This is a genomic window from Lutibacter oceani, assembly GCF_003384935.1.
In the GTDB taxonomy this organism is placed as follows: Bacteria; Bacteroidota; Bacteroidia; order Flavobacteriales; family Flavobacteriaceae; genus Lutibacter; species Lutibacter oceani.
On record NZ_QTTQ01000011.1, the window covers coordinates 57,672 to 115,342 of the forward strand.

The window sequence follows — 57,671 nt, forward strand, 5'->3', positions numbered from 1 at the left end:
AGTGCAAGAAATAGTTGCCTCAAATTTTGATAAAGAATTATTAGTTGAATTAACTTCCGTTTTAGAAGCAAATTCCACCCATCCTATAGCAGAAGCCATTGTAAAATATGCGAAAATTGATAAAACTTCCTTTAAAGCAACCAAGGTTGAAGAAATTTCTGGTTATGGTATGAAAGGGCAAGTTGGAGAGTATGAGGTGTTAGCTGGTAATACTAAATTGTTAGAAAAATTTAATATTTCATATAATTCACAGTTAAATTCTAACACTGAAACCATTGTTGTTATTGCCATAAATAAAAAGTATGCCGGTTATATTACAATTGCAGACGCCCTTAAAGATGATGCTGAAAGAGCAATAGTAGAACTACACTCAATTAAAGGGATAACTGAAATTGTGATGCTCTCAGGTGATAAACAAGCCGTTGTTGATAAAATTGCCAAACAATTAGGAATTGATAAAGCAATCGGTGAATTATTGCCGGAAGATAAAATAACAGCAGTCGAAAAATTAAAAGCAGCAGGAAGAATCATTGCTTTTGTAGGTGATGGAATAAACGATGCTCCAGTAATTACAATTGCCGATGTAGGGTTGGCTATGGGTGGTTTAGGTAGTGATGCCGCTATTGAAACAGCCGATGTAATAATACAAACTGATCAACCTTCAAAAATTGCAACAGCCATTAAAATAAGCAATGCAACTACTAAAATTATATGGCAAAATATTGGTTTGGCGTTGGGTGTAAAAATTTTGGTATTAGTTTTAGGCGCTTTAGGAATGGCAACTTTATGGGAAGCTGTAATTGCTGATGTTGGTGTAGCTTTATTGGCTATTTTAAATGCTGTTAGGATTCAAAGAATGAAGTGGGAATAAATAAATCATTTTACTTTTAGAGCATAAATATGCCTGCAAATTATAAAGGAAAACGGAATAAAAAATGATAGAAAAAATATTTTTAGGGTTCATACTTGTATTTTTTATTCTTGCTTTTGCAATTAGAAATATAAAGACATATTTAGCTACAAAACAATCCATAAGAGGGAAATCATTTAAATTATCAATGTCGATTATCATTTCAACAATTATGTATGTATTAATAATGCTCCGTTTAACTTTACTTAAACCAAAATGGATTATTGAAATTGAAATATTGAATTACCACTCATTAAAATCAATTGGCTATATTGTTGTTTTTGTTGGTTTTATTTCTGGAATTTTTGCGTTAATTGCAATGAAAAGTTCTTGGAGAGTAGGCATTAAATATAATCAAAAAACCAAATTGATTACAACTGGGATATATAGCATTAGCCGAAACCCTTATTTTTTATCGTATAATATTCTTTTTTTAGGATACATTTTAATTTTCCCTTCAAGTATCTTAATCGTTTTATATGTTCTACTCGTAATCATTTTTCATAAAATGATTTTGGATGAAGAGGAGTATTTACTATCAAAGCACAATGAAAAATATATAGAATACAAAAGAAAGGTAAATAGATATTTAACACTTAACTTAAAATAATTGAGGATTAATTCTAATTCGTAAGATAGTATGTTTTAGATCTGAAAAAACCATCTCCAGCAGTATTCCATTCCGTTACCACTACATTCCATACAGCTTCCAATTCCGCGCAGTAAGAGCTTTAAAAAAAGCACTTACTTTTTGCCTTTGCGCTTTTAAATCCGTTTCCATTAGAATAGTCCCAATAAGCTAGAAACATCCGTGCAGGTAATAAGGTGTTCGTCAATTGCTTAATTTTGTTTCATAAAATATACCTTCAAGTTTTTTTTTGGTAGCCAATAAACTATCAATTCATTTCAACATTCACAACCTCAACAATAGTCAAAATAAAACTTGCAGGTACCGTAAGTAGTACCACTGCGGTGACACATCCTCGTTGGCACTACTTACTTATTTTATTGCACACATTCCACGCATTCCTCACCCACAGCTATCTTTTGTACCCAAACCCTTTAATGTTTTGCTACGCAAGTCATTTTATTGGGTACAACCGCTGTTTCATAATTTTGGCTCGCCTGCTGCTCACTCCGGGCTAATCGGGTTGTCACAGTTTTTGCAGTACTTACTTCAGAATAAGTAAATCCATTTTGCATATAATTTAACCACTCCTTAGCACTCGCGATTAAACCATATTGCAAACGCTCACAAGAGCAAGATATTCCGTTCATCATTTCTCGTTTTGGCACTTCGCTAATTCAATAAAATTAATAATTAGCACCCTATCAAACCAACAACTTAAAACAAGCAGCAAATAACCAAAAGCGATGTACACAATACGCTACATTCTTCACTTCATATCTTGCACTTGCCTTTCCCTCATCATACATTTGAATTCAAAAAAAAGTAAGCAAAAACAGCGCCAACCCTGCGTGTGCCACGTAGTTGTTGCACGCACTTATGCCGAAGGCAACGTACTTTTGCCCCAACACCCTTCGTTCAACTCGCCAGGCGGCTCGCCTAAATGCTACCGCATTTTTGCTCTCGATTACCTGCAAAACAAACTTTTTATTATTTTTGTAGTGTTATTTCAGTATTGGAGTTATAATCTCTTGTAATGGGTAACATAAACCAAAGCGTAATTCCTGTTGGACTGTATCCCTCAAGGCAATGGCTTTGGTTTTTTATTATTTAAAAATGTAATAGTATTGAAGTGTCTTCCTGTAAAATAGTTGCTGTATTACTATCAATCCTGCTATTAAATAAATCTTTGCTTACTGCAAAAGCTTCAATTTTAGTATCATCAAAAGGAATATTTAACAACTCTTTTACCTCATTTTCAGAAAGTGAACCATTCATCCAATCAGTTTCTAGATGTTGAGATAAAATAACTGGTTGTCGTAATTTTTTATTATGAATTTTTGCAAACAAAGGACTAGCAGTTTTTGTTAAAATAGTATAAGTAACAATGTTTTCAACAACAGTGTATATTCCAGCCAAACCCATTAAATCATCATCTTTTTGCTTAATATGAATCGGATATTTTTGTTTATTGTATTCGTGTGGTTCAAAAAAACCACTGACAGGAATAATACAACGTTTGGTAAACGCTGATTTCTCATACAACCAATAATCAAATAACTTTTCACTTCGTGCATTCAACCCACTCCCATATTTTAATTGTTGCTTGTAGTATTCTTTAATCTCACTTACCTTTTTAGCAGGTGGCACAATTCCCCAAGTTGCAGGGATTAAATGTGTAGCTTTTTGTTGTGGTATAATTAACGAATTTAAATGCTCAAATCCATTATTATGAAAATGTGGTGTATCATAGGTTTCTCTTAAAGCGTCATCAATGAGTTGAACCTTAAACCTATTCTCAACTTTTTTTACTTTTTTTGTATGTGAGGTATGGAAGCACATATTAATAAATATTAATAATTTCAGTAAGCTTTGTGGTATATCTAGGTGATAATCGTTCTTGTTTCATTTTCCAAGTTCTACCAATATCTTGTGAGCCAAATTTTACTTTGGTTTGCCCAATACTTTTATTCAAACTATCAATAGTTTTCATTAAGGGTATATGCTTCGGATTTTCTTTAGTAAACAACGTAAATTGTTTGGTGTTTTCAGGAGTAATTCCCATTACGATAACTCCTGCTTTTTTATAATGATACCCCTCTTTAAAAATATGCTCCAACCCTTGTACTGCATATTTTATAATATCAATACTTGAATTGGTTGGATACTGTGTTTTTACAACAATATTCTTTCCATATTGTGGTAAATCCTTTCTGTGCCAATTGCTATGTAAAAAAACCATCACCACATTGCAGCAACTTCCTTGTTTACGTAGCTTTTCAGCACAGCTTACAGCAAAGGTACTCACACGTTCTTTAATGCTTTCCAAGTCAGTATGCATTCCTTCAAAAGTTCTGGTAGTTGCTATTGCTTTTTTCTTTTGAAACACTTCCAATCCTAAAGTTTCTTTGCCCTCTAATTCGTGTTTTAAACGCAATCCTACAACACTCATTTGTTTACGTACCCAATCATCGTGTAAATTTACAAACTGATAAGCTTTTAGTATATTTTTAGCTTGTAGCCTTTTAGAATGTTTTCTGCCAATACCCCAAACATCTTCAACAGCTAACCACTTTAAAGCCTTTATTCTTTTTTCTTCAGAATCAATAATATAAACACCTTTCGTTTCTTTTGGAAATTTTTTTGCAATTCTATTGGCAACTTTTGAGAGTGCTTTTGTGGGTGCAATTCCTATACTAATAGGTATTCCTGTACCTTTATCAACAGTCTTTTTTATAGATTCAGCATAAGATTGTAAATCAAAATGCTTAAAACCTTTAAATTGAAGAAAAGCCTCATCTATGCTATAAATTTCAATATCAGGTGTATAAGTAGCTAGTAAACTCATAACTCTATGACTCATATCTCCATACAAGGCATAATTTGATGAAAATACGTGAATATTGTTTTTTTCAAACAACTCCTTAAATTTAAATGCAGGTGCTCCCATAGGTACTCCTAATGCTTTTGCTTCATTACTACGTGCAATAACACAACCATCATTATTGGATAAAACCACTATTGGCTCATTCCTTAAATTAGGTCGAAACACGCGTTCACACGATGCGTAAAAATTATTGCAATCAACTAAAGCATACATTTTTTATACATTTTTTATAACTGTAGTAACAATTCCCCAAATAATAAAATCATTATCCGCAGTGACTTTTATAGGTTGATACTTTTCATTTTCAGCTACCAACCAAATAATATCTTTTTCAATTTTTATGCGTTTTACGGTAAACTCTCCATCAATAAAACAGACAGCAATTTTATTATTTACAGGCTCTAAACTTTTGTCAATAATCAATAAATCCCCATTATTCAATCCGGCATTTATCATACTATCACCTTTTACTCTACCATAAAATGTAGTGCTAGGGTTTTTTACAAACTCTTTATTCAAATCAATGGCAGCATCTAAAAAATCATCCGCAGGACTTGGAAACCCTGCGCTAATACCACTTTCAACAAAAGGTAAACTTATGCTTGTTGAGGTATCCGCTGAATAAATTTCTAAGGTGCTTGTTTGATGTAATTTCAAAAGTTTCATTTTTTATGATTTGTTTTTACAAAATTAAGTTTTTATAAAACACATATTCCACAAACAGAGTGAAAGTAATTAACCATTTTTTTATACAACCTCCAAACGATAATACAATACAAAAAAAATAAAAAAAGACAGCAAAACTCGGTTGTTCCCTTCTCCAGCCGCACAACACCTTTCAAGGTCAAGCCCTTTGGGTTTTGAAAAAAATCTCCACCTCACAAATGTTCGTCTCCGTTTTTTTATAAAAACACAGGTCGTATTTTTCTCAAAAACCTTGACAGGCTACCCCTCACAACCAGTAACATTGCTTTCTTTTTTCTTTTTGTTTCAAAATTTATGTGTGCGGAACGCAGTGAAGCATAACTTTAATTGCGTACCTATGTCTAATTTTGAAATCAAAACCCACCAACCAGGAAGAGTCTACAACACACCCCACTTTTTTATCTTATCGAAAGGCTTAAACAGTGGCAGGCCGATGAACCAGCCTTGCCCCAACTGTTTTGTAATTACAACAGCTGCAGAACCAACCCGGGAATCCTTGTATTATTTATGCTTATCACTTAAAACAGGGCAATTCTTCAGTTATTATTTAAAAGGAAGTGTTATCCCTTTTATCAGTATTTCAGATGCTAAAAGAGTAATCAATGAAGCACTTCAAAACAACCAGGAACAACAATGGCTAATCAAAGTTGAAAAACTCAAAAAAATCAATGCTTTTGAAGAAAACCTTAAGCAGCAACTTTCAACAATCAAGCAATTAAAAATTGCGTTGTTGAGGTCTTAAAAATCAACCATAAAAGCCTGGCTTCCAGCTAGGCTTTTTATCAAAAACCAATAAAATGAAAATCATTATTGCAGGAAGTCGAACCTATACCGACTACAAAAAACTATCTGAAGTATGTGACCAGTTTCTCCAGGATCAAACCGATATTGAAATCGTTAGCGGTTCTTACTACAAAGGAGCTGACAAACTTGGTGAGCAATACGCAAAAGAGAGAGGTTATAAAATAACCCAATTTCCAGCCGACTGGAAAAGATTTGGAAGAGCTGCTGGACCAAAACGAAATGAACAAATGGCAAATTATGCTAACGCATTAATTGCCTTTTGGGATGGCGCCAGCAAAGGAACCAAACATATGATTGATTTAGCGAAAAGTACAGGTTTAAAAATTTATATAAGCCAAATTAATTCAAATGAAATCTAAATTCATTTTAAATTAACAACAACCATATTTTTTAAACTCTTTTTTATTAAATTAGTACATCGAAAAAATTGCTAATTTCAAAAATAAATAGAACAAATAAATACAAACATTTATCTTAATATTAAAAAAGATATACAGTCCAATTTGTTTGGATTTAATAAATTATTGGGAAGATAAAAAAAACTGCTAACTAACAACCAAAACACCTATGAAAGACAATACTTTAATGACTTATTCACTTCTTTCACATTTGAAAGAGACTAATGATTCAGACCATAGTAGTATAGTTGCAATTTTTTTTCCAATTGTTAAAAAAGCTATAGTTGAATTCGCAAATGAAAGCAAATGTACAAGTGTTAGAGGAAAAAATATTTCAGAGATTCAAGTGAAAATATCAGAGTATTTTGGTTTAGATATTCCAAGTGCAGTTTTAGATTTCATTTTATCTCAGATTAGTAAGGAAATATCGGACGAAAAGGTTTTTGCATATTATAACGACAAAGGCTTTGTTATTAATTCTTTTATATTTAGCGATATAGACGAAGAGATAGATTCAGAATATAATAATTTACAAATACTTAAAAATGATTTTGAACAATTCTGTCAATTACATAATTCTATTTCTAATTTTGATGAATTAATTAGATTTATTATATCTCAAAAAATCGATTTGTTTGCAGACAAAAACAGTACTGATTTTGATTTCAATTATATCATTCCGAAATATATTTCTAACAAATTTTCAGACACCAAAACATTTAAAATCATTAGTGATATTTATCTGGGGAGTTTAATGTCTTCATACCTTGAATTCAATATTAATAAACCTGTATCAAAGTCAGAATTACTAATCGATACTAATTTCTTTATTAGTCTAATCAATTTAAATACTCACGAGTCTTATATTACATGTAAACAACTTTTTGATATTTGTACAAAAATGGGTTTTAGGTTCTCGATTCTTTATAGTACAATTGAACAAGTAAAATTTTTACTAAGCTCTAGGATACAGGATTTTGCAAATAAAGACATTGGTCTGACAAACGAAGCAGATGTATTTGGAGCCTGCATAAGACGAAATATTGATAAAACACAATTGGAAAGAATAAAAGATAGTGTTGATTCTACAATTCAGAAATTTGGTTTTGATATTATTCATGCCACTAGAATTAAAGACTTAATTATCAAAGCGAAAAAAAGTGAAAAATATAAAGAGCTATTGGTAATAAGAAAAAATCAAAAATTAAGTGCATTAAATGACACTGTTGCATACTATTATGTATTGGGGAAACGTGGAAATAGTATTCAAGAATTTTCAGATGTAAAATGTTGGTTTTTGAACAATTCTTATCATAGTGATTACTATACAGGAATAGGTTTTAAATTGCATCAAAGATTTAAAATATCTGCAAATGAACTACTTTCACTTTTATGGTTAGCAAATCCAAGTCAGGATAGTATTAATGTAAGAACTTTGGCAAAAGGAGGATTATCAACATATATAGCAAAGTATAGGAAAAATAAAGTGCCAAGTATTAAGGTAATTCGAGACATTAATTCTAGAGCAAAATCAGCATTAGAGAATGGAGACATTGTTGAAAAAGATGTTTATGCAATAAGTATCAGAATGGCTGAGGGGCAATTAACAAATGGTGAAGCATCGGAATTAGCGGCAGCACCAGATGAGGACTTCATTGAAACTGTTAAAACCTTCTCAAAAAATGATGAAAAGATATTTGAAAAATTAAATCAGCAGCAAGAAGAGATTGAAAAACAGACAGTATTACTAAATAAATTAATGGAAAGTGAAGTCCTGAAAAAATTTGAAATTGCATCTAATAAATACATATCAAAGCTAGAGAAAGAAGTTGAATTAAATTTTGCTAAAAAAAGCATCAAGATAAATAATGTTGCTTGGTTATACTTGATTGGTCTTATTATTCTTATTGCATTATGGTTCATTAATTACAATTACAGTAACACAATTAATCCATTACTTGCAACTTTAATAGCTTTGGTATTATTTATCTCCTCCTTTTTCATAAGATTTGTAGAACATAAAACGGTATTGAAATGCATAAAATTTACATTTCTAAAAAGAAGTCGCTTAATCATAAAAAATGAAATCATAGAAGATTTGGAAAAAAATTACAGAATTATGAATACAGAACCTCATATTGAAGATTTTAGATGAAAGATAAACCCAGCCCACAACAAAGATGTATAAAATTTATGCTTTCATTTAAACTAAATTTAAAACGATAAACATTTAACAAACTATTTGCTTTAACCGAAAAATTTCCGATTTTCCAGTTGCTCAAATTTTATAAAAATCCATTAAACACTACATGTCTTAACAAAAAATGCCTGGCTAAAATAGCTAGGCATTTTTTATGATTTATTTTTAGAGGAATTTGAATCTGAAAACAATTTCCTCAGCACATAAGAAACAAAAAAACTTACAACTGCCCCAATAACAGCCATTACAACCGTAAAAACAACATCGTGTAAGCTGATATTAAAAATAGTAGAAAGAAAAGTACCTCCAACAATTCCGTAGCGTAATTGTATATCATTATTAGCCATTGTCTTCACTTTCATTGTCACTAACTACCGCCTGGCTTACAGCAGTCGCCACAGTTCCGGCAACTGTTAAATAGGTGGCAATGGTTATAATGGTTGCAGGCAATGCAATGGGAGCTGCAATAATAGCACCTCCAGCAGTTGCTAAAGCAATGCCAATGTTTCTCAATTTTCTAAAAAAAGATGGAGTTGGTTTTTGATAACGTTCTAGTAATTTCATAAGTTAGTTTTTAATAGTTAAGGTTACTTTTTCTTTTCGGTCAAATGCTTGGTAACAAACAGAAAGTATTTTCTGAAAAACAATCCGAGATTGTAATCCTTTGGCAATCCCTGTAAGTGAACTTACAGGAGCTATACAGCCTTGCAATTCTTTGTTAGCATCATTGGCAGGATGAATCAAAATCAAACTTCTTTTTGGTATATTTTGGAGTATTAAATGATGTTTAAACTTGTCAGAATACCGAGGTTTTAATTCATACACACCTTCAGGAATACAAGACACTCTTTTTGCATTTTCTTTCCAGGGCAGTTCAATACAAAAACCTACAAATTGGTTATTGATAAAAAGGGCACCGTTGGTACCCTCTTTAAAATACGTTCTATGTAAAACAAGTTCCACTATACCGTATCAACTTTTACAATTGACAATGCATTGTAGGAACCATTTTTCAACGGATACATAGCGCCATTTACCTCTTGGTAAAATTCAATTCCCAAAACCTGAATTACAGGTAATACTGAATTTGCAGATAAAGCTGCCATCAAATCAATTTGAGCAGTGTCGGAGCTGTCATAAGGCAATACAGCAGTTTCATCACTTTCAAAAACAGAAGTTTCAGCAGCGAAATCAATCTCAGCAGCACCCATAACAATTTTAAAATGAGTAGTCCCAGCTGGAGCAGCAACTCGAATCGTTGGAGCAAAAGGGGCAATACTCAATACAGCTTCTCCAGTAGGTCTTGCAAACACTTCTGTAAAAGGAGTAAATAATGTAGCTCCTAATTTTCCATTAAGATTGAATTCAAAACCTTTTAATAGTTCTAAATTTCCATCTTGAACAGTTCTTAAACCACGTTCATTTGTGGTGTCAGTTTTTACAATTTTCAAAAGATCAGTAGTTAATCTGCTAACCACTCTTTTATCTTTTGCATTCTGCAAAAGAATACGAATCGCATTTCTAACTAATTTTCCACCTTTACCAGCAGTTCCAAATTCAGAACCATTTTCACGCGTTCTTTGAAACGCTGGATCATTGGCAATTCTTGAGGCATCCACACCACCTTTTTCACGTGCAAGATGTCCGTCACTTGTTTTGTAAAAGGAAATACCTCCTATAGTTCCTTTTAATTTAATAATACCACTTTGTCTAGCCATAATTACTTAAAATTTTTAATTCTCAACAAATGAACCTATCTTTAAGTGAAAATTAAAAAACCAACAACCATCCATTCCGAAACATCCAATTTGTTCCGAATTAAACACAGATAAAGTATAGATACTGGTAGGATAAAGTATGGATAGAGTATGAAATGAAAATAATTAGAGCCTGCATATACCCAAAAGACATTCAATGCATCACTGGCAGAACTGAACGCTATGGTCGTAAATTGCTCAATGAAATAAAAGTGCATTTTGGGAAGGAATCACATCAATTTATTACTTCAGAAGAATTCGCAGAATACAGTGGCATCAACATTGACATTGTGAACGACTATTTACAGAAAGTATCATAACATTTGCTATGTTTTGGTGTTATTTGATGGTTTAAATTTTGTATATTTGTTATCAAGATTGAGAGTTTAAAACTCAACAATGGCTATCAAAATTTAGGTCAACAAATCGGTCAACATATAAATACAAGGCTCAGGAAAACCCAATGTTTACAAGGGAAATTCAAATAAGTTTGAATCCTGTCGAGGTCACAATACAACTTGCAAAAAGTTTCAAAACCGTGTTAATTATAAAATTATCACGGTTTTATTTTACTTAGACTTTTATATTAAATATTATCATTTTATATTTAAAGCTAATAAAACGCCATATTTTTTTAATACTCATAAAATTTGGTTGCAAAGCATAACAAACTATTTTCTATAAGCATTTTTAACGTTGCTATTTTGATTTTAATTTATCCATAGTTTATTAAAAAATGAAAAAATTGAAAGTAACCTTTTATAATTATTTAGTTATTAAAATTGTTAATTTTAAATTGTAAACGTATATTTAACACTTATTAAAGTTGCGTGTTAAAAAAGAATTTTTTAAATAGTAAATCTATGTATAAAAACAAACAAAAACTTTTAATAGCTGTTGATTGTATAATTTTTGGATTTGATTCTGAGCAAATAAAACTATTGCTATTTAAAAGAAAAGTGGAACCCTACAGCGGAAATTGGTCGTTAGTGGGAGCCTTTATAAACGAAAATTTAAGTTTAAATGAGGCAGCACAAGAAATTTTATTTGAATATACTGGATTAAAAGACATTTATCTTGAAGAACTACAGACGTATAGCAAAGTTGATAGAGATCCTGGTGAACGCGTAATTTCAGTAGCTTTTTTTAGCTTAACGAGAATTAATGAAATTGTTGAAGAAAGTGTTGAAAAATTTGATGCACATTGGTTTAATTTAGATGAAATTCCTGAACTTATTTTAGATCATAGAGAAATGGTTGATAATGCGATAACCAAACTAAGGCAAAAAGCACGATACCAACCAATAGGATTTGAATTACTCCCCGAAAAATTCACAATTCCACAATTACAACTATTGTACGAGTGTATTTATAATAAAAAACTGGATGACAGAAATTTTAGAAAAAAAATATTCTCCTATGACATCCTTACTAAAACCGATTTAAAAGATAAATCAACATCAAAAAAAGGTGCTTTCTTATATAAATTTAACAAGAAAAAATTCGACAGTTTTATAGCTAATGGCTATAACTTTGAATTATAAAAAGTTTCAATTAACATATTCATATTTATAAGTATTTTTTTATTAATTTTATTAAGCGTATATTTGACGTTTAATAATCGATATTAAGGTTCAAACCTTAAGAAATTAATTAAATTATGAATTCACATTTGGAAAATCATCCGCATAGAAGATTAAATATACTTACCGAAGAATGGGTATTAGTATCCCCACATCGTACTAAAAGACCTTGGCAAGGAAAAACTGAGTCTAACGAAAAAAAAGAACAAATTTCTTACGATCCGGAATGCTACCTATGCCCTACCAATTCAAGAATTAGCGGTACCAAAAACAATGATTATAAAAATACAAATGTTTTTACAAACGATTTTGGAGCACTTTTAAAAGATACTCCTGCTTTTAATTACAACAATGGACTTCTAAAAGCTGAAGGTGAAAGTGGTATTTGTAAAGTAATTTGTTTTTCGCCAAATCATTCTTTAACAATTCCTGATATGGATATTCCTTCTTTGGTAAAAGTTGTTGAAACTTGGCAATCTGAATTCCAAAAGTTAGGAACTGATAGTAATATTAATTATGTTCAAATATTTGAAAATAAAGGAAGTGTAATGGGGTGTAGCAATCCTCATCCTCACGGACAAATATGGGCACAAAAGTCTGTTCCAACTGAAATTATAAAAAAAACAGCTACGCAAAAGGCTTTTTACAAAAAAGAAGGGATTAGTTTATTGCAAAAATATATTGAACAAGAATTAAAAGATGGTACTAGAATTATTTCTGAAAATAAGAATTTTGTAACCCTAGTTCCTTTTTGGGCAGTTTGGCCTTATGAAGCTATGATAGTTCCTAAAAGACAGATGGCTACTATAAATGAATTAACAGCTGAGGAAAATGTTGATTTTGCACAACAATTAAAAACTTTAACCCAAAAATACGATAAGCTATTTAATACTTCATTTCCATATTCTTCTGGAATTCATCAGGCTCCAACAGACGGAAAATCGTACAAGGAATGGCATTGGCATATGAGTTTTTATCCGCCATTATTAAGATCGGCAACCGTGAAAAAATTTATGGTAGGGTATGAAATGTTTGCAATGCCTCAGAGAGATGTAACTGCAGAATTTGCTGCCCAACAATTAAAGTCATTATAACCTTTTCAATAGCTTTTCATTTAAAATAAAAAAATTATGAAAGATCTAAATTTCACAAATAAAGAATCAGATTTAATAATAAATTCGCCAGGTAGAATTAATATTATAGGTGAACATACCGATTATAATAATGGTTTTGTACTGCCAACTGCTATTGATAAAAAAATTGAATTTAAATTTAAAAAAAATAATACACCTTCAACTTGTAATGTTTTTAGTGCAAACTTTAACACTAGTTTTTCATTTGATTTAAACAATGTTAAACCGAGCAAAAAGCAATGGGAAAACTATATTTTAGGAGTTATTTATGAAATTCAACAGCTATCAAATAAGCTTGAAGGATTTGACTGTATACTGAATAGTGATATTCCGGTAGGTTCAGGAATAAGTTCTTCAGCAGCTTTGGAATGCGGATTAGCATTTGGTTTAAATGAGTTGTTTAAATTAAACTTCACAAAAATAACATTGGTTGAAATTGGTCAAAGAGCTGAACATAATTATGTTGGAACAAAATGTGGAATCATGGATCAGTTTGCTTCAGTAATGAGTAAAGCAGGTCATGTTATTTTATTAGATTGCCAATCGTTAGATTATGAATATGTTCCTATTCAAATAAAACCCTATAAAATAGTACTTCTAAACACTAATGTATCACATAATTTAGCAGATGGTGAGTACAATAAAAGAAGAAAAACCTGTGAGCAAGGTGTAGCAATTATTCAAAATAAATATCCAACTGTAAAATCTCTACGTGATGTATCTTCAGAAATGTTGGCTGAATATAAAAATGAATTTTCTGAAGAAATGTTTAATAGATGTAGCTATGTAATTGACGAAAAAATACGCGTTTTAAATACTGTTGAAGCATTAAAAAACAATGAACTTAAAGTAATGGGTAAAAATATGTATGATACGCATTCAGGATTGCAAAATTTATATGAAGTGAGTTGTCCTGAATTAGATTTCTTGGTCGACTTTTCAAAGAATTTTGACGAAGTTATTGGAGCGAGAATGATGGGTGGAGGTTTTGGGGGCTGTACAATTAATATTGTACATGAAAACGCTGTTGAGAAATTCACAGAAGCAGCATCAGAAGCCTATTTTAACAAATTCAATATTAAATTAACAGCTTTTGAAGCTAATCCAAGCGAAGGAACTTCTATTAAAAAATAACTTAATAATTAGCAAACAAGAAAAAGTAATTTTAAAACGAACTTAAATTTCAAATAAATAATTATTTTTTTTAGAAGTATGATAAAAGTCATAGAATATACTCTCAATTAACTATATTTTTGAACTATATTTCATTACTTACTTGAAATAAGTAATGTTTTTGATTTTTTTAGTTAGTAGTAAAAAAAAAAGAGAATTTGGCTTTCAAATTCTCTTTTTTTGTGTTCACTAATAATGTGTATCATTTAGTAAATAATGCTATTTACAATGTAACTACAGAATTTTCTTCTGCACCTAAACCACTATTCACATATTTATCCGCACTTTCGTCGTTTACCCACTTTTCTCCATCCAATAAATATTTAAATTGGAATTCATTTTCAGTAGGTAGGTCAATGGTTACTTTAAACGAACCATTTTTTAACTTTTTCATAATAATTGGTTCAGCAGTGTTCCAATTATTGAATTCTCCCAACAAATCAACTTTTTCAGCACCTAAAGCAGCTTCTTTTTCCATTAGAAAAGTTACTTTACAAACTGGCTTACTCTTTAAAAATTGTTTCTTTAAACTCATAATAATTTTAATTAATATTATACAACAAATTTAACTCATTTGTATGTAATGTTTTACAACTCTATTTTCATATTTATATTCTATATTATCCTATAAACATATTTTTTAAATTTAAGGTTAATTATATACAACTTATGTTTTTTTAGGAGTATCTAAAACCAAATTAAAATGAGTAAAATTACAACTTTAAAATTTTAAACTACTTTTATTTAATTCTCAATTAAAACTTATCTTTTTTAAAATATTCTTATTAAATACATACTATTTTATATTGAAAAAATATTTTTTGTAAAAAAATGACTTAAATCATCGTTTTATTAATTAAAAATGAAAAACTTTACAAGACAAAAAATATGAATTAGCAATTCAAGTTATAATAAGTATTATGGAAAACTCTTTTAATGTAAAAATTAATGACTCTTTTGAATTTAATTTAAAAGAGTATGATACTGAAAAATTAGATGTTTTAAGGCTATCAAAAACGAAATTTCACGTGATTAGTAACAACAAATCTTTCGTAATTGATCTTAAAAAATCTGATTTCAATCACAAAAATTATATTGTTAGTGTTAACTCTAACAGTTACAGTATAATTATTGATAATCAATTAGATACACTCATTAAACAAATGGGGTTTTCGGGTGGTACTTCAAAAAAAGTAAATGATATTAAGGCTCCAATGCCAGGTTTAATTTTAAGCGTAAACGTTAAAGAAGGTCAAGAAGTTGTGAAAGGAGAAACCTTACTAATTTTGGAAGCAATGAAAATGGAAAATGCTATTGGAGCTCCAAAAGATGGCTTTATAAAAACTATCAACATTAAAAAAGGCGGAACTGTTGAAAAGGGAGCACTTATGATTGAAATGGCTTAAAAATTATAACATGAAAAAAATATTAATAGCAAATAGAGGAGAAATTGCCATTAGAGTTATGAAAACTGCACGTAAAATGGGGATTAAAACAGTAGCGGTTTATTCTAAAGCAGATAGAAATGCTCCACATGTTAGGTTTGCAGATGAATCAGTTTGTATTGGCGAAGCTCCATCAAATAAATCATACCTGCGAGGTGACAAAATAATTAAGGAAGCTAAAAAGTTACAAGTAGATGGAATACATCCTGGTTATGGATTTTTAAGTGAAAATGCAAATTTTGCAGAATTATGCGAAAAAAATAATATCATTTTTATTGGTCCTAAATCTAAATCAATTAAAATGATGGGTGACAAATTAGCAGCTAAAGATGCTGTTAAAGATTACAATATCCCAATGGTTCCTGGAGTAGATAGAGCAGTAACAAATCCAACTGAAGCAGCAGAAATTGCAAAAGAAATAGGTTTCCCAATATTAATAAAAGCTGCAGCCGGTGGAGGAGGAAAAGGAATGCGAATTGTGGAAAAAGAAGCAACTGTTAAAGAGCAAATGGAACGAGCCATTAGTGAAGCAACTTCAGCCTTTGGAGATGGCTCCGTTTTTATCGAAAAATATATAACTTCACCACGCCATATAGAAATTCAAGTATTAGCTGATAGTCACGGAAATATACTTCACTTTTTTGAAAGAGAATGCAGCATACAACGCCGTCATCAAAAAGTGGTTGAAGAAGCACCTTCATCTATTTTAACACCTGAATTAAGAGAGCAAATGGGACAAGCCGCTATTAAAGTGGCTCAATCTTGTGATTATTTAGGTGCTGGTACCGTAGAATTCTTAGTTGATACTAAATTAAATTTCTATTTTTTAGAAATGAATACGAGGTTACAAGTAGAACATCCTGTAACTGAACTTATTTCTGGAGTAGATTTGGTTGAGCAGCAAATTAATATTGCGCGTGGCGAAGCTATTACATTAAAGCAAGAAAACCTTAAAATTAATGGTCACGCAATTGAATTACGGGTATATGCAGAAGATTCCATGAACGATTTTTTACCAAGTATAGGTACCTTAAATACTTATAAGATTCCTGTAGGTAAGGGAATTAGAGTTGATGATGGCTTTGAAGAAGGAATGGATATTCCAATTTATTACGACCCAATGTTATCTAAATTAATTACCTATGGAAAAACACGTGAAGAAGCAATTCAAAAAATGATTGAAGCTATTAATAACTATAAAATTGAAGGCGTTTCTACAACACTTCCTTTCGGAAAGTTTGTTTGCGAACATATAGCTTTTAGATCCGGTAATTTCGATACACATTTTGTAAAAAATTATTACACACCTGAAAATCTAAAAGAAGAACTAAATGAAGAAGCAAAATTAGCAGCCTTAATTGGTTTAAAAATATATCTTGAAGATCAAAAACAGCTTAAAATACCTATTAACTAACCACTTAAAATATTTGATATCATGGAAACTCAAATGGATACAAAAATTGAAAAATTAGATAAAAGAGTTGCATTGGCTCATTTAGGTGGTGGTGAAGAACGAATTAAAAAACAACACGCCAAAAAGAAGTTAACTGCACGTGAACGAATTAATTATTTATTAGACGAAGGTTCTTTTGAAGAAATGGGTGTTTTAGTTACGCACAGAACAACTGATTTTGGAATGGAGGATCAAATATTTTTTGGTGATGGTGTTGTAACTGGCTATGGAACAATTGAAGGAAGATTGGTATATGTTTTTGCTCAAGATTTCACCGTTTTTGGAGGAGCTTTGTCTGAAACTCATGCTGAAAAAATATGTAAAATAATGGATCAGGCCGTTAAGGTTGGTGCACCTTGTATTGGCTTAAACGATTCTGGTGGAGCGCGGATTCAAGAAGGTGTTAGATCATTAGGTGGTTATGCGGATATTTTTCATCGAAATGTACAATCTTCAGGAGTTATACCACAACTTTCCGCTATTATGGGACCTTGTGCTGGCGGCGCTGTTTATTCCCCTGCAATGACAGATTTCACTATTATGGTTGAAGATACAAGCTACATGTTTGTAACAGGACCTAATGTTGTAAAAACTGTAACTAATGAAGAAGTTACGGCAGAAGAATTAGGTGGAGCAAGTACACATTCATCAAAATCTGGAGTAGCACACTTAACTTCAGCAAACGACATCCAATGCTTAGATGATATAAAAAAATTGCTAAGTTATATGCCTCAAAACAATAAAGAAACTACTAAAAAATTTCCTTATGAATTAGGAGAAGAACTAAGACCTCATTTAATTAACCTAATTCCTGAAGATGCGCATAAACCTTATGATATGCATGATGTAATTAAGGGAATTATTGATGAAGATTCTTTATTTGAAATTCAAAAAGATTATGCTGAAAATATTATTGTAGGTTTTTCAAGATTGGCAGGACGAAGTATAGGTATTGTTGCCAATCAGCCAATGCAATTAGCTGGGTGTTTAGACACAAATAGTTCTATAAAAGCAGCCCGGTTTACACGCTTTTGTGATTGCTTTAACATTCCTTTATTAGTATTAGTTGATGTTCCTGGATTTTTACCTGGAACAGATCAAGAATGGAATGGTATTATAAAAAATGGAGCTAAATTATTGTATGCTCTAAGTGAGGCAACCGTTCCTAAAATTACCGTAATTACACGCAAAGCTTATGGTGGAGCATATGATGTTATGAACTCTAAACATATAGGTGCTGATATGAATTTTGCCTGGCCTACTGCCGAAATTGCAGTTATGGGTGCAAAAGGTGCTGCTGAAATTATTTTTAAAAATGAAATTAAATCGGCTGAAAATCCTGAAGAAAAATTGAAAGAAAAAGAGGCCGAATATGCTTTTAAATTTGCAGACCCATACAGGGCAGCTAGACGTGGTTTTATTGATGAAGTTATTTATCCTAAAAATACAAGAAGAAAGTTAATTAAAGCTTTTCAAATGTTAGAAGGCAAAGAAGTAAACACTCCAAAAAGAAAACACGGAAATATCCCTTTATAGTAATTATTTAAAAAAAGAAAAATCCCGATTTAATCGGGATTTTTTGTAAGGTTTATTTTAAATATCGTCTAAAATAACAAGAGTTATATCTTTTTCATTTTTTATTAAATAATGTTCTTTTTGGTTAAGTAACTCTTTGGAAAAGTCGGTATTTATATCGACTTTTTTAAACTATTTCAGCAGATAATCCTTTATTTAATAATTTTGAACAACGCGATTTCAAATCGTTATATTCACCTGTTTTAACAGTACACTTACCTTTATAATGCACTAATATTGTACATTGTTCCGCCTGTTCTAAAGTGTGTTCACAAACTTCAATTAAAGAATCAATAACAAAATCAAATGTGTTTACATCATCGTTAAACAGCACAATCTCAAATTGATTTGTTTCCTCCTCTAATGTTTCTACTTCCTCTTGTATTTTTCTTTTAGTACTCATTTTGCTAAAATAAAAAATTATTTATTATACTTCAAAGCTACCCAGTTATTTCGTTCAATAATTTTATCAATTTTAAAATTATATTTAGAAACTTCCGCATCAATAACTGGAATGTCTTCTTGATAAAAACCACTAAATAAAATTACTCCATCATCTTTTAAACAATTCATATATGATTCCATATCATTCAACAAAATATTTCTATTAATATTTGCTATAATTACATCGTATTTTTTGTTTAATAATAAAGCGGCATCTCCTTCAAAAACTGAAATATGTTTGCAATTATTACGCTCAACATTTTCAATTGAATTTAAATAACACCAATTATCAATATCAATTGCATCAATAGGCATTGCTCCTTTCATTTCAGCGAAAATTGCCAAAATTCCAGTTCCACAACCCATATCTAAAACCTTTTTATTAGACATATCCATATCTAATAAATGTTGTACCATCATATGAGTTGTTTCGTGGTGCCCAGTTCCAAAACTCATTTTTGGTTCAATTATAATATCATATTTTAAATTTGGATTTTCGTGAAATGGAGCTCTAATACTTACTAAATCATCTACCTGAATTGGATTGAAATTTTTTTCCCATTCACTATTCCAGTTTGTTTGTTCAATTACCTCTTCAACATAAGAAATTTTAAACTCATCAGAATTTAAAATCTGAATATCATTTAAAATACCTTCATTCCAATCGTTTTCTTGAATATAAGCTGTTACACCATCTTCATTTTCAACAAAACTTTCAAAGCCGGCAAAACCTAATTGGGCTATTAAAATTTCATTTCCAGGTTCCATAGGAGAAACCTTAAAAGTGTAACCAATATAATTTATCATAAATATGTTGTTTATAAATGCAAAAATACGGTTTCCTTTCAATTTGAAAGATAACCGTATCTTAATATTATTATAATTTATTTTTTAGAATGATTTCACTAATGAAATAAAACTATCAGCTTTTAAAGCTGCTCCTCCTATCAAACCTCCATCAACATCTTGTTTAGAAAATATTTCTTTGGCATTTCCAGGATTTACACTTCCTCCGTATAAAATTGAAACATTATCTGCAACTTCTTGGTTGTATTTATCTGCAACAATTTTTCTAATAAAAGCATGCATTTCCTGCGCTTGTTCTGGTGAAGCTGTTTCTCCAGTTCCAATTGCCCAAACTGGTTCATATGCTAAAACAATATTTTTCCAGGCTGTAGCTTCTAAATGAAATAATCCATTTTTAATTTGACTTTCTACTACATTAAAATGATTTCCAGCTTTTCTATCTTCTAAAACCTCTCCAAAACAGAAAATTACTTCTAAATCATTTGCCAAAGCTGCATCCACTTTTTCAGCTAAAATAGCATCCGTTTCACCAAAATATTCACGTCGTTCAGAATGCCCTAAAATAACTGTTTTTAAGCCTAAAGATGTCAACATTTCTGCAGAAATTTCTCCAGTATATGCGCCACTTTTTGCTTGGTGCATGTTTTGAGCAGCAACTTCAACAATTGAACTCTCAGTTACCTTAATTACTTCACTCAAATTTACAAATGTTGGTGCAATAATTACTCTTGTATTATTTAGACTTAAATCTTTTACATTGCTAACTATTTCATCAGCCAATTGAGTTGACTCTTGAACAGTTTTGTTCATTTTCCAGTTACCTGCAACTATTTGTTTTCTCATTATTATATATTTTACTTTATTTTGTTCTTTTTAATCTTACAAATTTACACTTTTAAGTTGAAAAAAGGCTTGAAAAAAAGGACTGTTTCCGCAATCGTTTTCGATTGATTTTCAACTAAAAGGCATTATTTTAAACGAATTCTTGGATCTAATAATCCATAAATAATATCAACCAAAATATTTATTAAAATAAACATAGAAGCTATTACTAAAACACTACCCATTATTATTGGTAAATCCAACGTATTTAACGCGTTTACAATTTCTTTTCCTAAACCATTCCAGTTAAAAATATACTCAACAAAAACTGCACCAGCTAACATAGATGCAAACCATCCAGACACTGCCGTAACAACAGGATTTAAGGCGTTTTTTAACGCATGTGTTTTAATAATTTTATACGTTGAAAGCCCCTTTGCTTTGGCTGTTCTAATATAATCCTGATTTAGAACTTCCAATAACGAATTTCGCATTAATTGTATTACTACTGCCAATGGCCTAATTCCTAAAACAATTGAAGGAAGTATCAAGTTTTTCCATTGAATGTATATTTTTTCGCCAAAATCATCCACTTCATACAAGCTACCTGTCATATTTAAATTTGTGTATTTATGCAAAACAAACCCAAAAAACCAAGCAAAAAGTATCGCTGAAAAAAACGAAGGAACACTCATACCTAATGTGCTAATTATTGATACAATCCTGTCAAAAAATGAATCTTTATACAATGCTGAAAGTATTCCAAAAAGTATTCCAATTAGTATTGCTAATGTTATTGATGAAACTGCAAGAATTGCGGTATTTGGGAGTGTTTCCGCAATTACATCTGAAACATTTTTATCATTCTTTTGAAATGATTTTCTTAAATAAGGATATTTTATAACCAACTCACTTTCACCAATATTAAATAAACTTGTAAACCTATATTTTTCTTTATTTAAAAATGTATAATTATCTGAATTTTTACTATGAATTGAAATTGGAGATAAATCATTTAAATAATATAAATATTGAGTAGTAATTGGCTGATCAAAACCATATTTTTTTCTAATATTTTGAAGTTGCTCTGTATCTTCTCTCTGATCTAACATCATTCGTGCAGGATCTCCGGGCAATACATTAAAAAGAAAAAATATAACCGTAATAACGCCAAACAGCGTAAGAATTCCGTAAAATGTTTTATTTACTATATAATTAAACAAAAGCTATTATTTAAAAAACAAATATAACTTAAAGTATTAAAATTACTACTTTTGCGTAATTCTTTATTTGAACTTATGAACAGACAAGAACTTATTTCACAAATTCAACAAAAAAAATCGTTTTTATGTATTGGTTTAGATGTTGATTTATCAAAAATCCCAACCCATTTATTAGCCGAAAAAGATCCCATTTTCGAATTCAACAAACAAATAATTGATGCCACACATCATTTGGCTGTTGCTTACAAACCAAATACTGCTTTTTATGAAGCTTATGGAATTAAAGGATGGCAAGCTTTAGAAAAAACAATAAATTATATGAATGTAAATTATCCAGAATTATTTACTATTGCTGATGCTAAACGTGGAGATATTGGGAACACATCAACAATGTATGCAAAAGCTTTTTTTGAAGATTTAAATTTTGATTCAGTTACTGTTGCACCATATATGGGAAGTGATTCTGTAGAACCTTTTTTAGCATTTGAAAATAAAAACACCATTCTTTTAGCATTAACTTCTAATAAAGGTGGCCTAGATTTTCAAGGATTAAAAACCGAAAATGAAGAGTTGTACAAAAGAGTTTTAAAAACTGCATTAACTTGGAAAAACTCTAATAATTTAATGTTTGTAGTTGGCGCTACCAAAGCTGAATATTTTTCGGAAATAAGAAAAATAATACCAAATCATTTTTTATTAGTTCCCGGAGTTGGTGCTCAAGGTGGTAATTTACAAGATGTTTGTAAATACGGATTAAACAAAGATTGTGGTTTACTTATAAATTCCTCCAGAGGAATTATTTACGCTGGAAATAATGAAAATTTCGCGAAAGCAGCTCAAAAAGAAGCAAAAAAACTACAACAAGAAATGGAAATTATTTTAAATGAAAATAGTTAAAGATCAGATTGGAAGGGAAATTACACTAAAACAAACTCCAAAAAGGATTGTTTCTTTAGTTCCATCACAAACTGAGTTATTATATGATTTAGCCTTAGAAAATGAACTAGTAGGAATTACCAAATTTTGCGTTCACCCCTTTCACTTAAAATCCACAAAAACTATAGTAGGAGGCACAAAAAAAGTTGATTTCGAAAAAATTAAGGCTTTAAATCCTGATTTTATTTTGGGCAATAAAGAAGAAAATTCCTATGATTTTTTACCTGAATTAGAAAAAATTGCTCCAACCTATTTTTCTGATGTAAACACTATTCAAAATTCCGTTGATTTAGTTTTAAGATTGGGTTCAATATTTAACCGAAGAACAGAAGCTGATAATTTGGTTCATAAAATCGAATTTAAATTAAATGATTTTAAACAATTTATAAAAGATAAACCAACAAGGAAAGTTGCCTATTTTATTTGGGCAAAACCTTGGATGGTTGCAGGTAATGAAACCTATATTAATGAAATGTTACAACTAAATAAGTTTGAAAACATTTATAAGAATATGAGTAGATACCCAAAAGTGGAAATTAACAAAATTAGACATGAAGGAGACCCTGATGTAATTATTTTATCTTCAGAACCTTTTCCGTTCAAAGATGAACACGCTTTGGAAATTGGAACTTTTACTAACAGATCTATAACCGTTTTTGGAGATGGTGAAATGTTTAGTTGGCCAGGTTCAAGAATGCTTTTAGCTTTTGATTATTTTAAAGAATTACATACAAAATTAGAAAGCCATTTTTAAAAATTAAGTCAGAAAAAACCGTCAACCTCAAACAAATTCAGTATGAATATAAGAAACTTAAAAAGCCTTCCAAATTAATTTGGAAGGCTTTTTTTATCAATTTAAAGTATTTCTATTAATCTTGTAAAGCAAAGACCTTCTTAAGCAAATCAGAAGTTCTACTGCTAACTTTTTCTCTAATTTCTTTTTCTTCAACTTCAACCATTATAAAAACACCTTTTAAAGCTTCGCCAGTAACATAATCTGTTAAATCAGGATTTACATCATTTGTTAATGGTAAGGCATTGTATTTTGTAATTAAATCAGTCCAGATTTTATCTGCTCCAACTTTTTGGAATGAATTCGCAATAATCGGATTAAATTTTTGATACAACGCTTCAGAAGTTGCAGCCTGTAAATATTGGGTTGCAGCATTTTTTTCGCCTAATAATATATTTTTAGCATCTGTAAACGACATTCCTTTAATTGCATCAACAAAAATAGGAATTGCTTCTCCAACTGCATCTTCAGCAGCCCTATTTAATACTTTTAAACCTTCATCAGCTAATTTAGACAACCCTACAGATCTTAAAACATTATCTACTTTTTGTAATTCTTCAGGAAGTAAAATTCGAGTTAACTCGTTTTTAAAAAAGCCGTCTTCAACTGCTAACTTTGTAACCTGATTAGTAATCCCATTGTTTAAAGCCTCTTTTAAACCTCCAACAATTTGATCATTAGTAACAACTCCATTTGGTAATTGGTTAATAACTTGTTGCAATTCTGAACAAGCAGAAAATTGAAAAATTACAGCAATTAATAGTATTCTTTTTAACATTTTTTAATTTCTTAAGTTAATCTTACTCTCACTTTTCTACTTTTCCAGTGTTTTTATTAAAACCAAAAGGACAGTGTTTACAACCATTTTTACAGCAATACCCTCTTTTTAAATGGTACTTTTCTGTAAAAACTCTGTACCCTTCTTCAGATAAATAAAAATCATCTGAATCCAATTCTGAAAAATTATTTTTATACATAGATTTCGCAAAAATAGCAATTTAAATGTTACCTTATTAACACAAATTAATTTCAAATACATTAAATTTATTGTTGATATAACATTTATTGGATGAAATTTATATTATAGTTTTTATCTATTTAAAAATAAAAACAATCGATTTTTATTATTTATTGATTTTGTCTAGTTTTGTTTTAAATAAACTTATTATGAAAAATAAAAAAACAGTAACAACAGCAGCCGGTGCTCCCGTTAAACATTATGAAGATACTCAAAGTGTAGGCGCTAGAGGTCCACTTTTATTACAAGATTACTTTTTACATGAAAAATTAGCTCACTTTAACAGAGAACGTATTCCTGAAAGAATTGTTCATGCAAAAGGATCTGGTGCTTATGGTAAATTTACAGTAACTCATGATATTTCAAAATTCTCACGAGCAAAATTATTTTCAAAAATCGGAAAAGAAACAAAAATATTTGTTCGTTTTTCTACAGTTGGTGGCGAAAAAGGTTCTGCTGATACAGAAAGAGATCCTAGAGGTTTTGCTGTAAAATTTTATACTGAAGATGGAAATTGGGATTTAGTAGGTAATAACACACCTGTTTTCTTTATTAAAGATCCTAAAAAATTCCCTGACTTTATTCATACTCAAAAAAGAGATCCTTATACAAATTGTAAATCACCAACAATGATGTGGGACTATTGGTCTTTAAATCCTGAAAGTTTACACCAGGTTTTAATTTTAATGTCTGATAGAGGTACTCCTCTGGGATATCGTTTTATGAATGGTTACGGAAGTCATACTTTTTCTTTGGTAAATGACAAAAATGAACGCGTTTATGTGAAGTTTCATTATAAAACTATGCAAGGAATTAAAACTTTTACAGATGCAGAAGCAACTGAAATGAAAGCAAAAGATCCTGATTTTTCTCAAAGAGATTTAGTTAAATCGATAGAACACGGACATTTTCCAAAATACGCTTTAAAAATTCAGGTAATGACTGATGAACAAGCTAAATCTTTTAAATGGAATCCTTTCGATTTAACAAAAGTTTGGCCACATGCAGAATATCCACTACAAGATGTTGGAATTTTAGAATTAAATGAAAATCCAGACAATTATTTTGCACATGTTGAACAAGCTGCTTTTGCTCCTTCTAATTTAGTTGATGGAATTGGTTTTTCACCTGATAAAATGTTACAAGGAAGAATTTTAGCATATCCAGATGCTCACAGATATAGAATAGGAGTTAACTATGATGCACTTCCTGTAAATAAGTGCCCTTATGCAACAAATAATTACCATAGAGATGGTGCAATGCGTTTTGATGACAACGGTGGAAGCGCACCAAATTATCGTCCAAATAGCTTTGATGAATTAATAGAAGATGACAATTATAAAGGCATTCCTTATGAACTTGATAGTAACGTGGCGGGATATTTTGATAGAAATGAAAATGATGATGACCATTTTACACAGCCAGGAAACCTATTTAAAATAATGACTCCAGAAGCAAAATTAAATACAATTAATAATATTGTAGGAGCAATGAGTGGTATTTCTGGCCCTAAAAAAGATGAAATTATTAATAGACAATTATGCCACTGGTTTAGAGCAAATGTTGACTTAGGAATGGGAATTGCAAAAGGTTTAGGTGTAGAAATAGATCCTAAATTATTAAAATAACTTAAGGTAAAACTTACTATAAATAAAAAACATTCTGATTTCTCAGAATGTTTTTTATTTATGAATAATTATTATTTTTTATTTCTCAGCACCTGGAGGATATTTTGCCATTATTTCAGCTACAAATGATTTAATTCTTTCTTCTTTTTTTGCAACATTACCAGAAGTTGTTAAACCTCCACTTCCAATTCCTTGCCAAACTAATTCTTTCTTTTCAGCATCAATTAAATCTACAAATAAAGTGCCTTCCGTATATTTTGAAATATGCATTCCATAATTTGGACCATAATACCAAGGATGCCATCCGAAATAAATAGAACTATTATTATAAACATCAACTTTTTGACGAGATTTTGTAAAAATATTAACCAATAAATCAGGGTTTTCAGATTTTGTAAAACCTTTAGCTAACAGTTCAGTTTCAACAGCTTTTAAAATTCTACGTTTATCTAAATCCGAAATCTCAACTTTATCAATCCCTTTTTTATAAAAAGCAAATGTTTTATAGTTAGAAAAATCTGTAGCTGTATCATAATCGGAAGTAACTCGAACCGAGCTGCAAGATGCTACTAAAAAAAGTAAGGCTAACGGGAGTAATTTAATGGCTTTCATTTTAAAAAAATTTTACTGTTAAAATAAATCTTGTAATAAAGAATCGTCTACTAAATTTGGTAATGTTACTTTCAATTTGGGTTCAACTTGCATTGCTCTTTTAATTGCAAAAATTGAACCTTTATTTCTTGCCCAATTTCGTCTTGCAATCCCATTATTAACATCCCAAAAAAGCATACTATTCAATCGCTTTTCTGCTTCTATACTACCATCAAGAACCATACCAAAACCACCATTTATAACTTCACCCCAACCTACTCCTCCTCCATTATGAATGGATACCCAAGTTGCGCCTCTAAAACTATCACCTATTACATTTTGTATTGCCATATCAGCTGTAAATTGCGACCCATCATAAATATTAGAAGTTTCTCTGTATGGAGAATCAGTTCCAGAAACATCATGATGGTCTCTTCCTAGTACAATTGGTGCAGAAATTTCATTATTTTTAATTGCATTATTGAACGCTTCTGCTATTTTTATTCTTCCTTCAGCATCAGCATATAATATCCGAGCTTGCGAACCAACTACTAATTTATTTTCTTGCGCACCTCTAATCCATTGGATATTATCAGACATTTGCTGCTGAATTTCTTTTGGTGAATGCTTTTTAATTTCCTCCAATACATCACAAGCAATGGTATCTGTTTTCTCTAAATCAGTAGGATTTGCACTAGTGCATACCCAGCGGAATGGACCAAAACCATAATCAAAACACATGGGTCCCATAATATCTTGTACATAACTCGGATATTTAAAGTCTATTCCGTTAGCAGCCATAATAGCTGCTCCTGCTCTACTTGCCTCTAATAAAAAAGCGTTTCCATAATCAAAAAAGTAAGTTCCTTTTGCTGTATGTTTATTAATTGCATCAGTTTGTCTTCTTAAACTTTCTTGCACTTTTTCCTTGAATAATGCGGGGTTTTCAGCCATCATTTTATTAGAATCTTCAAATGAAATTCCAACAGGGTAATAACCACCTGCCCAAGGGTTATGTAACGATGTTTGGTCAGAGCCTAAATCAACATATAAATCTTCTTCTGCAAATTTTTCCCAAACATCAACAATATTTCCTAAATAAGCAATTGATACAATTTCTTTGTTTTCTTTTGCTTTTTTAACGCGTTCAACTAATTCATTTAAATCAGTTATTTTTTCATCAACCCAACCTTGAGTTAAACGAATCTCTGTAATTTTCGGATTCACTTCGGCACATACTGTAATACAACCTGCTATATTTCCGGCTTTTGGTTGTGCACCACTCATACCTCCCAAACCTGAAGTCAAAAATAATTTCCCCGATAAATCTTCTTCATTTTTGGCAATTTTTCTCCCGGCATTTAATACCGTAATTGTTGTTCCATGTACAATTCCTTGTGGACCAATATACATATAACTTCCTGCAGTCATTTGACCATATTGGGTAACTCCCAAAGCATTGTATTTTTCCCAATCGTCCTGTTTACTGTAATTAGGAATCATCATACCGTTTGTAACCACAACTCTCGGTGCGTTTTTATGTGAAGGAAATAAACCCATTGGATGTCCCGAATAAACGGCTAACGTTTGATTTTCAGTCATTTCACTTAAATATTGCATCATTAATAAATATTGTGCCCAATTTTGAAAAACAGCTCCGTTACCACCATAAGTAATTAATTCATGTGGATGCTGAGCAACTTCATAATTCAAATTATTTTGAATCATATGCATAATTGCTTTTGCCTGCTCACATTTTCCCGGATACTCATTTATTGGTCGCGCATACATTTTGTAATCTGGACGAAAACGGTACATATAAATTCTACCATATTCTTTTAACTCTTCAGCAAATTCTTTTGCTAACTGTACATGGTGTTTAGGCTCAAAATAGCGTAAAGCATTTTTTATTGCCAATTCCTTTTCAGGTTTTGTTAAAATATCTTTACGTTTTGGCGCGTGATTTATAGTTGTATTATATGTTTTTTCTGAAGGTAATTCAGAAGGAATTCCTTGTTTTATTTGCTCTTGAAATGTCATAATATTGAATTTATAGTTTAGAATTTAATCGAAAATTAAAATTCTAAACTATGGATAACGAATATCAACTCTAAAGTGAGTTAACGCTATACATATTTTATATTTGAAGTGAAAAATATCCAAGATATTTATTTTAGTGTGTAACAAATATAATGTAATTTGGTTTGACTTTTTAATAAAGTTTGTTGTTATGATAATAATATTTAAATAGATGTTACCTAAAACAACAACAATGCTTATAAAAATATTAGTCTAGAAAGAAAGGCCTATCAAAACAAACAAAATTTAAATCACCTGAATAATAGAGAACAATTTGATTTTATTTCTTATTTTAATTAAAAACTACTGTTTTATTTTTAAACACCAACACCTTTCGTTTTGTGTGTAATTTAAGTGCTCTTGATAATACTATTTTCTCTAAATCTCTTCCTTTTAAAATAAAATCTTTAATTGAATGCGTATGTGAAATACGAGTAATATCCTGCTCAATAATTGGACCTTCATCTAAATCTTCAGTAACATAATGACTTGTTGCTCCAATAATTTTCACCCCACGTTTAAATGCTGAATGATATGGTTTTGCTCCCGGAAAAGCAGGTAAAAAAGAATGATGAATGTTTATAATCTGGTTTGGATATTCTTCAATTAATTTTGGAGAAATAATTTGCATATAACGTGCTAAAACAATAAAATCAATATTATGTTCTTTTAATAATTTTAATTGCGCTTCTTCAGCTTCATTTTTAGTTTCCCTAGTTACTTTTATACAATAATAAGGGATGTTGAAATTTTTTGCAATATGCTCCAAATCTGGATGATTGCTAATAATTAAAGGAATTTCCACCTCTAATTCATTAGCACTATACCTACTTAAAATATCATATAAACAGTGCTCATATTTTGAAACAAATACAGCCATTTTAGGCTTTAAATCTGAATCGTGTAAACGCCAAGTCATTTCAAATCTATCACCAATAACTTCACTAAAAACATTTTTAAAAACACGTAATGAAAACGATTCCTTTGAAAATTCACATTCCAATCGCATAAAAAACATATTATCTTCCCTATCAACATGTTGATCTATATATACAATATTACCATTTTGCTGATGTATAAAATTGGTAACAGAAGCAATTATACCTTTACTGTCTTTACAATTTATTAGAATTGTTATTCTTTTCATTACTAAAAATTTAAACGCCAAAATTATATAAAAAAGTCGCAGCTTGTACCGCAATTAAAATTGTTATCTATTTAATAATATTTGACTTCTATTTTTAAAAAATTCATAAATTGCACTCAAAATAAGAGTATATTTTACGAAATGAAAAAAATAGCGCCATACAAACCAATTAATAAAGTTAGAATTGTAACCGCAGCATCACTTTTTGATGGACACGATGCGGCAATAAATATCATGCGTAGAATTATTCAGGCTACTGGTGTTGAAGTAATTCATTTAGGTCATGACAGAAGTGTTGAAGAAGTTGTAAACTGTGCAATACAAGAAGATGCAAATGCAATAGCAATCACCTCTTATCAAGGTGGACATATGGAGTATTTTAAATATATGTTCGACTTATTGAAAGAAAAAGGTGCGTCACATATTAAACTATTTGGTGGCGGTGGCGGTGTAATTCTTCCTTCAGAAATTGAAAATTTAATGAATTATGGAATTACTCGTATTTATTCTCCCGATGACGGTAGAAGTATGGGCTTACAAGGAATGATAAATGATATGATTGAAAAATCTGATTTTCCAACAGGGGAAATTATTGATTTTGATATTACAGATTTAATAAAAAAAGACTCCTTACAATTAGCAAAGGCTATTTCTGCAGCTGAAAACTTTTCAGAAAAACATATTGAATTTATAAATGAAATAAGGGAACAAGCCAATAAATCTACAATTCCAGTTCTTGGTATTACTGGTACTGGAGGTTCTGGAAAATCATCTACTGTAGATGAATTGGTAAGAAGGTCTTTAATTGATTTTCCAGAAAAAACAATTGCAATAGTTTCTGTTGATCCTTCAAAACGCAAAACTGGTGGTGCTTTATTAGGTGATAGAATTAGAATGAATTCAATAAAAAATGAACGTGTTTATATGCGCTCTTTGGCTACCAGACAATCAAATTTAGCATTGTCAAAACATGTTAGTGATGCAGTTGCTGTTTTAAAAGTTGCAGGTTTTGATTTGGTTATTTTAGAAACTTCAGGAATTGGACAAAGTGATACTGAAATTTTAGACCATTCCGATGTTTCATTATATGTAATGACTCCAGAATATGGAGCTGCAACTCAGTTAGAAAAAATTGATATGATTGATTTTGCAGATGTTATTGCCTTAAATAAATTTGATAAAAGAGGCTCTTTAGACGCCTTACGTGACGTTAAAAAACAATACCAACGCAATCATAATTTATGGGAAAACGATCTAGAATCAATGCCTGTTTACGGTACAATTGCTTCACAATTTAACGACCCTGGAACCAATGAATTATACACAGTTCTTATTGAAAAGTTAAATAAAAAAACAGCAAATAATTTTAAAAGCACATTTATAATTGCTGATAAATTAAGTGAAAAGCAATTTATTATTCCACCAAACAGAACACGTTATTTATCGGAAATAACAGAAAACAACAGGTCTTATACAAAAGCAAGTTTTCAACAAAAAGAAGTTGCTCAAAAATTATATGGAATTTATAAAACCATTGAATCTGTATCAACTGTGAAACTGAGTCTGTCGAAGTTTGGAATAGAGGAAGAGAGTCTTCGACAAGCTCAGACTGACAATAATATCAACTTTTTAAAATTATTAATTTCAGAATTTGACCGGGTAAAAACGGATTTAAATCCACACAATTGGAACATCATTTTAAACTGGGAAACAAAAAAACAATCGTACAAAAATGAATTGTATTCCTATAAAGTACGAGATAAAGTTATAAATATTAAAACGCATAGCGAATCACTTTCTCATATTAAAATTCCAAAAATAGCCCTACCAAAATATGAAGCTTGGGGAGATTTGCTATTATGGAGTTTAGAAGAAAATGTTCCTGGAGAATTCCCATATACATCTGGGCTTTTTCCCTTCAAAAGAACAGGTGAAGATCCAACTAGGATGTTTGCAGGTGAAGGAGGTCCAGAACGCACCAACAGACGTTTTCATTATGTAAGTTTAGGCTTACCCGCAAAACGTTTGTCAACTGCTTTCGATTCGGTTACTTTATATGGAAATGATCCTGATATTCGTCCAGATATTTATGGTAAAATAGGAAATGCAGGTGTTTCTATTTGTTGTTTAGACGATGCAAAAAAACTATATTCAGGTTTTGATTTAACAAATCCTATGACATCTGTTTCAATGACAATTAATGGTCCAGCACCAATGATGCTTGGTTATTTTATGAATGCAGCCATTGATCAGGAATGTGAAAAATACATTATTGAAAATGATTTAACAGCCGAAATTGAAGCGAAAATTGCTTCAATTTACAAGAAAAAAGGTGTTGAACGTCCAAAATACCAAGGAGAACTTCCTGAAGGAAATAATGGTTTAGGCTTGCTACTTTTGGGTGTAACCGGTGATGAAGTTTTACCTTCAACAGTTTATCAAAATATTAAAAATAAAACTATTGCTAAAGTCCGTGGAACAGTACAAGCCGATATTTTAAAAGAAGATCAGGCCCAAAATACATGTATTTTTTCAACTGAATTTGCGTTACGTTTAATGGGTGATGTTCAGGAATATTTTATTACAAATAATGTACGAAATTTTTACTCAGTTTCAATTTCTGGGTATCATATTGCTGAAGCTGGTGCAAATCCAATTTCACAATTAGCGTTTACTTTAGCTAATGGTTTTACTTACGTGGAATACTATTTATCTAGAGGAATGGACATTAACAAATTTGGTCCAAACTTATCATTTTTCTTTTCAAACGGAGTAGATCCAGAATATGCAGTAATTGGACGCGTTGCTCGTAAAATTTGGGCAAAGGCACTAAAAAACAAGTACGGTGCAAACCCAAGAGCACAAATGTTAAAATATCATATTCAAACATCTGGTAGAAGTTTACATGCCCAAGAAATAGACTTTAATGATATAAGAACAACCTTGCAAGCCTTGTATGCTATTTACGATAATTGCAACAGTTTACACACCAATGCTTATGATGAAGCCATAACAACGCCAACCGAAGAAAGTGTTAGAAGAGCAATGGCTATTCAACTAATTATTAATAAAGAATTAGGATTAACCAAAAATGAAAATCCAATTCAGGGATCATTTATTATTGAAGAGTTAACAGATTTGGTTGAGGAAGCAATTTATGTTGAATTTGACAGGATTACCGAGCGTGGAGGCGTTTTAGGTGCCATGGAAACTATGTACCAACGTAGTAAAATTCAAGAAGAAAGCTTGTATTACGAAACCTTAAAACACAATGGTGATTTCCCAATTATTGGTGTAAATACATTTTTAAGCAGTAAAGGATCTCCTACAATTTTACCACAAGAAGTAATTAGAGCAACTGAAGAAGAAAAACAATATCAAATAACTGTTGTTGAAAATTTAAATAAAGGTAATTCTGAAAAAGTTGAAAAACAACTTGATTTATTAAAGCAAAAAGCCATTAATAATGAAAACATTTTTGAGCAATTAATGGAAGCTTGTAAAATTTGTTCAATTGGTCAAATTACGGAAGCTTTATTTGAAGTTGGCGGACAATATAGAAGGAATATGTAAATTTTAAGCAACTACAAACTCATTATAATAAAAAAAACTCCAAACTTTCGTTTGGAGTTTTTTATACACTTTTTTTAATTTTTATTTTTTTGGATGCACCAAATTCATTTCGTCAATTAGGTTTTGTGCACCTGCATATTTATCAATAATAAATAACACATAACGAATATCTACCATAATACTTCTAACAATATCTGCGTCAAAATATAAATCACTCATAGTTCCTTCCCAAGTTGTATCAAAAGCTAAACCTATCATATTTCCATAAGCATCAACAACCGGACTTCCAGAGTTACCACCGGTCATATGGTTAGTTGATAAAATATTTACAGGCATTTTGCCATCTTCACCATACTGTCCATAATCTTTAGCTTTATATAAATCTTGTAATTTTTGTGGTACATCAAACTCGTAATCACCTGGCACATATTTTTCCATTACACCTTTTAAATAAGTTTGAGTTGTATAATAAACTCCATCTTTTGGTTCATATCCCTGTACCATTCCGTAATTTACTCTTAACGTACTATTAGCATCTGGAAAAAAGCGTTTTTCTGGAAAAACTTCCATTAAAGCTGTCATATATTCTTTTTGAACAGCTTCAATTTGTAAATTTAACTCTTGAAATTTCGGTTCAATTTTAGTGTAAAAAACAGTGTGTAATTCTTTACCAAATTTATATGCACTGTCTTCATTTAACTTTTTTATTACCTCTTCTGCAGACCCACTCAATAATTCCGTTGCATTTTCTAATGAAGTTAATTTAGAAGTTGCATAAACTTCATTAGTTAAATTGGTAAAATCTGCATTTACCATATTAGAAGGCAAAAACTCTTTTGGAGATTTATTAGCATATAATTTAATCAATTTTTCAAAAACGGGCTTATCAACTTCAGCGCTGTAGTTCTTAAATTTACCTTCAAAACTATTTAAAACAGCATCTCTTCTATTTTCAAAAGAAGCTTCTCCACCTCTTAAAAAAGCCTGTTCTAATTGATAAGCACTAAAAGTAATATTTAGCAGCTCAACATTCCTATAAGCAACTTCAACCCAATAATCACGAGCTAATGCAACACTTTCAATTTCTTTGTATAATGTTTCAAAATCAGATAATAAGGTTTTATAACCTACTAAATCTTTTTCTTCAACTATTTTAGAAAATTCAGCTTCAAGTTCACGTTTCTTTTCAATAGCATTTGTTTGATGAATTCCTTGACTTTCACCAATCCATTTTTTCCAATAATTAGCAATAGAGGCAAATTTAGAAGCATATTGTATTTTAATTGCAGGGTCTTTACGCATATAAGTATCTACAATTTTTAAGGCATTGTCTCTTATTTCAATTTTTGCAGGATTCAATACATTTACAATTTGATCTACACCAACTGCAGGTAAATACTCATTTGTACGTCCTGGAAAACCAAACACCAATGTAAAATCATTCTCTTCAACACCATCTAAAGATATCGGTAAATAGTGAGCAGGTTTGTAAGGTTTATTGTCTTTTGAATAGGCTGCTGGTCTGTTATTTTCATCCGCATAAATTCTAAACATAGAAAAATCTCCAGTATGGCGTGGCCACATCCAGTTATCAGTATCTGCACCAAATTTTCCGATTGATGTTGGAGGTGCACCCACCAAACGAACATCTGTAAATTTTTCAGTTACAAATAATAAATATTGATTTCCTTTAAAAAAAGATCTTATATAAGAATCTTGCCACTCCTCTTTTTGAGCCCCTTTATTAACTTTTAGAATATTTTGATTGATTAATTTCATTTTTGAAGCCTCATCCATATCGTCAGACACACCTTCAAAAACTTGTTGTGTAACATCATCAATTCTTTTAATAAAAGTAGCGCTCAAACTTTCATTTGGTAATTCTTCATCATAACTCATTGCCCAAAAACCATCTTTTAAATAATCATGTTCAACCGATGAGTGTGACTGAATTACTCCATAACCACAATGGTGATTTGTTAATAACAATCCGTTTGGTGAAATAATTTCTGAAGTACAACCTCCACCAAAATGCGCAATTGCATCTTTTAAACTTGAATTGTTCACATCATAAATATCATTTACAGACATTTTCATTCCTAATTGTGCCATTTCCTGAGCATTCATTCCTTCTAATAATGAAGGAATCCACATTCCTCCCTGAATATCTCTTGTATCTTGTATAACTGTAGTTTCAACTTTTTGAACTATCTGTGTTGTTTCTTGTACCGTTTTACAAGAAATTGTTAAAAGTGCTATTAATAAATAGAGTTTTATATATTTCATGGTTTTATTGTTTATTTTCTATAATTATTGTTTTGGGTGTACTAAAGTCATTTCTTCAATTAATCTTTTTGCTCCTGCATATTTATCAACTATAAATAATACATAGCGAATATCAACCATTATATTTCTGCAAATATCTGGATCATAATTCATATCACTCATTGTTCCTTCCCATACTCTATCGAAATTAAGACCTATTAAATTACCATAAGCATCAATTGCCGGGCTACCTGAATTTCCTCCAGTTGTATGGTTTGTACCTATAAAACAAACTGGCATTTTACCATTTTCTGCATACTGACCATAATCTTTTGCCTTGTATAAATCTTGCAATTTTTGAGGCACATCAAATTCATAATCACCAGGAACATATTTTTCCATAACACCTTTTAAATAGGTTGTTGTGTTATAATAAATACCATCTTTAGGCTCGTAACCTCTAACTTGTCCGTAAGTAACACGAAGTGTGCTATTTGCATCAGGAAAGAAACGTTTATTAGGAAAAACTTCCATTAATGCTTTCATATATTTTTTTTGAACTGCTGCTAATTCCATATTTAATTGTTGAAATTTAGGCTCAATTTTGTTATAAAAAATAGTGTGAAATTCTTTACCAAACTCGTAAGCTTTATCCTCGTTCAACTTTTTAATTACTTCTTCGGCAGAACCCGTTAACATTTCTTGCGCTTCTTCTAAAGTTGTTAATTTAGAATTTGAATAAATCTCATTTGCTAACTCCTTAAAATTAACACCTTGCAAATTACTTGGTGAATAATTTTTAGGAGATTTTTGAGCATACAAAGCAACCAATTTTTCAAATACAGGTTTATCAACTTCGGCGCTGTAGTTTTTAAATTTGCTTTCGTAACTATTTAAAACAGCTTCTCTTCTACCTTCAAAAGCTTCCTCACCACCTCTTAAATAAGCTTGTTCTAATTGGTAGGCACTAAATGTAATATTTAACAATTCAACATTTCTGTAAGCGACTTCAACCCAATAATCACGTGCTAACGACACACTTTCAATTTCTTTGTATAATGTTTCAAAATCAGCTAATAATGTTGAATAACCAACCAAATCTTTCTCTGCTACTATATTAGAAAATTCAGTTTCTAAATCTCTTTTCTTTTGAATAGCATTCGACTTTTCAATCCCTTGATTTTCGCCAATCCATTTTTTCCAATAATTAGCAATTGAAGCAAATTTAGATGCATATTTAATTTTTATTGCAGGATCTTTACGCATATAAGTGTCTACAATTTTAAGAGCATTTTCTCTAACTTCAATTTTTGCCGGATTTAATACATTTACAATCTGATCTACTCCAACAGCTGGTAAATACTCATTTGTACGTCCTGGAAAACCAAAAACCAATGTAAAATCTTTTTCAGCAACACCGTCTAATGAAATTGGTAAATAATGATTTGGTTTATATGGAACATTTTCTTTTGAATAATCTGCTGGTTTGTTATTTGCATCTGCATAAATTCTAAACATTGAGAAATCTCCAGTATGGCGTGGCCACATCCAATTATCCGTGTCTGCACCAAACTTACCAATTGCCGAAGGTGGCGCACCAACCAATCTAACATCAGTGTACTTTTCTGTAACAAACAATATATATTGGTTTCCATCATAAAAGGACTTTATATTTGAATCTTGCCAGGTTTCTTTTTGAGCAGCTTTGTTTACTTTTAATATATTTTGATTGATTAGCTTCATTTTAGAAGCTTCATCCATTTCATTTGTAACTCCTTCAAAAACTTCAGAAGTTACATCGTCAATTCTTTTAATAAAAGTTACAGACATGTTTGGGTTTGCTAATTCTTCTTCGTAACTCATAGCCCAAAAACCATCTTTTAAATAATCGTGATCTACAGATGAATGCGATTGAATTGCTCCGTAACCACAATGGTGATTTGTTAACAACAATCCGTTTGGAGAAATTATTTCTGAAGTACAACCTCCATTAAAATGTACAATTGCATCTTTTAAACTTGAATTATTTACATCGTAAATATCCTTGGCAGTTAGTTTGCTTCCTAACTGTTGCATTTCTGTTTCATTTACTCCTTCCAACAAAGAAGGAAGCCACATTCCGCCTTGTATTTCACGTGTATCAACCACGCTTGGGGTTTCAATTTTTACTGTTTCAGTAGTTTCCTGAACCGTTTTACACGAAACGATTATTAAGGCTAATAATAAATAAAGTTTTATATATTTCATTTAAATAATTTTTTAACAAACAAAGATAAGATTCCTGTTGTATTATTTTTATGAAAAATATCATAAAAAGGGTTAAATTAGCCGAAATTCAAAATTTATATATGGATAACACACCCTTTTTTACACAAGACACAATTAGCTTCGGAATTTTAATGCTAACACTTGGTTTCGTTTTTTATACTTCATCAAGTGAAAACAAGCGTTGGAAAAAGTTTTATAAATACGTACCTGCATTACTTATGGCTTATTTATTACCTGCCATATTTACTTCTGCTGGAATTATTGCGCCAGAATGGGAAACAGTTAATGAAATTGGAGAAGTAACAAAACATAGTTCACAATTATATTATGTAGCCAGCAGGTTTTTATTACCAGCTGCTTTAATTTTAATGACATTAAGTATTGACTTGAAAGCTGTGTTTAATTTAGGTCCAAAAGCATTAATAATGTTTTTAACCGGCACTGTAGGAATTGTAATTGGGGGTCCAATTGCTATTATGCTAATTTCAGCTATTTCACCAGAAACTGTTGGTGGTGCTGGCCCAGATGCTGTTTGGAGAGGATTAGCTACCTTGGCAGGAAGTTGGATTGGTGGTGGAGCAAACCAAGCTGCAATGTTGGAAATTTACGAATACAACCCCAAGAAATACGGTGGAATGGTTTTAGTTGATATTGTAGTTGCTAATATTTGGATGGCAATTGTGTTAATTGGAATTGGAAAATCGAAAAAAATTGATAAATGGCTAAAATCTGACACTTCTGCTATTGAAAAATTAAAAGAAAAAGTTTCAACCTATTCTTCAAAAATTTCAAGAAACCCTTCTTTATCCGATTTAATAATAATTTTATCAATTGCATTTACAATTGTTGGTTTTTCTCATTTTGGTGCAAATGAAATTTCAAATTTTCTTTCATCTAATTTTGAAGCAGTTAGCGATAAAAGTTCTGCACTTTCTTCATTTGGATCTCAATTTTTTTGGATGATAAGTATTGCAACCATAATAGGTATAATTGCTTCTTTTACAAAACTAAAAACTTATGAAGGAGCGGGTGCAAGTAAAATAGGAAGTGTATTTATTTACATTTTAGTAGCAACCATTGGTATGAAAATGGATTTGAGTAAAATCTTAGAAAATCCAGGACTAATTTTAATTGGAATTGTTTGGATGACAATTCACGTAATTTTATTAGTTTCTGTTGCCAAACTTATTAAAGCTCCTTACTTTTTTCTTGCTGTTGGAAGCCAGGCTAACGTTGGTGGTGCTGCATCTGCGCCAGTTGTTGCTGCAGCGTTTCACCCTTCATTAGCAACTGTTGGTGTTTTGTTAGCTGTTTTTGGCTATGTGGTTGGAACATACGGTGCTATGCTTACTGCTGAATTAATGCGAATAGTTGCTCCTTAAATTTTATATTATTTAAAATAAAAATTAGATATTTGTCTGCCAAAACTTAATAAAATGAAAAAAATATTTAACAGTTTACTAATAATTACACTTTTAATTTCTTGTGGTAAAAGTAAAACTGGAAGCATGGTTGTAAATGGAAACATTGATGGCTTAAAAAAAGGAACTGTTTATTTGCAAAAATATAAAGATACTTTATTGGTTTCTGTTGATTCTGTTCAGTTAAATGGACTTAGTTCTTTTATTTTAGTTGACGAACTGGAAAGTCCTGAAATTTATTTTATTACGCTTGATAAAAAAGCAGATGAACGTATCACATTTTTTGGAGAAAAAGGAGAAATAACTGTAAATTCTAAACTTGAAAAATTTTCAACCTCTGCGAAAATTACAGGTTCAAAAAACCAGGAAAAGCTAGAAGAATATAATGATATGTACAGACAGTTTAATGGAAAACAGTTAGATTTTTTAAAGGAAAAATTTGAAGCTTCAAAAATTAATGATACTGCAGAACTTTCAAATATTGAAAAAAAAGAAGCTAATTTAATAAAACGCAAATATTACTTTACCACTAATTTTGCAATACAAAATGCGGATAAAGAAGTTGCTCCTTACATTGCATTAACAGAATTATATAATGCTAATATTAAATTATTGGATACTGTTAATAATTCATTAACCGACAATATTAAAGCTTCAAAATATGGAGTTGAATTAGAAAATTTTATTGAAAAAATTAAAAAAAACAACTAATTATTTAAACCTTTTACAAATTTAAAGCAACTCTATGGAGTTGCTTTTTCATTTTTACACTAAGCTTGTAACATTTTAATTATAAATGCTACTAATAATTGAAACCAACTCAAACTTGTGAATAAAGAACTTGAACATAAATTTATTTCTGAATTTCAAGAACATCAGAAAATAATTCATAAAGTATGTAGAATTTATACAAACAATCAGGAAGCGCACAACGATTTGTTTCAAGAAATTACAATTCAGCTTTGGAAAGCATACCCAAAGTTTAGAGGCGATTCCAAACTTAGTACTTGGATGTATAGAATTGGGTTAAATACTGCAATTACTTTATACAGAAAATCTAAACGAACTATAAAAACGCAGGATTTTGACACTGTTTTACATAGAATTAAATCTACTGATTATGACAATACAGAAGAAGAGCAACTAAAATTGATGTATAAAGCAATACATCAGTTATCAGATATTGACAAAGGTTTAATCTTTTTGTATTTAGAAGATAAAAACTATAAAGAAATATCCGAAACATTAGGTATTTCAGAAGTGAATGCACGCGTGAAGATGAATAGAATAAAGACGCGCTTAAAAACAATATTAAATCCGTAAACTATGGATGAATTAGATTTATTAAAAAAAGACTGGAAAAAGCAAGATGCTAGTTATCCGGAATTATCTTATAACGAGATATATAAATTAATACATAAAAAATCCTCTTCAATTGTAAAATGGATTTTTATAATATGTATTGTTGAACTTTTATTTTGGAGTGGTTTAAATTTATTAGTTCCTGAAAAATATTTGGAAATATATGATAAGTTTAATTTAAGAACTTTTTTATATGTTACGCAAGTAATACATTACTCTATTGTATTCATCTTTATTTATTTGTTTTATAAAAATTACAAAGCAATATCAGTTACTGAAACAACCAATTTATTAATGCAAAAAATAATTAAAACCCGTAAAACAGTTAACTATTACGTGTATTATAATATTGCGTTATATGTTTTATTATCAGTTATTGTAAATTTCATTATGTTTTCAAATCCTGAGACAATGATTGAAGCCCTTAACCCAAATAATAAAATTAATGTTTCTGGAGCTAAGTTTTTAAATATTATGCTAATAGCACAAATAATTGCATTAGTAGTTATTATTGGACTTTTATGGATTTATTACAGAATTATTTATGGAATTTTATTAAAACGTTTAAATAGAAATTACAAAGAATTGGAAACCTTAGAGTTTTAGGTGAAACTATATAAAACAAAAGATTCCTGTTAAAACAGGAATCTTTTGTTTTATTAAAAAATTTCTTATTTCTATTGCAAGCCTAATGCATCAATCCTTTGTTCAAAAATAACATCAACAGGTATATTAGCTTTACTCAATTTATCTAAATCACTTTGTAAATCTTCAGAAATAACACCTTTTTCAGTAACTAATTTAGCAACACCTTCATAATCTCCATTACCCTGTAAAGTCAAAATAAGATTCGACAAATCTTTCATTGCACCTTCCATTTTATCATAATTTACTTTATAAGTGCCATCTTCATTTTTAGTAAAAGCACCTTTTTCTTTAAAGAAATTAAAACGAATCATATTTGCTTTACCATGTGCACTAGAAGCACCAAAACGAACTGACCTAAAAATACTAGTCATAAAGGTGGTCATATAATCTTTCATATCACCATCTATTTCACCTTTTTTATGTAATTGTTGTACCATATACAACCCTAAAATATCGGCTTTTCCTTCTTCAAGAGCAGAAGCCAATTCTTTTAATGAATTTCTTACAGTGCCTTTATTATTTATAGTATTTTTTATTCCTAAACCGTGTGCAACTTCATGAAACATTGTATTTGCAAAAAATGCATCAAAAGTTATGTGTTTTCGCTGACTTTCATCAATTAAACTTTCTGAAATTGGCACTAAAATTTTATCAAACTTTGCACGCATTGCATTTTTTAACTGCAACCTTCTAGATCCATTTTTTAATTGAACTTCTTCATCATTTGGCAAGTTAATGGCTATAGTTTTACTTCCCGAGTTACAGTCACCTGCATAATAAACTACATCATACGCATTTAGTTCAGAATCTGTTCCCGGAGTCTCTTTCTTATAAGCCTCATCTACTGGTAAACCCACTTGTAATTCAGGTAAAAATTGTGCAAACTTCTCTAATTTTTTACTCCAAACCATATCCTTAATCAGCACATAACCTTCGTGTGATGCCTTATTACCAAACAACTGATCTTCATATGTTTCAATTGGACCAATAACAACATCTAACCTATTGGTTTTCATATCCATCCAAGCAAAATCACTCTGTTGGTATTTATCATCTAAGAATGCTTGTGAGCGTAATTCTAAATATTTTTTCAACCCTGTATCTTCAGCTAATTTAGATGCTTCTAACAATAAATCTGAAACTTCTTTTACCTGACTTTCAAATTGCTGATGGTACCAAACTGTTTTTAAAGTTCCATCCTCATTTCGTTTAACAAAAGTGTATAAACTTGATTTATTTTCATCATCAAAGCTTTCAAATTCTTCTTTAGTCATATCAGCAGGGTAGTAATTAGCTCCAGCTGGCTTTCCTCCAATTCCATCAACAAAAGGTGCATTTCCTGCTAATCTATCCCAAGGACCATAATTTATTTCAACAAATTTTTTGGTATCCTCATCTGTTATTGAAGCCATTAAAGATTCTCTATCTCCATAAGCTTCATACCAAAATAATTCATTCATTTTGTCTGCTGCTTTAATTAATATCGGCAACATTTTTCTTTCATTTTCTGTTAAAACACTTACATCTGATGTTAGCTTAAATGGTACATATTTATTTAAATTTTTACTCATATCAACCAAATTTTCTTCAACTGTAATTTGTTTTGTAGGCTTACGTGCTTCCTTATCTTCCTTACAAGAAAACAAAACTGTTAAAACCATTAATACTATTATTTTTTTCATGTTTATATATTATTGAATTTAATTTATAAAATTACAAAAAAATTAAGGATAAATGACGTTATAAAATAGCATCAAGAGTGAAAAAACATATTTCCTTTTGCTTCTTTAATTAAGTTTTTTTCATCCAGAGATAATTCTACCGGAGAAATATAACCGTCGTTTGATTCAGGTGATCTAGCATCCCCAAAATAAGTATTCACTTTTATTTTTAGTATATTTTGGTCTATACCCTTTGCCCCTGTAAAAGCTGCAATTTTAGAAATAATTTCTATAGGTTTTTCAACTATATCATTAAACGCAATTTTTAGCAATTTATCTGATTCAGGCAATTGCATAACAGTATTGTATGATTCCAAGTATGCTTGAAGAAACATTTTAGCTTCATCAAAACTATTAATCATTTGAATTCCTTTAGCTGATTTTATACAGGCTTCTATATCTCGATAAATATAAATTACCTTACTATCCGGCAAACAACCTCTGAATACATTTATATTTCCTCCGGTCCATCCTGGTTGCTTAACACCCCATACATTTCTGTTTTCTTTTTTTGCATATTCCTGAAAAAATTGAATATGTGAAAGAAAAGCCTTCTCCATAGATTCGAGGTAATCATCAACATTTGGTAACAGATCAGGAATCCACTGATTTAAATGACCGTTTAACATCGACTGGAGCAATGCATCCCTTTGATTTTTATCAATTGAAAGAAACAACTTTCTATGAGTTAATTGGTTGACTAAGAAAAAAATATCATTTGCAGCATTTTCACCGTAAATTAATGAGTTTGAAGCAGAATTTAATAATCTAACTAATAGTGTTGTACCCGAACGCTGACAAGGTGAAGTTATTAAGACAGGTGATATTTTATCCATAATGTAAAATGAAATAATTTACTCACAATATAAGAGGAATTATCTGTTTAACAAATCCAAATAAATATTTTAGCTTTATTAATTTGTATATATTCACAACCACAATATTTTTTATATTGCTACAACTAATTTAACAATTGAATTTATAGAATGATTATTTCTCATACTTTAAAAATAATTTTTATCCATGTTCAAAGAACAGGAGGTTCAACAATTATAAATCTGCTAAAAAATCAATTGGGTAATAATATTGAAATTTTATCACAACACGGAAACGCAAGAACTTCAGAAACTTACTTATTAGAAGAATATAAAGATTATTATACTTTTGGATTTACAAGAAATCCTTGGGAGAGAATTTTATCTTGGTATTCATTAATTCATAAAAACGATAAAAAAAGTCTAGCACAGGAAAGAAAAAGGTTTGAAATATTTATTGAATCTGATTATGCATCAGATTTTACCACTCAACAATTTCATTATAATACACTAGATTATTTTTCTAATAAAAAAGGAATATTAAAAGTAGATGAAATATTACGTTATGAAAATTTCGAAAATGAGATTCTAAAACTATTTAATAAACTGAATTTACCCTTAACAGAAATTCCAATAACCAACAATACAAACCTTAAAATATTTCAAGATTTTTACACAAAAAAAAGTAAAAATTTAATTGCCGAGAAATGCAAAAAGGATATTGAGTACTTTAACTATGTTTTTTAAACACATACAAAGAACCAAGCAAAAATTAATTCAATAATAAAACTTATAAAACTCTACATTTAGATTGAGTTTCTCAGCTAAAAAAATACTTAAAACCTATGATTAAAAAGAAAATAATTGCTGATATAAAAAATTTAACTTCCCCGTTAATTAAAAACTCATCCAATGATGATCTGATTAAAAAAAATCTAGATCAAATTCATATTCATTTTAAAAATATTACGGAAATTTCGGGATTCGATTTTAAAATTGAATATTTAGCAGCAATTCCTGCAGCAAAAGGGAAAGCACTTGGATTAAATCATGCGGCTCAATGCTTATTGGACTATAAGAGAACTGTAAAATTCTTAACTGCAATTATTTTAGCAATTCAAGAAAAGCAAAAAACACACCCAGGTGAGTTAATTAATGTGTTTTATGCTGGTTGTGGCCCTTATGCGCCATTTATAACTTTAGTGGCCTCTTTTTTTAAACCTGAAGAAATACAATTTAACTTACTTGAAATTAATAAAACCTCGCTTGAATCTGCTAAAAAATTAATTAACACATTAGAATTATCTGACTATGTTCAAGAATTTTATTTAGCTGATGCAGTAACATTTAAAATTCCTAATCCTGAAAAATTCCATATTCTTATAAGTGAAACATTAGATGCATTATTATATAGAGAATGTTATGTTCCTATATTATATAATCTATTGCCTCAATTCAACAAAAATATCATTTTAATACCTGAAAATGTGCTTATTAATCTGAATTTATTAACGCATTCAGAAAATTCTAAAGAGTTTTCTGAAAATAAAATGAATACTATTCTAAATGTACGAGAAGTTATTTTATCAAAAACGCATAATGGTACAATTCCCTCTCAACTATCAGATAAAAAATTTGATTTAAAGCTATTAGACCTGAATCATACCAAAAAAATTTTGTTAGATACCCAAGTTCAAATTTATAAGGATATTTTTCTTAACAGAAATGAATCATCATTAACAATTCCTTTTGAAATAAAATTAGAAGAAAATTCTGAAAATAATTTTATTGTTTTTACCTATTTTATGCAACCCAATATAGAATTAAGATACAATTTTCAATAATTAATAATTAGCCAAACATCTAAGCCAAAATTAGCTCAAAAATTCAAATACGTTTATTCAAAAGAATACTTAAAAAATTTTTTTTTGTTTAAACTACTACTACAATTTATTTATTTTTTTCCACATTTTATTACAAAAAAATAACCGTTAATATTTTTTATCATTCTTTTTTTATGAAAGTTATGTAACATTTATTACATTTACAATACTAACTAATTAAATCATTTATGAAAATTCACCCTTCCCGAAGGTTGTTTTTGCGCAATACCGCAATAGCAACCACAGGCGTAGCGCTACTTTCTTCAACTACATTTGCAAATACTTTAACTAGTAATAATTGCCCTTTTGATGGTTACAATCCTTATGCAGAAGAAAAGACAGATTTAAGAACTTCGTCATTGTTCGGAAAACATTTACATGTTAAAGGTGAAATTTTTGATACAACTGGCACTCATAAACTTTCTAATGCAACAGTTGAAGTTTGGCATTTATCTCCTAATTCAACAAAATATAAGCATAGAGCAAAATTAAAAACCAATACTTTTGGTGAATACCATTTTATAACGGATTTTCCGAATAAAGAAATTGGCAAGGGTTCAAGAATATACTTTAAAGTTTCTTATAAAAGCGCTACTTATTTCACAGAATTATTAGTAAATGATTTTGGAGCATATATAACAAGCAAGCATTGGGAAGAAAATAATCAATTAAATAGTAAGTTATTCCCAATAAAGAATTCCAATATTAATAACTCTGTTATAACATTTAATATATCTATTTAACTTAAAAAAAACACTATGTCATCACCATTACTAGGATCAGTTATTATGTTTGCAGGAAATTTTGCACCACGAGGGTGGGCATTTTGCGACGGACAATTATTAGCTATTAGCCAAAATACTGCACTTTTCTCAATATTAGGTACTACCTATGGAGGAGATGGAAGAACAACTTTTGCATTACCAGATTTAAGAGGTAGAGCACCTATTGGATCGAGAACTGGCCCTGGGTTATCACCTATCAATTTAGGGCAAAAATCTGGAACTGAAACTAATACTTTAAATACTACGCAATTACCAAGTCACACCCATATAGCGCAAGGAACAACAAAAGTATCTAATGCTGATGGAACAACAAATAACCCTGATGGTAAGGTTTTGGCTGTTGGAAAAGCAGTTGCAGACAGGACAACTAGTTATAATGCAAATATTTATGGCGATACAGCTAATGCAAACATGGCTTCTAATAATGTTACTGTTACTGTTGGAAGTACAGGTGGAAATTTACCCATAAATAATAGACCTCCTTTTTTAGCAGTTAATTATATTATTGCTCTGCAAGGAATTTTCCCATCTAGAAACTAATTTACAAACTCTTAAATTTTATACCATGTCAACACCATTAATGGGAACAATTCAAATTTTCGCAGGAAACTTTCCTCCTAGAGGATGGGCATTTTGCGATGGACAATTATTAGCAATTTCTGGTAATAGTGCCCTATTTTCAATCTTAGGCACCACTTATGGAGGAGATGGAAGAACAACTTTTGCATTACCCGATTTAAGAGGTAGAGAACTTATAGGTCCAAGACGAGGTCCTGGATTATCTGATTTTAGATTAGGACAAAGATCAGGAACAGAAACTAATACTTTAAATAATACGCAATTACCAAGTCATACTCATATAGCGCAAGGAACAACAAAAGTATCTAATACTGAGGGAACAACAAATAACCCCGATGGAAAGGTTTTAACTGTTGGAAAAGCAGTTGTTGATAGGACAACTAGTTATAATGCAAATATTTATGGCGATACAGCTAATACAAACATGGCAACAAATAATGTTGCTGTTACAGTTAGCAATACAGGTGGAAATTTACCAATAAATAATAGATCACCTTATTTAGCAGTTAATTATATAATTGCGATGGTAGGAATTTTCCCTTCAAGAAATTAAAATAAAAAATCTGGAATTTTAATTCTAGACTTTTTATTAATGTTATAAAATGACTATTTACACTTGTTTCTTTATAGAAAATTAAACTTGTGAATTTTTTTAAAAAGAATTGTTATTGTTTTAATCCCCCTATTTTCACAATAAATATTTATAATCAAACCAAATTATTATGAAAAACATTACTCATAGCGCATATTTTACTCATTTAATTTTTTTTTGTGAAAAGTTCTATTTTAATAGGATTAAAAAACTAACAAAGAAACCTATTAAAACATTAATTATACTCTCATTATTATTTGGCTTTAACTTACAGGCTCAAACAACCATAGATTTTGAAGGATTAGGTTATACAGATAATCAACAATTTGGAACATCAACCAATATAAGTATTTTTACGTTTGCAATTAATGCTTCTGGACCAGGTGACGATATCACATTCGATGATGGCACTGTTGTCGGAACAGGAACAGGATCTCTTTATGACGATAATATTGATATTGGGGGAATAACTAAATGGACTATTTCAAGAACTGATGGAAATGAATTTAAATTGGAGAGTATTGTAATTCTAGATTCTGGAATTGGTGCTTCTTCTAGCGGTACAATTAAAGCTTTTAAGAATAGTCTTCAAGTTGGTGCTACGGTTAATATTAACTTTGATGGTATTCAAAATTTAACAGCAAACACCGACTTCGAAAATATTGACGAAATTCAGATAGAAGCTGCAGATATTAATTTTTTTATTGATGATTTAGTATATAGCTCAGCAGTTGGAACCGTAATTGCTCCAACCGTATTAAGCACTGCAGCAACATTGGTAGGGTCAAATGATGCGACATTAAATGGAAATGTAATTGCAGACGGAGGAGCTACTATAACTGATAGAGGGTTTGTTTATGCGCTTACTTCAACTGATGCTACTCCAACTAGAGCAGAAGCAAATGGTACTACAATTATTGATGTTCCAGAAGGAGGAGTTACAACTGGAGTATTTAATCAAGCTATTTCTAGCTTAGTTTCTTCTAGTGAATATAGCTATATAGCTTATGCAACTAATAGTGTTGGTACTACTGAAAGTTCAGTACAAACCTTTACTACTGGTGTATCAATAGGAACAGGGCAAGCTATAATAGATTTTAACTCACTGGGGTATTTGGATAACGAACAGCTAACAACATCAACATCTGTAAGTATTTTTACTTTTGAAATTGACTCTTCAGGACCAGGTGATGACATCACATACGATAATGGTTCTGGTGCAGGAGGTACAGGATCAGGAGCCCTTTTTGATGATAATTTAGATGTAGGAGGCATAACCAAATGGACTATTTCAACTACAAATGGTGATAATTTTAAATTTGTAAGTATTTTAATTCAGGATGCTGGAGTTGGCGGATCAACTAGCGGCACAATTAAAGCATTTAAAAGTGGTGTTCAGGTTGGTTCTACAGTAAATATTAATTTCAATGGCAATCAAAATTTATCATCCAATTTAGATTTCCAAAATATTGATGAGATTCAAATAGAAGCTACAGATATTAATTTTTACATTGATGATTTAGTATATGAAATCCCAATGTTTACAGCTCCCGCCGATTTATGTCTTGATGCAGGTAACCAAGCAGGCTTAGGAGGTGGTGTTCCATCAGGTGGCGTTTATTCGGGTCCTGGTGTTACCGACGGTGGAAATGGAACAACCTATAGTTTTGATCCAGCCACAGCTGGAGTTGGAACACATACAATTACATATACTACAAGTGTTGGGGCAGCCAGTGACGATATAGAAGTATTTGCATTACCTATTGTAACTTTTACTGCCCTTGCAGATTTATGTTTAAATTCAGGTGTTCAAACAGGCCTTGGTGGAGGATCCGCTACTGGTGGTATTTATTCTGGAGCTGGTGTTACAGATAATGGAAATGGATTAACTTATAGTTTTGATCCTGTAGCAGCTGGTATTGGAACACACACAATAACTTATACATTTACAGATACTAATAGCTGCACAAACAGTGCTTCTGATACTGTTGAGGTGTTTGCATCACCTGTTGTAACTTTTACTGCTCTCGCAGATTTATGTATTGATGCTGGAACACAAACTGGCCTTGGTGGTGGAACTGTAACTGGTGGAGTATACAGCGGAGCTGGAGTAACAGACGATGGTAATGGATTAACTTATAGTTTTAATCCTGCAGCTGCAGGTGTTGGAACACATACAATAACTTATACTTTTACCGATGGAAACAGTTGTACAAATTCAGCTTCTGATAATGTTGAAGTATTTGCTTTGCCTACCGTTACATTTACTGCCTTAGCAGATCTTTGTGTTGATGCAGGAGTTCAAGCTGGTTTAGGTGGTGGAACTGCAACTGGTGGAGTATATTCAGGTACTGGAGTTACTGATGATGGCAACGGAATGACATATAGTTTTGATCCTGCAGCTGCAGGTGTTGGAACACATACAATAACTTATACTTTTACCGATGGAAACAGTTGTACAAATTCAGCTTCTGATAATGTTGAAGTATTTGCTTTGCCTACCGTTACATTTACAGCCTTAGCAGATCTTTGTGTTGATGCAGGAGTTCAAGCTGGTTTAGGTGGTGGAACTGCAACTGGTGGAGTATATTCAGGTGCTGGAGTTACTGATGATGGAAATGGAATGACTTATAGTTTTGACCCTGCCACAGCAGGTATTGGAATACATACAATAACTTATACATATACTAATAGTAATGGCTGTACAAATAGCGCATCTGATGATGTTGAAGTGTTTGCATTACCAACTGTTACTTTTACTGCACCAGCACCCGATGTATGCATTGAAGATGCTGTTGTAACAGGTTTGGGTGGTGGAATGCCAGTTGGTGGTGTTTATAACGGTACAGGAGTTACAGATGATGGAAATGGGACTACTTTTAGTTTTGACCCTACAGCGGCTGCTCCAACAGGAGGAAATATTACGGTAACCTATACTTTTTCTGATACCAATGGATGTACAAATAATGCAAATGATACTATTTTTGTAGATCCTGTTTGTTGTGAACTTATTGTAGATTGTGTAAATATTGTAGATACTCCATTATCTTGTAGAGCAGATTTACCTCCAGTAGATTTTGATTTACCAATTATAACTGATTCTTGTGGAGAAGTAACGCAATCAGCTTTAACAATTATCCCAGGAAATTCAGGATGTCCTGGAGATCCAGTAATAATTTCTAGAACATACTTTCTTAGAGATAAAAATGGAAATACAGCAGAGTGTAAACAAACCTTTACTGTTGAGAGTACAAATAACCCAACAGTTACACCTGCTTCAACTACGTATTCAGAAAACTTAGATGCTAACTGCGAATTCATAATACCAAATTATGCAGCCTTAGCAACTTCAACAGCTGATTGTGGAAATGCTACAATAACTCAAAGTCCTGTTGCGGGTACTGTTATAAGTGGTGTAATGGATACTACTATTACATTAACAGCTACAGATTTTTGTGGAAGAACTGCTATGGCTGATATTATACTTACAACCGTGGATGCAACACTTCCAACAGTAATTACAAAAAACATTACTGTTCAATTGAACACATCAGGAAATGCTAATATAAATGCAGCTGCTATTGACGATGGCTCAACTGATAATTGTGGTATTGCTTCATATGCCGTGAGTCCAAATGCTTTTACCTGTGCCAATATTGGAGAAAACACAGTTATTTTAACAATAACAGATATAAATGGGAATAGTAATTCTGAAGAAGCAATCGTTACTGTTGAAGACAACATACCACCAACAGTTCTTATTAATGATATAACGGTACAGTTAGATGCTGATGGAACTGCAACAATTACTGCAGAACAAATAGACAATGGGTCTTTTGATAATTGTGGCATCAAACTTATCAGTTTATTCCCTGTAAGTCAAAGTTTTGATTGTTCAAATATTGGTGAAAATCAGGTGAAATTTTTAGTTATTGACACTAGTAATAACGTTTCTGCTGCTTTTGCAACGGTTACTGTTGAAGATGTTATTGCACCAACTGTAATTACTCAAGATATTACGGTACAATTAGATTCAGATGGACTCGCAAGTATCACACCTGAGCAAATAGACAACGGTTCAACAGATAATTGTAGCATTGAAAGTTTAGTCTTGGATATTTCAACATTTGATTGTACTGCTGTTGGAGAAAACACGGTTACTTTAACTGTAACTGACGTGGATGGAAATAGTACAAGTGCAGATGCAGTGGTTACCGTTGAAGATTCCATTGCTCCAACTGTAATTACTCAAAATATTACAGTTGAATTAGACGCTAACGGAACTGCTTCAATAACTGCAGAAGATATAGATAATGGCTCTTCTGATAACTGTGAAATTGAATCTATCGAATTAGACATAACAACTTTTGATTGTACTAACGTTGGTGAAAATACAGTTACATTAACAGTAACAGATGTAAATGAAAATACTGCTTCTGGAAATGCAATAGTAACCGTTGAAGACACCATTGCTCCAACAGTAATTACTCAAGATATTACAGTTGAATTAGACGCAAACGGAACTGCTTCAATAACTACAGAAGATATTGACAACGGTTCAACTGATAATTGCAGCATTGAAAGTATAACGTTGGATATAACAACTTTTGATTGTACTGCTATTGGAGAAAATACAGTTATCTTAACAGTAACGGATGTAAATGGCAACACAGCTTCTGGAAATGCAACGGTTACTGTTGAAGATGCAACAGCTCCAACAGTAATTACGCAAAATATTACAGTTGAATTAGATGCTAATGGAACTGCTTCAATAACTACAGAAAACATTGACAATGGATCTTCTGACAATTGTGATATTGAATCGTTAGAATTAGACATAACAACTTTTGATTGTTCAACTATTGGAGAAAATACAGTTATATTAACAGTAACAGATGTAAATGGCAACACAGCTTCTGGAAATGCAATTGTAACTATTGAAGAAACTACTGCTCCAACTGTAAGCTGTGCAGCACCATTCACTTTACAATTGGATGAAACAGGAAGCGCAACAATTACTGTCGAGGATATTAATAATGGAAGTTCAGATAATTGTGGAATTGAATCTATGAGTATTGATGTTACTTCTTTTGATTGTTCTAATATTGGTGAAAACTCAGTTACTTTAACAGTAACGGATACAAGTGGAAATACAAGTACCTGCACAACTATAGTAACTATAGCAGAAACTACTGCTCCAATAGTAATTACACAGAATATAAGTGTAGAGTTAGATAGTAATGGAAATGCAACCATTAGTCCCGAAGATATAGATGATGGCAGTTTTGATGCCTGTGGAATTGCTTCTATGAGTTTAGATCAAACTACATTTAATTGTCCAACTTTAGATGCGCATACCGTAACCCTAACTGTTATTGATAATAATGGTAATACTGCTTCTGAAATAGCACTCGTAACTTTCACTTCAGATGATATGGATAGTGATGGTATTGCTGATATGTGTGATGATGATCTAGATGGAGATGGCGTTAACAATAACCTCGATAATTGTCCTACAGTTGCAAATACTAACCAAGCAGATTTAGACAGAAACGGAATTGGAGATGTTTGTGATCAAGGGGAATTAGAAATCCCTAAAGGGTTCTCCCCAAATGGAGATGGAACAAATGATGAGTTTATCATTGCCGGACTTCATAAATACCCGAATAACAGTATTCAAATCTATAACCGTTATGGAAATATGGTGTATGAATCCAACAATTATCAAAATTATTGGGATGGTGTTTCTTCTGGTAAAACCAGAAAATTACCTGCAGCACCTTACTTTTACGTGCTAAGCGTAAACGGAGGTAGCAAAATAGTTAAAGGATGGGTTTATATCAATTATTAAGAAAAAAATCATATGAAAAATATAGTTAAAAATATCGTATTTGTAATTGCCTTATGTACTACAATACAAAGTTTTGGACAACAAGATCCATTATATACACAATACTATAATAACTTTAGCTTAATCAATCCTGCCTACTCCGGTAGTCACGGATTGTTTACAGCTACGGCAAACATAAGAAGTCAGTGGGCTGGTGAAGCTGGTGGTCCTGAAACACAGACACTTTCGTTACACGGACCAACTGGTAAAAATGTTGGCTTAGGTTTATCTATAGTAAATGATGAAGTTTATGTGCTTAGTGAAACCCATGTATATGCAGATTTTTCATATTCAATTTATCCTACTGAAAATTCAACACTGGCTTTTGGTTTAAAAGCCGGAGGTAGTTTTTTAAATGTGGATTTACTAAAATTAGGAATTGAAAACGATAATTTATTCAGTGAAAACCTAAACGAATTTAATCCAAATATTGGGGCTGGTGCTTTTTATTATACAGATCGGTTTTATGCAAGTTTATCAACTGTAAATATTTTACAAACAAAACATTACAATAAAAACAATGCAGTTGTATCAAGTGCTACTGATGAAATGATTTTTTATCTATCATCGGGGTATGTATTTGATTTAGGAGAATCTTTTAAACTAAGACCTTCTTTTATGTTAAGAGGTGTTAATGGGAGTCCGTTATCAACAGATATTTCTGCAAGTATTTTATGGTTAGATAAATTAGAGTTTGGAATCTCACATAGAATTGATGAATCAATCTCTGGCCTTTTCCAACTAAGATTAACAGACAACCTAAAAATAGGCTATACCTACGATGCCATAACTTCGGAACTTTCTAATTACAATAATGGTTCACACGAATTTAGCATTATCTTAAATTTAGGAAAAGAATCTTCAAACAGAAAACCCCCTTTTTATTGGATGAAAAGTAAAAATTCTGAGGAGATTCAAAAAATTGAAGAACAAGACATCGAAAATTAAATTCTATATAAACTAAAAAGAGTCTCAAACAGAGGCTCTTTTTAGTTTATACACCAATAGATTATTCTTTTTTATTTATTCCATCAATTATTTGTTGAATTCTATTAAAATCAATATTATAATCAGCTGCTATGCTTTTTTTCTCTGGAAATTGTTCTATCATTACTGTTGTTGAAGGGAAAGCAAAATCTACTCCAATTTCAGCAGCCAACTTCAAAATAGCTAAATGTAAACTATGTTTTGAGGCTTGTTCGATATTCCAATCCAGCTGCACAAAATATACATTTAAAAGTATTAGTAAAGAAGAATCTCCAAAACCAGAAAATTCAACATTAAAAGCATCATCTCGCGTTTCTGGGTGTAATTCTATAATTTTACGAACTCCTTTTACAAAAGCATCTATAAGTTCAGGTGGCGTATCATAACGCAATCCTAAATTAGTTGTGTATCTTCTATATGCGCGTAAACCTTTGTTATTTACAACCATTTCAGACAATGCACTATTAGGAATTTGATAAACAGAGGTATCTGCTGCTCTTACAGTTGTTGATCTAAACCCAACAGTTTCTACCGTACCCACAACAGTTCCTGCCTCAATCCAATCACCAATATGGAATGGTTTATCAACAAAAATCATTACGGTTCCTATCAAGTTTTTTACCGTATCTTGAGATGCTAAAGCGACGGCTATACCTCCTATTGAAGCCCCTGCAATAACAGTAACTGGCTCAATTCCAAATAATGTAAGTAATTTAAGTAATCCTACAAAAATTACAATTCCTTTTAAAAAATTATGAAGTATTGGAACTAATTGATCATCCAATTTACCATGAGTAGATTCTGCATAATCAGCATAAATATCCATAACCACCTTCACTAGTTTTAAGAATACATAAATCCAAAAAACTGTAACCATAATATTTAAAGCTAAAAATATAAAAGTATTTATATCTAAAGGAAGCTCTAAGGAAGGTAATTCTTTTTTTAAAAACCAAATTAGTATTAATAAAACAATTGGACGTGTTAATTTTTTTAGTGCTAATTTAATTTTATCATTAGATTTATGAATAATCCAATATTGTACTTTTTGCAAAATTAAATACACAATCTTTTTTAGAATGTAAAATAAAGCAACACAGATAAGTGCTAAAATTAACAAACCTAAATATTGCCATAACTCTATTTTGAATAGTTTTTCATGTCCAAATTCCGGAATAATTTGTTGTAATTTTTCAGTATACCAAGGAAAAGTTCTTTTATAAAGTTCATTTATTTTACTAGTGGTTTCTGATGAATAATACCAGCTATCGCCTATTCTTTCAACATAAACTTCAGGCATTCTATATGGAAATAACACGTATCTATTCCCAATTTTATAATCTGTTGTATCAGAATAAAATTTATCTTTTGGTATCTTGGAAAAATCTACCTTCAAGCCTTTTCCATCTAAAATTTTCTTCAATTTAATAGCTGCATCTTCAGCATCTTTTCCTTCAAAACCATATATTGTTTGAGCAGCTTTTTCAGGTTCAAAAGAATCTGGTTGTAAGAAATATAAATGTGTGTAAATTGTTGAATTTGGATTACTAAGATCTACTTTTACTTTATTTTGGGCAATAAGAGTATATGAAAGTAATATGAAAAATAAAAGTATTTTTTTCATTTTAAAGTATTTTTTTAACTAAAAGACAAATTTATGACTTTAATTTTTAGCAATAAATGATAGCAACTGAATTATTATCTTTTTTTTCTTTTGCTGAATTTCTTTTTCTTTCTTGAATTAAAAGAAACTGTATCATTAAAAGTATCTTTTACTTTTTCAGCTTTATTTTTCCTCCAGGAATTTGTTGAAGGAAGCAATTTTTGAAGCAAATCTTGTCTACCAACTTTAGTAAGTGTATTTCTAATCCAAGCCTGATTTTCCCTTTTATACCAAAAGAAAAAACGGTGTTGCTCCTCCTTTTCATGTTTTGTTTTAGGTGTTTTAGTAGGCTTTAATGTATATGGATGATAACCGCTATAATAAATAACAGTAGCAACTGTCATTGGTGTGGGTGTAAAACCCTGAACTTGCTCCAACTGAAAACCCATATCTTTAGTTTCTGCAGCTAAATTTGCCATATCTTCCACCTCACAGGCTGGATGATTTGAAATAAAATATGGAATTAATTGTAAATTTAATTTTTTACGAATATTAATTTTATCAAAACGCTCTTTAAACTTATGAAAATATGTGAAGGAGGGCTTTCTCATTAATTTTAAAACTGGATCAGAGGTATGCTCTGGCGCTACTTTTAAACGACCTGAAACGTGTTTAGTCATCACCTCTTCTGTATAATCATCTAATTCCTTTGGATCGGCAAGTTTATTAAACTCTGGAACTAACATATCATGTCTAATTCCACTTCCAATAAAAGATTTTTTAATTTTTGGATGCCTATCAACTGCTTTATAAAGTTCTGTTAACGGTTTATGCGAAGTATCTAAATTATGACAAATTACAGGTGAAATACAAGAAGGTGAAACACATTTATCACAAATTTCCTGAACCTTACCTTTCATTTTATACATATTTGCCGAAGGGCCACCAATATCAGATAAATAACCTTTAAAATCTGGCATATTTGCAACCTGTTCTACTTCTTTTAAAATAGATTCCTGACTTCTGCTAGCAATAAATTTACCTTGGTGTGCTGAAATAGTACAAAAACTACAACCACCAAAACAACCTCTGTGAATATTAATAGAAAACTTAATCATTTCAAACGCAGGAATTGGTCCG

50 protein-coding genes (2 of these 50 cut by a window edge) are annotated in these 57,671 nt (G+C 30.8%); 26 read left to right on the plus strand and 24 right to left on the minus strand.

Translation table 11 applies throughout. The annotated features are described in order from the left end of the window. Both BX611_RS09600 and BX611_RS09605 read left to right on the plus strand, forming a co-directional pair. Positions 1–871: the 3' end of a heavy metal translocating P-type ATPase gene (locus tag BX611_RS09600; protein ID WP_115880645.1), read on the plus strand. The gene continues 1,073 nt to the left of window position 1, outside the view; 871 of the gene's 1,944 nt are visible here — the last part of the coding sequence; the start codon falls outside the window, past its left edge; the stop codon is at positions 869–871. A 64-nt stretch (positions 872–935) separates the two neighbouring features. Continuing rightward, the gene (locus BX611_RS09605) at positions 936–1,520 is read left to right on the plus strand and encodes a methyltransferase family protein (RefSeq protein ID WP_115880647.1); all 585 of its coding nucleotides are present in this window, start codon (positions 936–938) and stop codon (positions 1,518–1,520) included. A gap of 452 nt (positions 1,521–1,972) precedes the next feature. On the opposite strand, the gene BX611_RS09610 is transcribed toward BX611_RS09605, so the two are convergent. From BX611_RS09610 to BX611_RS09625, 4 genes are all read right to left on the minus strand, one after another. Then, positions 1,973–2,191 (minus strand): hypothetical protein, encoded by a 219-nt coding sequence (locus BX611_RS09610; protein WP_115880650.1) that lies wholly within the window; start codon positions 2,189–2,191, stop codon positions 1,973–1,975. 457 nt (positions 2,192–2,648) lie between these two features. After that, the gene (locus tag BX611_RS09615; protein WP_115880652.1) at positions 2,649–3,380 is read right to left on the minus strand and encodes an SOS response-associated peptidase; all 732 of its coding nucleotides are present in this window, start codon (positions 3,378–3,380) and stop codon (positions 2,649–2,651) included. Position 3,381: 1 nt separating this feature from the next. After that, positions 3,382–4,638, minus strand: a complete 1,257-nt coding sequence (locus BX611_RS09620) for a Y-family DNA polymerase (protein ID WP_115880654.1) — start codon at positions 4,636–4,638, stop codon at positions 3,382–3,384. 3 nt (positions 4,639–4,641) lie between these two features. Continuing rightward, positions 4,642–5,091, minus strand: coding sequence for a LexA family protein (locus tag BX611_RS09625; protein ID WP_115880656.1), 450 nt, complete (start codon positions 5,089–5,091; stop codon positions 4,642–4,644). A 376-nt stretch (positions 5,092–5,467) separates the two neighbouring features. On the opposite strand from BX611_RS09625, the gene BX611_RS09630 reads away from it, so the two are divergent. The 3 genes from BX611_RS09630 to BX611_RS09640 all read left to right on the plus strand — a co-directional run bounded on the left by BX611_RS09630 (position 5,468) and on the right by BX611_RS09640 (position 8,487). Continuing rightward, positions 5,468–5,872 carry a DUF6943 family protein gene (locus tag BX611_RS09630; RefSeq protein ID WP_115880658.1) on the plus strand — a complete coding sequence of 135 codons (405 nt, stop codon included), beginning with the start codon at positions 5,468–5,470 and terminating at the stop codon, positions 5,870–5,872. Positions 5,873–5,927: 55 nt separating this feature from the next. Continuing rightward, complete coding sequence (locus BX611_RS09635) at positions 5,928–6,293, plus strand: DUF2493 domain-containing protein (protein WP_115880660.1); 366 nt, start codon at positions 5,928–5,930, stop codon at positions 6,291–6,293. Positions 6,294–6,501: 208 nt separating this feature from the next. Continuing rightward, the gene (locus tag BX611_RS09640) at positions 6,502–8,487 is read left to right on the plus strand and encodes a hypothetical protein (RefSeq protein ID WP_147296413.1); all 1,986 of its coding nucleotides are present in this window, start codon (positions 6,502–6,504) and stop codon (positions 8,485–8,487) included. Positions 8,488–8,684: 197 nt separating this feature from the next. Here BX611_RS09640 and BX611_RS09645 read toward each other — a convergent pair whose 3' ends face one another. From BX611_RS09645 to BX611_RS15050, 4 genes are read right to left on the minus strand one after another with little or no spacing between them, the layout of a single operon-like run. Next, positions 8,685–8,879: a hypothetical protein gene (locus BX611_RS09645; protein WP_115880664.1), complete on the minus strand. Its 195-nt coding sequence runs from the start codon at positions 8,877–8,879 to the stop codon at positions 8,685–8,687. Further along, entirely contained in the window at positions 8,872–9,096 is a 225-nt protein-coding gene (locus BX611_RS09650) for a hypothetical protein (RefSeq protein WP_115880666.1), read from the minus strand. The genes BX611_RS09645 and BX611_RS09650 overlap by 8 nt, the downstream gene beginning before the upstream one ends. 3 nt (positions 9,097–9,099) lie before the next feature. After that, positions 9,100–9,495: a DUF5675 family protein gene (locus BX611_RS09655; RefSeq protein ID WP_115880668.1), complete on the minus strand. Its 396-nt coding sequence runs from the start codon at positions 9,493–9,495 to the stop codon at positions 9,100–9,102. Further along, the gene (locus tag BX611_RS15050; protein ID WP_162880013.1) at positions 9,495–10,250 is read right to left on the minus strand and encodes a hypothetical protein; all 756 of its coding nucleotides are present in this window, start codon (positions 10,248–10,250) and stop codon (positions 9,495–9,497) included. The genes BX611_RS09655 and BX611_RS15050 overlap by 1 nt, the downstream gene beginning before the upstream one ends. A gap of 902 nt (positions 10,251–11,152) precedes the next feature. Between BX611_RS15050 and BX611_RS09670 the strand changes: the two genes are divergently transcribed. The 3 genes from BX611_RS09670 to galK all read left to right on the plus strand — a co-directional run bounded on the left by BX611_RS09670 (position 11,153) and on the right by galK (position 14,139). Continuing rightward, the gene (locus tag BX611_RS09670; protein ID WP_115880674.1) at positions 11,153–11,833 is read left to right on the plus strand and encodes an NUDIX hydrolase; all 681 of its coding nucleotides are present in this window, start codon (positions 11,153–11,155) and stop codon (positions 11,831–11,833) included. Positions 11,834–11,949: 116 nt separating this feature from the next. Next, positions 11,950–12,966 (plus strand): UDP-glucose--hexose-1-phosphate uridylyltransferase, encoded by a 1,017-nt coding sequence (locus BX611_RS09675; protein WP_115880676.1) that lies wholly within the window; start codon positions 11,950–11,952, stop codon positions 12,964–12,966. Between the two features lie 36 nt (positions 12,967–13,002). Next, entirely contained in the window at positions 13,003–14,139 is a 1,137-nt protein-coding gene (gene galK, locus BX611_RS09680; protein ID WP_115880678.1) for a galactokinase, read from the plus strand. 262 nt (positions 14,140–14,401) lie between these two features. Here the strand turns inward: galK and BX611_RS09685 are convergent, their stop codons facing one another. Beyond that, positions 14,402–14,713 (minus strand): isoamylase early set domain-containing protein, encoded by a 312-nt coding sequence (locus BX611_RS09685; protein WP_115880680.1) that lies wholly within the window; start codon positions 14,711–14,713, stop codon positions 14,402–14,404. A 385-nt stretch (positions 14,714–15,098) separates the two neighbouring features. Between BX611_RS09685 and BX611_RS09690 the strand changes: the two genes are divergently transcribed. Genes BX611_RS09690 through BX611_RS09700 form a run of 3 tightly spaced genes read left to right on the plus strand, consistent with a single transcriptional unit; the run spans position 15,099 to position 18,612 of the window. Then, the gene (locus tag BX611_RS09690) at positions 15,099–15,584 is read left to right on the plus strand and encodes an acetyl-CoA carboxylase biotin carboxyl carrier protein subunit (RefSeq protein WP_115880682.1); all 486 of its coding nucleotides are present in this window, start codon (positions 15,099–15,101) and stop codon (positions 15,582–15,584) included. Positions 15,585–15,594: 10 nt separating this feature from the next. After that, entirely contained in the window at positions 15,595–17,037 is a 1,443-nt protein-coding gene (accC, locus tag BX611_RS09695; RefSeq protein WP_115881913.1) for an acetyl-CoA carboxylase biotin carboxylase subunit, read from the plus strand. Between the two features lie 33 nt (positions 17,038–17,070). After that, positions 17,071–18,612, plus strand: a complete 1,542-nt coding sequence (locus BX611_RS09700) for an acyl-CoA carboxylase subunit beta (protein WP_115881916.1) — start codon at positions 17,071–17,073, stop codon at positions 18,610–18,612. Between the two features lie 166 nt (positions 18,613–18,778). Here BX611_RS09700 and BX611_RS09705 read toward each other — a convergent pair whose 3' ends face one another. The 4 genes from BX611_RS09705 to BX611_RS09720 all read right to left on the minus strand — a co-directional run bounded on the left by BX611_RS09705 (position 18,779) and on the right by BX611_RS09720 (position 21,947). After that, a complete protein-coding gene (locus tag BX611_RS09705) occupies positions 18,779–19,054 on the minus strand; it encodes an ATP-dependent Clp protease adaptor ClpS (RefSeq protein WP_115880684.1) in 276 nt (91 codons plus the stop codon). Positions 19,055–19,071: 17 nt separating this feature from the next. Continuing rightward, positions 19,072–19,902, minus strand: a complete 831-nt coding sequence (gene prmA / locus BX611_RS09710; protein ID WP_181897245.1) for a 50S ribosomal protein L11 methyltransferase — start codon at positions 19,900–19,902, stop codon at positions 19,072–19,074. A gap of 84 nt (positions 19,903–19,986) precedes the next feature. Continuing rightward, complete coding sequence (tpiA, locus tag BX611_RS09715; protein WP_115880686.1) at positions 19,987–20,745, minus strand: triose-phosphate isomerase; 759 nt, start codon at positions 20,743–20,745, stop codon at positions 19,987–19,989. Positions 20,746–20,870: 125 nt separating this feature from the next. Then, positions 20,871–21,947: an ABC transporter permease gene (locus tag BX611_RS09720; RefSeq protein ID WP_115880688.1), complete on the minus strand. Its 1,077-nt coding sequence runs from the start codon at positions 21,945–21,947 to the stop codon at positions 20,871–20,873. A 75-nt stretch (positions 21,948–22,022) separates the two neighbouring features. Between BX611_RS09720 and pyrF the strand changes: the two genes are divergently transcribed. Beyond that, positions 22,023–22,844, plus strand: a complete 822-nt coding sequence (gene pyrF, locus BX611_RS09725) for an orotidine-5'-phosphate decarboxylase (protein ID WP_115880691.1) — start codon at positions 22,023–22,025, stop codon at positions 22,842–22,844. Then, entirely contained in the window at positions 22,831–23,637 is an 807-nt protein-coding gene (locus BX611_RS09730; RefSeq protein ID WP_115880693.1) for an ABC transporter substrate-binding protein, read from the plus strand. The genes pyrF and BX611_RS09730 overlap by 14 nt, the downstream gene beginning before the upstream one ends. Positions 23,638–23,752: 115 nt before the next feature. On the opposite strand, the gene BX611_RS09735 is transcribed toward BX611_RS09730, so the two are convergent. Together BX611_RS09735 and BX611_RS15055 are read right to left on the minus strand one after the other, a co-directional pair. Beyond that, complete coding sequence (locus tag BX611_RS09735; RefSeq protein WP_115880695.1) at positions 23,753–24,454, minus strand: DUF4197 domain-containing protein; 702 nt, start codon at positions 24,452–24,454, stop codon at positions 23,753–23,755. Positions 24,455–24,482: 28 nt separating this feature from the next. Next, the gene (locus BX611_RS15055; RefSeq protein ID WP_162880014.1) at positions 24,483–24,653 is read right to left on the minus strand and encodes a DUF5522 domain-containing protein; all 171 of its coding nucleotides are present in this window, start codon (positions 24,651–24,653) and stop codon (positions 24,483–24,485) included. A 190-nt stretch (positions 24,654–24,843) separates the two neighbouring features. On the opposite strand from BX611_RS15055, the gene BX611_RS09740 reads away from it, so the two are divergent. Next, complete coding sequence (locus BX611_RS09740; protein ID WP_115880697.1) at positions 24,844–26,322, plus strand: catalase; 1,479 nt, start codon at positions 24,844–24,846, stop codon at positions 26,320–26,322. 78 nt (positions 26,323–26,400) lie between these two features. On the opposite strand, the gene BX611_RS09745 is transcribed toward BX611_RS09740, so the two are convergent. The 3 genes from BX611_RS09745 to purU form a co-directional block, all read right to left on the minus strand. Then, entirely contained in the window at positions 26,401–26,934 is a 534-nt protein-coding gene (locus BX611_RS09745) for a DUF4136 domain-containing protein (RefSeq protein WP_115880699.1), read from the minus strand. An 18-nt stretch (positions 26,935–26,952) separates the two neighbouring features. Then, positions 26,953–28,953: a urocanate hydratase gene (locus BX611_RS09750; protein WP_115880701.1), complete on the minus strand. Its 2,001-nt coding sequence runs from the start codon at positions 28,951–28,953 to the stop codon at positions 26,953–26,955. Between the two features lie 331 nt (positions 28,954–29,284). Next, positions 29,285–30,139: a formyltetrahydrofolate deformylase gene (gene purU / locus BX611_RS09755; RefSeq protein ID WP_115880703.1), complete on the minus strand. Its 855-nt coding sequence runs from the start codon at positions 30,137–30,139 to the stop codon at positions 29,285–29,287. Positions 30,140–30,280: 141 nt separating this feature from the next. Here purU and BX611_RS09760 point away from each other — a divergent pair, with 141 nt between their 5' ends. After that, complete coding sequence (locus tag BX611_RS09760; RefSeq protein ID WP_115880705.1) at positions 30,281–33,712, plus strand: methylmalonyl-CoA mutase family protein; 3,432 nt, start codon at positions 30,281–30,283, stop codon at positions 33,710–33,712. An 81-nt stretch (positions 33,713–33,793) separates the two neighbouring features. On the opposite strand, the gene BX611_RS09765 is transcribed toward BX611_RS09760, so the two are convergent. Both BX611_RS09765 and BX611_RS09770 read right to left on the minus strand, forming a co-directional pair. Next, positions 33,794–35,998, minus strand: a complete 2,205-nt coding sequence (locus BX611_RS09765; protein ID WP_115880707.1) for a S46 family peptidase — start codon at positions 35,996–35,998, stop codon at positions 33,794–33,796. Between the two features lie 24 nt (positions 35,999–36,022). Beyond that, positions 36,023–38,224 carry a S46 family peptidase gene (locus tag BX611_RS09770; RefSeq protein WP_115880709.1) on the minus strand — a complete coding sequence of 734 codons (2,202 nt, stop codon included), beginning with the start codon at positions 38,222–38,224 and terminating at the stop codon, positions 36,023–36,025. A 101-nt stretch (positions 38,225–38,325) separates the two neighbouring features. Between BX611_RS09770 and BX611_RS09775 the strand changes: the two genes are divergently transcribed. From BX611_RS09775 to BX611_RS09790, 4 genes are all read left to right on the plus strand, one after another. Then, a complete protein-coding gene (locus BX611_RS09775; RefSeq protein ID WP_115881920.1) occupies positions 38,326–39,627 on the plus strand; it encodes a DUF819 family protein in 1,302 nt (433 codons plus the stop codon). 54 nt (positions 39,628–39,681) lie between these two features. Then, positions 39,682–40,377, plus strand: coding sequence for a DUF4369 domain-containing protein (locus BX611_RS09780; protein ID WP_115880711.1), 696 nt, complete (start codon positions 39,682–39,684; stop codon positions 40,375–40,377). A gap of 117 nt (positions 40,378–40,494) precedes the next feature. Further along, positions 40,495–40,989, plus strand: a complete 495-nt coding sequence (locus BX611_RS09785; protein WP_115880713.1) for an RNA polymerase sigma factor — start codon at positions 40,495–40,497, stop codon at positions 40,987–40,989. A 3-nt stretch (positions 40,990–40,992) separates the two neighbouring features. Further along, the gene (locus tag BX611_RS09790) at positions 40,993–41,634 is read left to right on the plus strand and encodes a hypothetical protein (protein ID WP_115880715.1); all 642 of its coding nucleotides are present in this window, start codon (positions 40,993–40,995) and stop codon (positions 41,632–41,634) included. Positions 41,635–41,705: 71 nt separating this feature from the next. Here the strand turns inward: BX611_RS09790 and BX611_RS09795 are convergent, their stop codons facing one another. Beyond that, positions 41,706–43,358, minus strand: a complete 1,653-nt coding sequence (locus BX611_RS09795; RefSeq protein ID WP_115880717.1) for a dipeptidyl-peptidase 3 family protein — start codon at positions 43,356–43,358, stop codon at positions 41,706–41,708. Between the two features lie 71 nt (positions 43,359–43,429). Beyond that, positions 43,430–44,233, minus strand: coding sequence for a sulfotransferase (locus BX611_RS09800; protein WP_115880719.1), 804 nt, complete (start codon positions 44,231–44,233; stop codon positions 43,430–43,432). Positions 44,234–44,383: 150 nt separating this feature from the next. Here BX611_RS09800 and BX611_RS09805 point away from each other — a divergent pair, with 150 nt between their 5' ends. The 7 genes from BX611_RS09805 to BX611_RS09835 all read left to right on the plus strand — a co-directional run bounded on the left by BX611_RS09805 (position 44,384) and on the right by BX611_RS09835 (position 54,889). Continuing rightward, on the plus strand, positions 44,384–44,959 hold the full coding sequence (locus BX611_RS09805) for a sulfotransferase family 2 domain-containing protein (RefSeq protein ID WP_115880721.1): 576 nt from the start codon (positions 44,384–44,386) through the stop codon (positions 44,957–44,959). Positions 44,960–45,057: 98 nt separating this feature from the next. Continuing rightward, positions 45,058–46,056: an SAM-dependent methyltransferase gene (locus BX611_RS09810; RefSeq protein ID WP_115880723.1), complete on the plus strand. Its 999-nt coding sequence runs from the start codon at positions 45,058–45,060 to the stop codon at positions 46,054–46,056. Positions 46,057–46,283: 227 nt separating this feature from the next. Next, the gene (locus BX611_RS09815; RefSeq protein ID WP_115880725.1) at positions 46,284–46,838 is read left to right on the plus strand and encodes a peptidase associated/transthyretin-like domain-containing protein; all 555 of its coding nucleotides are present in this window, start codon (positions 46,284–46,286) and stop codon (positions 46,836–46,838) included. 15 nt (positions 46,839–46,853) lie between these two features. Continuing rightward, complete coding sequence (locus BX611_RS09820; RefSeq protein ID WP_115880727.1) at positions 46,854–47,420, plus strand: phage tail protein; 567 nt, start codon at positions 46,854–46,856, stop codon at positions 47,418–47,420. Between the two features lie 25 nt (positions 47,421–47,445). Further along, complete coding sequence (locus BX611_RS09825; protein ID WP_115880729.1) at positions 47,446–48,012, plus strand: phage tail protein; 567 nt, start codon at positions 47,446–47,448, stop codon at positions 48,010–48,012. A gap of 169 nt (positions 48,013–48,181) precedes the next feature. Then, the gene (locus BX611_RS09830; protein ID WP_115880731.1) at positions 48,182–53,902 is read left to right on the plus strand and encodes a gliding motility-associated C-terminal domain-containing protein; all 5,721 of its coding nucleotides are present in this window, start codon (positions 48,182–48,184) and stop codon (positions 53,900–53,902) included. Positions 53,903–53,914: 12 nt separating this feature from the next. Beyond that, complete coding sequence (locus BX611_RS09835) at positions 53,915–54,889, plus strand: PorP/SprF family type IX secretion system membrane protein (protein ID WP_115880733.1); 975 nt, start codon at positions 53,915–53,917, stop codon at positions 54,887–54,889. 61 nt (positions 54,890–54,950) lie between these two features. Here the strand turns inward: BX611_RS09835 and BX611_RS09840 are convergent, their stop codons facing one another. Further along, positions 54,951–56,552 (minus strand): mechanosensitive ion channel family protein, encoded by a 1,602-nt coding sequence (locus BX611_RS09840; protein WP_115880735.1) that lies wholly within the window; start codon positions 56,550–56,552, stop codon positions 54,951–54,953. Positions 56,553–56,626: 74 nt separating this feature from the next. Beyond that, positions 56,627–57,671, minus strand: the 3' portion of a protein-coding gene (locus tag BX611_RS09845) for a YgiQ family radical SAM protein (RefSeq protein WP_115880737.1). Its footprint extends 896 nt past the window's final position; only the last 1,045 of its 1,941 coding nucleotides appear in the window; the start codon falls outside the window, past its right edge; its stop codon occupies positions 56,627–56,629.

Excerpts from the sequence above, each read along its gene's own strand:
- BX611_RS09740 (WP_115880697.1), top strand. The coding sequence starts at position 24,844 with ATGAAAAATAAAAAAACAGTAACAACAGCAGCCGGTGCTCCCGTTAAA.
- BX611_RS09605 (WP_115880647.1), top strand. The coding sequence starts at position 936 with ATGATAGAAAAAATATTTTTAGGGTTCATACTTGTATTTTTTATTCTT.
- BX611_RS09690 (WP_115880682.1), top strand. The coding sequence starts at position 15,099 with ATGGAAAACTCTTTTAATGTAAAAATTAATGACTCTTTTGAATTTAAT.
- BX611_RS09820 (WP_115880727.1), top strand. The coding sequence starts at position 46,854 with ATGTCATCACCATTACTAGGATCAGTTATTATGTTTGCAGGAAATTTT.
- BX611_RS09635 (WP_115880660.1), top strand. The coding sequence starts at position 5,928 with ATGAAAATCATTATTGCAGGAAGTCGAACCTATACCGACTACAAAAAA.
- BX611_RS09670 (WP_115880674.1), top strand. The coding sequence starts at position 11,153 with ATGTATAAAAACAAACAAAAACTTTTAATAGCTGTTGATTGTATAATT.
- BX611_RS09625 (WP_115880656.1), bottom strand. The coding sequence starts at position 5,091 with ATGAAACTTTTGAAATTACATCAAACAAGCACCTTAGAAATTTATTCA.
- BX611_RS09630 (WP_115880658.1), top strand. The coding sequence starts at position 5,468 with ATGTCTAATTTTGAAATCAAAACCCACCAACCAGGAAGAGTCTACAAC.
- prmA (WP_181897245.1), bottom strand. The coding sequence starts at position 19,902 with ATGATAAATTATATTGGTTACACTTTTAAGGTTTCTCCTATGGAACCT.
- BX611_RS09810 (WP_115880723.1), top strand. The coding sequence starts at position 45,058 with ATGATTAAAAAGAAAATAATTGCTGATATAAAAAATTTAACTTCCCCG.
- BX611_RS09765 (WP_115880707.1), bottom strand. The coding sequence starts at position 35,998 with ATGAAATATATAAAACTCTATTTATTAATAGCACTTTTAACAATTTCT.
- BX611_RS09685 (WP_115880680.1), bottom strand. The coding sequence starts at position 14,713 with ATGAGTTTAAAGAAACAATTTTTAAAGAGTAAGCCAGTTTGTAAAGTA.
- BX611_RS09770 (WP_115880709.1), bottom strand. The coding sequence starts at position 38,224 with ATGAAATATATAAAACTTTATTTATTATTAGCCTTAATAATCGTTTCG.
- BX611_RS09705 (WP_115880684.1), bottom strand. The coding sequence starts at position 19,054 with ATGAGTACTAAAAGAAAAATACAAGAGGAAGTAGAAACATTAGAGGAG.
- tpiA (WP_115880686.1), bottom strand. The coding sequence starts at position 20,745 with ATGAGAAAACAAATAGTTGCAGGTAACTGGAAAATGAACAAAACTGTT.
- BX611_RS09825 (WP_115880729.1), top strand. The coding sequence starts at position 47,446 with ATGTCAACACCATTAATGGGAACAATTCAAATTTTCGCAGGAAACTTT.
- BX611_RS09790 (WP_115880715.1), top strand. The coding sequence starts at position 40,993 with ATGGATGAATTAGATTTATTAAAAAAAGACTGGAAAAAGCAAGATGCT.
- BX611_RS09800 (WP_115880719.1), bottom strand. The coding sequence starts at position 44,233 with ATGGATAAAATATCACCTGTCTTAATAACTTCACCTTGTCAGCGTTCG.
- BX611_RS09780 (WP_115880711.1), top strand. The coding sequence starts at position 39,682 with ATGAAAAAAATATTTAACAGTTTACTAATAATTACACTTTTAATTTCT.
- BX611_RS09815 (WP_115880725.1), top strand. The coding sequence starts at position 46,284 with ATGAAAATTCACCCTTCCCGAAGGTTGTTTTTGCGCAATACCGCAATA.
- BX611_RS09675 (WP_115880676.1), top strand. The coding sequence starts at position 11,950 with ATGAATTCACATTTGGAAAATCATCCGCATAGAAGATTAAATATACTT.
- BX611_RS09700 (WP_115881916.1), top strand. The coding sequence starts at position 17,071 with ATGGATACAAAAATTGAAAAATTAGATAAAAGAGTTGCATTGGCTCAT.
- BX611_RS09775 (WP_115881920.1), top strand. The coding sequence starts at position 38,326 with ATGGATAACACACCCTTTTTTACACAAGACACAATTAGCTTCGGAATT.
- BX611_RS15050 (WP_162880013.1), bottom strand. The coding sequence starts at position 10,250 with ATGGCTAGACAAAGTGGTATTATTAAATTAAAAGGAACTATAGGAGGT.
- BX611_RS09745 (WP_115880699.1), bottom strand. The coding sequence starts at position 26,934 with ATGAAAGCCATTAAATTACTCCCGTTAGCCTTACTTTTTTTAGTAGCA.
- BX611_RS09645 (WP_115880664.1), bottom strand. The coding sequence starts at position 8,879 with ATGGCTAATAATGATATACAATTACGCTACGGAATTGTTGGAGGTACT.
- BX611_RS09650 (WP_115880666.1), bottom strand. The coding sequence starts at position 9,096 with ATGAAATTACTAGAACGTTATCAAAAACCAACTCCATCTTTTTTTAGA.
- galK (WP_115880678.1), top strand. The coding sequence starts at position 13,003 with ATGAAAGATCTAAATTTCACAAATAAAGAATCAGATTTAATAATAAAT.
- BX611_RS09620 (WP_115880654.1), bottom strand. The coding sequence starts at position 4,638 with ATGTATGCTTTAGTTGATTGCAATAATTTTTACGCATCGTGTGAACGC.
- BX611_RS09840 (WP_115880735.1), bottom strand. The coding sequence starts at position 56,552 with ATGAAAAAAATACTTTTATTTTTCATATTACTTTCATATACTCTTATT.
- BX611_RS15055 (WP_162880014.1), bottom strand. The coding sequence starts at position 24,653 with ATGTATAAAAATAATTTTTCAGAATTGGATTCAGATGATTTTTATTTA.
- BX611_RS09805 (WP_115880721.1), top strand. The coding sequence starts at position 44,384 with ATGATTATTTCTCATACTTTAAAAATAATTTTTATCCATGTTCAAAGA.
- BX611_RS09640 (WP_147296413.1), top strand. The coding sequence starts at position 6,502 with ATGAAAGACAATACTTTAATGACTTATTCACTTCTTTCACATTTGAAA.
- BX611_RS09610 (WP_115880650.1), bottom strand. The coding sequence starts at position 2,191 with ATGATGAACGGAATATCTTGCTCTTGTGAGCGTTTGCAATATGGTTTA.
- purU (WP_115880703.1), bottom strand. The coding sequence starts at position 30,139 with ATGAAAAGAATAACAATTCTAATAAATTGTAAAGACAGTAAAGGTATA.
- pyrF (WP_115880691.1), top strand. The coding sequence starts at position 22,023 with ATGAACAGACAAGAACTTATTTCACAAATTCAACAAAAAAAATCGTTT.
- BX611_RS09615 (WP_115880652.1), bottom strand. The coding sequence starts at position 3,380 with ATGTGCTTCCATACCTCACATACAAAAAAAGTAAAAAAAGTTGAGAAT.
- BX611_RS09730 (WP_115880693.1), top strand. The coding sequence starts at position 22,831 with ATGAAAATAGTTAAAGATCAGATTGGAAGGGAAATTACACTAAAACAA.
- BX611_RS09795 (WP_115880717.1), bottom strand. The coding sequence starts at position 43,358 with ATGAAAAAAATAATAGTATTAATGGTTTTAACAGTTTTGTTTTCTTGT.
- BX611_RS09760 (WP_115880705.1), top strand. The coding sequence starts at position 30,281 with ATGAAAAAAATAGCGCCATACAAACCAATTAATAAAGTTAGAATTGTA.
- BX611_RS09750 (WP_115880701.1), bottom strand. The coding sequence starts at position 28,953 with ATGACATTTCAAGAGCAAATAAAACAAGGAATTCCTTCTGAATTACCT.
- BX611_RS09735 (WP_115880695.1), bottom strand. The coding sequence starts at position 24,454 with ATGTTAAAAAGAATACTATTAATTGCTGTAATTTTTCAATTTTCTGCT.
- accC (WP_115881913.1), top strand. The coding sequence starts at position 15,595 with ATGAAAAAAATATTAATAGCAAATAGAGGAGAAATTGCCATTAGAGTT.
- BX611_RS09830 (WP_115880731.1), top strand. The coding sequence starts at position 48,182 with ATGAAAAACATTACTCATAGCGCATATTTTACTCATTTAATTTTTTTT.
- BX611_RS09835 (WP_115880733.1), top strand. The coding sequence starts at position 53,915 with ATGAAAAATATAGTTAAAAATATCGTATTTGTAATTGCCTTATGTACT.